Source organism: Sulfitobacter sp. (assembly GCF_036960155.1).
Classification (GTDB): Bacteria; Pseudomonadota; Alphaproteobacteria; order Rhodobacterales; family Rhodobacteraceae; genus Sulfitobacter.
Map to the genome: position 1 here is coordinate 1 of NZ_JBALWB010000018.1, position 57,671 is coordinate 57,671.

At 56.4% G+C, this 57,671-nt stretch carries 34 protein-coding genes (1 of these 34 running past the window's edge); 23 read left to right on the forward strand and 11 right to left on the reverse strand.

What is annotated here, in order from left to right; all coding sequences use genetic code 11:
* The coding region (locus tag V7775_RS22290; protein ID WP_335754141.1) for a calcium-binding protein at nt 1-2,067 on the reverse strand (2,067 nt) is incomplete at its 3' end.
* A gap of 896 nt (nt 2,068-2,963) precedes the next feature.
* Between V7775_RS22290 and V7775_RS22295 the strand changes: the two genes are divergently transcribed.
* Nucleotides 2,964-10,973, forward strand: a complete 8,010-nt coding sequence (locus tag V7775_RS22295) for a S8 family serine peptidase (RefSeq protein ID WP_335754142.1) — start codon at nt 2,964-2,966, stop codon at nt 10,971-10,973.
* 45 nt (nt 10,974-11,018) lie between these two features.
* Here the strand turns inward: V7775_RS22295 and galE are convergent, their stop codons facing one another.
* The gene (gene galE / locus V7775_RS22300; RefSeq protein ID WP_335754143.1) at nt 11,019-12,008 is read right to left on the reverse strand and encodes a UDP-glucose 4-epimerase GalE; all 990 of its coding nucleotides are present in this window, start codon (nt 12,006-12,008) and stop codon (nt 11,019-11,021) included.
* Between the two features lie 156 nt (nt 12,009-12,164).
* Here galE and V7775_RS22305 point away from each other — a divergent pair, with 156 nt between their 5' ends.
* Nucleotides 12,165-13,661 (forward strand): phosphomannomutase/phosphoglucomutase, encoded by a 1,497-nt coding sequence (locus V7775_RS22305; protein ID WP_335754144.1) that lies wholly within the window; start codon nt 12,165-12,167, stop codon nt 13,659-13,661.
* Between the two features lie 12 nt (nt 13,662-13,673).
* A complete protein-coding gene (locus V7775_RS22310) occupies nt 13,674-14,840 on the forward strand; it encodes a nucleotide sugar dehydrogenase (RefSeq protein ID WP_335754145.1) in 1,167 nt (388 codons plus the stop codon).
* A gap of 20 nt (nt 14,841-14,860) precedes the next feature.
* Here V7775_RS22310 and V7775_RS22315 read toward each other — a convergent pair whose 3' ends face one another.
* Nucleotides 14,861-17,851, reverse strand: a complete 2,991-nt coding sequence (locus tag V7775_RS22315; RefSeq protein ID WP_335754146.1) for a calcium-binding protein — start codon at nt 17,849-17,851, stop codon at nt 14,861-14,863.
* A 214-nt stretch (nt 17,852-18,065) separates the two neighbouring features.
* Here V7775_RS22315 and glf point away from each other — a divergent pair, with 214 nt between their 5' ends.
* The gene (gene glf / locus V7775_RS22320; protein WP_335754147.1) at nt 18,066-19,190 is read left to right on the forward strand and encodes a UDP-galactopyranose mutase; all 1,125 of its coding nucleotides are present in this window, start codon (nt 18,066-18,068) and stop codon (nt 19,188-19,190) included.
* 117 nt (nt 19,191-19,307) lie between these two features.
* Complete coding sequence (locus tag V7775_RS22325; protein ID WP_335754148.1) at nt 19,308-20,693, forward strand: DUF2793 domain-containing protein; 1,386 nt, start codon at nt 19,308-19,310, stop codon at nt 20,691-20,693.
* 3 nt (nt 20,694-20,696) lie between these two features.
* On the opposite strand, the gene V7775_RS22330 is transcribed toward V7775_RS22325, so the two are convergent.
* Nucleotides 20,697-22,151, reverse strand: coding sequence for a mannose-1-phosphate guanylyltransferase/mannose-6-phosphate isomerase (locus tag V7775_RS22330; protein WP_335754149.1), 1,455 nt, complete (start codon nt 22,149-22,151; stop codon nt 20,697-20,699).
* 184 nt (nt 22,152-22,335) lie between these two features.
* Here V7775_RS22330 and V7775_RS22335 point away from each other — a divergent pair, with 184 nt between their 5' ends.
* Nucleotides 22,336-25,527, forward strand: coding sequence for a hypothetical protein (locus V7775_RS22335; protein WP_335754150.1), 3,192 nt, complete (start codon nt 22,336-22,338; stop codon nt 25,525-25,527).
* 23 nt (nt 25,528-25,550) lie between these two features.
* On the opposite strand, the gene V7775_RS22340 is transcribed toward V7775_RS22335, so the two are convergent.
* On the reverse strand, nt 25,551-26,585 hold the full coding sequence (locus V7775_RS22340; RefSeq protein WP_335754151.1) for a replication initiator protein A: 1,035 nt from the start codon (nt 26,583-26,585) through the stop codon (nt 25,551-25,553).
* A 475-nt stretch (nt 26,586-27,060) separates the two neighbouring features.
* Between V7775_RS22340 and V7775_RS22345 the strand changes: the two genes are divergently transcribed.
* Together V7775_RS22345 and V7775_RS22350 are read left to right on the forward strand one after the other, a co-directional pair.
* A complete protein-coding gene (locus V7775_RS22345) occupies nt 27,061-28,452 on the forward strand; it encodes an AAA family ATPase (protein WP_335754152.1) in 1,392 nt (463 codons plus the stop codon).
* Nucleotides 28,453-28,537: 85 nt separating this feature from the next.
* Nucleotides 28,538-29,548: a ParB/RepB/Spo0J family partition protein gene (locus V7775_RS22350; protein WP_335754153.1), complete on the forward strand. Its 1,011-nt coding sequence runs from the start codon at nt 28,538-28,540 to the stop codon at nt 29,546-29,548.
* Nucleotides 29,549-29,608: 60 nt separating this feature from the next.
* Here the strand turns inward: V7775_RS22350 and rfbA are convergent, their stop codons facing one another.
* From rfbA to rfbC, 4 genes are read right to left on the reverse strand one after another with little or no spacing between them, the layout of a single operon-like run.
* A complete protein-coding gene (rfbA, locus tag V7775_RS22355) occupies nt 29,609-30,496 on the reverse strand; it encodes a glucose-1-phosphate thymidylyltransferase RfbA (protein ID WP_335754154.1) in 888 nt (295 codons plus the stop codon).
* Nucleotides 30,493-31,335 carry a dTDP-4-dehydrorhamnose reductase gene (gene rfbD, locus V7775_RS22360; RefSeq protein ID WP_335754155.1) on the reverse strand — a complete coding sequence of 281 codons (843 nt, stop codon included), beginning with the start codon at nt 31,333-31,335 and terminating at the stop codon, nt 30,493-30,495. The genes rfbA and rfbD overlap by 4 nt, the downstream gene beginning before the upstream one ends.
* Entirely contained in the window at nt 31,332-32,375 is a 1,044-nt protein-coding gene (gene rfbB, locus V7775_RS22365) for a dTDP-glucose 4,6-dehydratase (protein ID WP_335754156.1), read from the reverse strand. Before rfbB ends, rfbD begins: the two co-directional genes overlap by 4 nt.
* Entirely contained in the window at nt 32,372-32,944 is a 573-nt protein-coding gene (rfbC, locus tag V7775_RS22370; RefSeq protein WP_335754157.1) for a dTDP-4-dehydrorhamnose 3,5-epimerase, read from the reverse strand. Before rfbC ends, rfbB begins: the two co-directional genes overlap by 4 nt.
* Nucleotides 32,945-33,100: 156 nt before the next feature.
* Here rfbC and V7775_RS22375 point away from each other — a divergent pair, with 156 nt between their 5' ends.
* Nucleotides 33,101-34,114, forward strand: coding sequence for a glycosyltransferase (locus V7775_RS22375; protein WP_335754158.1), 1,014 nt, complete (start codon nt 33,101-33,103; stop codon nt 34,112-34,114).
* A gap of 8 nt (nt 34,115-34,122) precedes the next feature.
* Here the strand turns inward: V7775_RS22375 and V7775_RS22380 are convergent, their stop codons facing one another.
* Nucleotides 34,123-34,935, reverse strand: a complete 813-nt coding sequence (locus tag V7775_RS22380) for an ABC transporter permease (protein WP_335754159.1) — start codon at nt 34,933-34,935, stop codon at nt 34,123-34,125.
* Nucleotides 34,936-35,018: 83 nt separating this feature from the next.
* On the opposite strand from V7775_RS22380, the gene V7775_RS22385 reads away from it, so the two are divergent.
* The 4 genes from V7775_RS22385 to V7775_RS22400 all read left to right on the forward strand — a co-directional run bounded on the left by V7775_RS22385 (nt 35,019) and on the right by V7775_RS22400 (nt 39,222).
* Nucleotides 35,019-36,242: a sugar transporter gene (locus tag V7775_RS22385; protein ID WP_335754160.1), complete on the forward strand. Its 1,224-nt coding sequence runs from the start codon at nt 35,019-35,021 to the stop codon at nt 36,240-36,242.
* Nucleotides 36,243-36,254: 12 nt separating this feature from the next.
* Entirely contained in the window at nt 36,255-36,914 is a 660-nt protein-coding gene (locus V7775_RS22390) for an ABC transporter ATP-binding protein (protein ID WP_335754161.1), read from the forward strand.
* Between the two features lie 98 nt (nt 36,915-37,012).
* Entirely contained in the window at nt 37,013-37,732 is a 720-nt protein-coding gene (locus V7775_RS22395; protein WP_335754162.1) for a sulfotransferase, read from the forward strand.
* Entirely contained in the window at nt 37,729-39,222 is a 1,494-nt protein-coding gene (locus V7775_RS22400; protein WP_335754163.1) for a glycosyltransferase, read from the forward strand. The genes V7775_RS22395 and V7775_RS22400 overlap by 4 nt, the downstream gene beginning before the upstream one ends.
* Here V7775_RS22400 and V7775_RS22405 read toward each other — a convergent pair.
* A complete protein-coding gene (locus V7775_RS22405) occupies nt 39,219-45,257 on the reverse strand; it encodes a glycosyltransferase (RefSeq protein WP_335754164.1) in 6,039 nt (2,012 codons plus the stop codon). The genes V7775_RS22400 and V7775_RS22405 overlap by 4 nt on opposite strands.
* A gap of 66 nt (nt 45,258-45,323) precedes the next feature.
* On the opposite strand from V7775_RS22405, the gene V7775_RS22410 reads away from it, so the two are divergent.
* The 10 genes from V7775_RS22410 to V7775_RS22455 all read left to right on the forward strand — a co-directional run.
* A complete protein-coding gene (locus tag V7775_RS22410; RefSeq protein WP_335754165.1) occupies nt 45,324-46,094 on the forward strand; it encodes a hypothetical protein in 771 nt (256 codons plus the stop codon).
* 187 nt (nt 46,095-46,281) lie between these two features.
* Nucleotides 46,282-46,707 (forward strand): sugar 3,4-ketoisomerase, encoded by a 426-nt coding sequence (locus V7775_RS22415; protein WP_335754166.1) that lies wholly within the window; start codon nt 46,282-46,284, stop codon nt 46,705-46,707.
* Nucleotides 46,704-47,813, forward strand: a complete 1,110-nt coding sequence (locus V7775_RS22420) for a DegT/DnrJ/EryC1/StrS family aminotransferase (RefSeq protein ID WP_335754167.1) — start codon at nt 46,704-46,706, stop codon at nt 47,811-47,813. The genes V7775_RS22415 and V7775_RS22420 overlap by 4 nt, the downstream gene beginning before the upstream one ends.
* Before the next feature lie 20 nt (nt 47,814-47,833).
* Entirely contained in the window at nt 47,834-53,584 is a 5,751-nt protein-coding gene (locus tag V7775_RS22425) for a glycosyltransferase 61 family protein (RefSeq protein WP_335754168.1), read from the forward strand.
* Nucleotides 53,585-53,689: 105 nt separating this feature from the next.
* On the forward strand, nt 53,690-54,445 hold the full coding sequence (locus V7775_RS22430; protein ID WP_335754169.1) for a hypothetical protein: 756 nt from the start codon (nt 53,690-53,692) through the stop codon (nt 54,443-54,445).
* 28 nt (nt 54,446-54,473) lie between these two features.
* Nucleotides 54,474-54,719 (forward strand): hypothetical protein, encoded by a 246-nt coding sequence (locus V7775_RS22435; RefSeq protein WP_335754170.1) that lies wholly within the window; start codon nt 54,474-54,476, stop codon nt 54,717-54,719.
* Nucleotides 54,716-55,972, forward strand: a complete 1,257-nt coding sequence (locus V7775_RS22440) for an AMP-binding protein (RefSeq protein ID WP_335754171.1) — start codon at nt 54,716-54,718, stop codon at nt 55,970-55,972. The genes V7775_RS22435 and V7775_RS22440 overlap by 4 nt, the downstream gene beginning before the upstream one ends.
* A 50-nt stretch (nt 55,973-56,022) precedes the next feature.
* The gene (locus V7775_RS22445) at nt 56,023-56,757 is read left to right on the forward strand and encodes an SDR family NAD(P)-dependent oxidoreductase (protein ID WP_335754172.1); all 735 of its coding nucleotides are present in this window, start codon (nt 56,023-56,025) and stop codon (nt 56,755-56,757) included.
* On the forward strand, nt 56,738-57,121 hold the full coding sequence (locus tag V7775_RS22450) for a hypothetical protein (protein WP_335754173.1): 384 nt from the start codon (nt 56,738-56,740) through the stop codon (nt 57,119-57,121). Before V7775_RS22445 ends, V7775_RS22450 begins: the two co-directional genes overlap by 20 nt.
* 17 nt (nt 57,122-57,138) lie before the next feature.
* On the forward strand, nt 57,139-57,671 hold the 5' portion of the coding sequence (locus tag V7775_RS22455; RefSeq protein ID WP_335754174.1) for a Stf0 family sulfotransferase. 232 nt of this gene lie beyond the right edge of the window; 533 of the gene's 765 nt are visible here — the first part of the coding sequence; it begins with the start codon at nt 57,139-57,141; the stop codon falls past the right edge of the window.

Below are 57,671 nucleotides of genomic sequence, written 5' to 3' on the forward strand. Positions count from 1 at the left end.
AAGGCCACCACTGACATCATCTTTGCCAGACCCGCCATTGATGGTGTCGTTGCCGTTACCGCCCTCAATCGTGTCGATGCCAGACCCGCCATTGATGATATCGTTGCCGTTACCGCCATTGAGATTATTTGCGTCAAATGATCCGGTGATTGTGTCATCGCCACCTGATGCAATCAGGTTTTCAAAGTTCACCATGGTTTCGGATGGGAACCCTGCAAATGTAGCGAGGCCTGTGCCAAGGTTATAATTACCTGCCCCTCCATAGTATGAATAATCTGCAGTATCGATGCCATCGCCACCGTCCAGACTATCCGCGCCGCTGCCGCCCGAGATCGTGTCGTTACCGCCGCCCCCGAGTATGGTGTCGGCGCCATTCCCCCCTTCAAAGTCGTCACCACCATTGGCACCGACGATCGAGTCATCGCCGTCACCGCCGTCGATAGTATCACCAACACCCGAAGTTGGCGTTGAATCGTCACCATACAGCGTGTCGTTGCCAGCATCACCATTGATGACCTGGGCGCTGAACCCACCCGAAATCACATCATCGCCGTCACCGCCGTTCAAGGTCGTGTTGAAACCGCCTTCGCCATTAATCGTGTCGTTGCCAACGCCGCCATTGACCGTGCTAAGGCCACCGCCAGCATCAATTGAATCGTTACCAGAACCGCCATTAAGCAAGTTAATGCCCGAGCCGCCATCAATTGAATCATTGCCAGAACCGCCATCAATTGTGTCGTTGCCAGCACCTCCTTCCAATGTGTCGTTGTCACCATTACCAAAGATATTATCCGCTCCCGCACCGCCGATGATCCGGTCTGCTGTACCGGAATCTCCAAAGACGGTGCCGCCTGTGGTTTTTGCCCAGATAATATCACCATCCACAAAGTTTTCTTGTGGGTTGTCATAGGTGATTGTGTTGATACTGCCATCACGGGGGTCCCAGATAGAGCTGAAGACGTTGTCGCCACTTTCCCATGCAAAGATAACACGCCCGTCGCCTGTTACCCCAATATCAGGCGATACGCCCGCTGAGGTATCGACGGTAAAGACAGAGCCATCAGGGGACCCGTCAAAGTTAAACTTCCGCGCCACGATGTTGTTGCCCGCGCTGTCATCATCCCAGACAATAAGGTATTCATTGTTGGGCAAAGCGACGATTGCGGATTCATTGGCATCCACATTGTTGACGGCTACTTTCCCCTGAACGACGCCCAGATTAGAGTTGAACACAGCATGGTTCACATCGCCCGATGAGCCGCCTCCGATATCGTCGGTCCATGTGACCACGATATTGCCACCCGACAGGGTAGCAACCTGCGGATCACTGGGGGAGCCGTTGGTGTCCACTGTTGCCGTGTGCAAAAGTGTGCCGGCAGTGTTGTAAACATCCACCTTAACCGTGCCTTCATCGACATAAGCCGAGATCATTTCACCGTTGGTGTTAATTGCTACATCGTTTTGCGTTTGATCATCGCCGCTGAAAATAAGGGCGTCTTGGGCTGCTTCAAACACTGCGGTGGTGATCGTACCAGTAGAGTTCAGCCGGACAGCCAGTACATCCTCGTCAGCGGGATCAATAATATTACTAGGATTAAACGAGGTAAATGTCACATAGGACGAGTTATCGATGTTGTTCACGGCAATCTGCGGATTGTCGTAATCACCGGAACCCGTTTCCGAGACGATCTCGCGCGAGTTTAGTTGATTACCAGCAGCGTTCTTGCGCTCCCACATAACGGAGGAATCTGACCCGTCATTATCAACATATACCAGCATAAAGCCGCCATCATTTGTTGCGGCTATGTCAAAATCGCTCTCTTCGTCAGCGTTACGAACAGTGTTAATGCGGTAGCTGTCGCGCACCAGATTGCCTGCACCGTCATATATCTTGCCGATGATATCCAAACCCGCCGTCGTCCCAGCGCCGGTGGTGCCACTTTCAGTCCATGCGACCAAAATGTTGCCGTTGCTGAGGCCGATTGTTTGGGCATCACTGACGCCAACTGTGTCTGCTATGCCTGTGTTTACTTGAAATTCACCGAGCCATGTTGCTGGAGTAGCCATAATAATATTCCTTAATAAATGTACTTTTAAGACGTTGATGTCTGTTATCGGCCCCAAAAAGGCCGTGCTGTAAAAATGAATGGTTTGGTATCCAAAGCAGGCAGCTGCTTGCGTGATGGATTACTGTGTCAAAACGTTTGATACAGTCCGCTGTCGTCCCCCCGTAGTGATGCGCCCAGTGTTCATAATTTGATGGGCGTCTGTGTAGGATATGACCCGAGTTGTTTTTTATTTCGGGTAACAAACCAGTCGCAAATCAGCCGGTGCAGACCAGCCTTAGGCGTTGGTTAAGCTTTATTCTCAATAACGGCATCAGACTGGATGCGTTTAATGTCTTTCATGGGATGTCTCCCTTTTAAAATAATGTGCAGCACTTTGGCGCTGTCGTTTAAAAATTGGATCGGTTCAAATGGTCAAAAGTATAAACAGAGGCCCTGTAAAAGTAGGCGTGTATCGTGGCATCAAAACACCTGAAAATTGGTGTTATGCTGGGCACATTGTAGCCATATTTTCAATAAATCAACTCTTTTTTAACCTTATGGTAAGGTTTTCCATACCCTCAAAAAGCCGATGGGTCAGGCATTGATCTGACTGTTATTGCAAGCCGCGCAGCTTTGGTCTGCAGGCCCACTCACCACAAGCCTTTGAAACAGACCCCATTTCAAGTACTTACTTCAAATCTAAAATCCTATGCTAATCAGCAGTTTAATTTACACAAAACGGTTTCTGCAACATCTTTAAGAGCAAGCGAAAAACCGCCTTGACCAACATACTCATGTCTAAGTCTACTGCTACTTAATTTGCTAAATAATTTCGGCGTTTGCTGGCGTGCATTTCGATCATGCAGTCAGCGAAAAATCGCGCAGGACGTCACCTAACTATCGGATACTCAACTTATGCCTACCTACACCCCCACAGACTCCCTCTACACATTCCAATGGCACTACAATTACCTGTCCCTAAGTCTGGGATATGGCACGCTTGGGATCGAAACGATCTGGGATGAGTATAGCGGCGCTGGTGTCCATGTTGGGGTAACAGACAGCTCGGTTGATCGGGAGCATTCTGAGTGGGAAGACAGGTTTGACGCCGATACAAACATCACGATCGAAACCCCTGACGGAGCGATTATTCAGGTCACCAACAACGAGCGCACAGAAAACCACGCAAACTCTGTTGCCGGGATTATTGCCGCTGCTGATAATGGCGAAGGCACGGTGGGGATCGCACATGGTGCCACGCTGTCTTCGGTAGATGTGTTTTTTGACTATGACGGGGATGGCTCCACTGCATTTGCCGATGATGTGGCTGATCGCGATGCACCGCTGATGTCGCAAATCATGCAGGGGTTTGGGCAGTTCGATGTGATCAGTTCCAGCTGGCACACGGATTCCACCTATAACCAGACGCTGGCCAATTCCGCTGAAATTACCGCGCAGCTGGCCGCAATCCAAGATCTGACAACCACAGGGCGTGATGGTCTTGGTACGGTTATGGTGATGGCTGCAGGCAATGGCTATGACGATCTGTATTACAACCACAACGGCACGGCGCAGCGCATTTCCATTCTGCGTGATGAAAATGACGACTATGTCATCGACTACGTCTCGTCAGGGTTCCTGAATGCGGGTGATGATCCTGCCGTCACCCCCCCTAGCGTAGATATCGATGATATTCTGGCCGCCACCACCACCGCCGCAGAGGCCAATGCAGGCACCGATATGCGCACGGCTTCGCGGATGACCGTTGTGGTAGGGGCCTATAGCGAAGAGATTACATTGCTGGACGGCGTTACCACGCTGGAAAGTCAGGTCACACCTTATGTGTCGCGCGGCGCTTCGTTGCTGGTGTCCTCCCTATCGCGGGTAAACCAGCCTCTGGGCCAATTCCTGTCCTCGACGGATGTGTATTTCGACCTTGATGATACCTCCCTGTTTGCGGCGCACATCCGCGACTATGGCACAGGTATTCTGTCCACTGATGTGGTTGGATCGGGTGGTTACGGCTGGGAGGATACTGACGGTAGCCAGAACGATCTGGTCAACGACGGGTATACTGATTACTTCGGCGGCACCTCGGCGGCCACTCCACAGATTTCGGGCATTGTTTCGCTGATGCTGGAAGCCAACGAAATGCTGGGCTGGCGGGATGTGCAAAACGTATTGGCCCATTCCTCGCACCACGTGGGCACTGATATTGGCGGCACTCCGCAGGCCAACTCAACCGAGAAATTCAGCTGGTATACCAATGGGGCCACGGGCTGGAACGGCGGCGGGCTGCACTTCTCCGAAGACTACGGATACGGCGCGGCAGATGTATATGTCGCGGTGCGCATGGCAGAGGTCTGGACCCTGTTCAACGATGCACAGGTCAGTGCCAATGAACAGACCGATACGGTTCTGGACAACAGCAACTCCACCATCGCCGCAGGCACGGTCGCCGCACCGCAGTCTTCCTTCCGCGGAATATCGCTGGCGGGTGTCGACATCGAGCTTGAGTATGTCACCGTCACAATCACACTGCAGCACGCCCACTTCCAAGAGCTTGATATCTATCTGATCTCACCCTCGGGCACGCGGGTTGCATTGCACGACATCTCCTCTTCGAATTTCGCCTATGAGGAAGTGTCTGACATCGGCCTGCAATGGGAGTTTGCGGTCAACGCCCTGCGCGGCGAAGACCCCAATGGCACATGGCTGATCGAAGTCGTCAACAACGGCGTGGATGTAGGCGTTGTTCAGCAGGTCGAGCTGGATGTTTACGGCTCTGAGGCTGATGATGACGAGGTCTATCACTTCACCAACGAAGTGTTTGACACACAATACGCTGACCGCCTGGACCTTGCGATCACGGACAGCACCCTCGGGGATAACGACTGGGTGAATGCAGCGGCGATGACGGGTGATCTGGCACTTGACCTGAATGCAGGTGGATTGTTGCAGCGCACCGTTGGCACGGGTGCGGCACAAACGTTTGGCACCATCGGCACGGGCGATACAAACAGAATAGAAGGCGCGGTTTCGGGCGATGGCAACGACACGCTGACAGGCAACAGTTTGGACAACCAGCTGTTCGGGATGCGCGGCGATGACCAACTGAACGGCGGCACAGGCGATGACACGCTAGAGGGCGGCGCAGGTGCAGACACAATCACAGGCGGCACAGGCGTTGATACCGCGTCTTACACGATGTCGAATGCAGGCGTTGCTGTTAACTTGCGCACGCTTGCAACATCAGGCGGCCATGCCGCGGGCGATGTTTTGTCTGGCATCGAAGGGGTCACGGGATCAGATTTCAACGACACCCTGCTGGGATCGGTGAGCGGCAACCGCATCGAGGGCGGCGCGGGCGATGATCTGATTTATGGCTGGGGTGGTTCAGATACAATTCTGGGCGGCGACGGCAATGACAGCATCGCAATTTACGGCGCAACAAACTCCATTGATGGTGGCGCGGGTGTGGATGCCATTGATATGCGCACCAGCACTTCTGCATCCGCTGCGGACCTGTCTGAGGCCCGCATCCAGAACGTCGAAAAAATCCTCGGCTCGGCCTATGCCGATACGCTAACAGGGGATGATCTGGACAATACCTTGCACGGCGGCGCGGGCGCAGACAGCCTTGTGGGTGGCGCGGGCTTTGATACCGCGTCCTATAAAGACGCAAGCACAGGTGTGACTGCCTCGCTTGCCGCAGCGGGCAGCAATACTGGCGATGCGGCCGGCGACAGCTATGGCTCTATCGAGGCGCTTGAGGGCTCGGAATTGGGCGATATCCTAAGCGGGGATGACAACGGCAACCTGCTGACAGGACTTGCAGGAAACGACAGCATTTCAGGCAATGGTGGCAATGACACCCTATTGGGCGGCGACGGCGCAGATACACTGGCTGGCGGCACCGGCACCAATACGGCCAGCTATACAGGGTCTAATGCAGGCGTATCGGTTGATCTGGACGGCGGCACTGCGACGGGCGGCCATGCACAGGGGGATGTCCTGAGCGGGATAACCAACCTGAGCGGTTCTGAATTTGATGATGCCCTAACAGGCACGGCGGCGGCCAACACCCTGACGGGTGAAGCGGGCGCGGATACGCTTGTCGGCTTGGCAGGTAATGATACGCTGCTGGGCAAAGACGGCGATGACGGGTTATCAGGCGGCGATGACGACGACCTCCTTGACGGCGGTTGGGGCAATGACTCGCTGGTAGGCGGCAGCGGCGACGACGTGCTCAATGGCGATGTGGGCAATGATAAGCTGGCGGGTGGTATCGGCAACGACACTCTGGACGGCGGTGAGGGCGACGATCTGCTCGATGGCTCTGACGGGAACGATGCGCTCCTTGGGGGTGCTGGGGATGACACGTTGCGCAGCAGCGGCACCAACACCACAATTGATGGCGGCGACGGGACGGACGTACTGGACCTATCACATCAGGGGCTTACGGCAGGAACCAATTTTGCGCTGGATGCTTTGCCTGCGAACGTCACAGGCATCGAAGGCCTGATTGGTACGCAATTTGCTGATACCTTGACGGGTGACAGCGATGACAACCTCATTGAGGGTGGTGACGGCAGCGATAGTCTGACGGGCGGCACCGGCAATGACACCCTCTCCTATGATAGCTCCATAGATGCGGTGAATGTCGATCTGTCGACACAGGCGGCTTCAGGCGGCGATGCCGTAGGGGACATAATTGTTGGCTTTGAAAACGTCACAGGTACGGATGGTAATGACACCCTGACCGGTGACAGTGGGGTTAACATTCTACGTGGCGGTGCGGGCAATGACCTGCTGGACGGCGGTTTGGGCCATGACATCCTTTATGGTGGTGCAGGGTTTGATACGGTCACCTATGCAGGTTCGACAGGCGCTATTTTGCTCCAGCTTGGCACATGGCGCGGTGAAAACCTGCCCGGTGTCACGGGCACCACGGCAGAGGGTGATTTCCTTGACGGAATCGAAGGCGTCATCGGGTCGGCCTTTGGCGATGAGATCATCGGCAGTGGTGGCGGTGATTATCTGGATGGCGGCGCGGGCGACGACAAGATCGAAGCTGATGTTTACGGCCGTGCGGGTAACGATACCGTATTGGGCGGCGCAGGGAACGATGACATCCTTGCAGGCGGCGGCGACGACAGTGTCGATGGTGGTGATGACGACGATAAAATCTCGGGCCAGGACGGTAATGACACCTTGTTGGGTGGCAAAGGCAACGATGAAATCAACGGCGAAGTCGGCAATGACCGCCTAGATGGTGGCGAGGGTCAGGACCAATTGATCGGTGCTGAAGGCGATGACACCCTGCGCGGCGATGCGGGTGACGACAGCTTGTTTGGCAGTGAAGGCAATGACAGCCTTGAGGGCGGCGATGGGAACGACATGCTGAACGGTCAGGATGGCGATGACATCGTTGAGGGCGGTGACGGCAATGACAGCGTCAACGGCGAAGCGGGCGCCGACACGATCATGGGCGGATTGGGCCTTGATGATATCATCGGTGGGGATGGCGATGACCAATTAAGCGGTGGTGGCGATGCAGACAGCCTTTATGGCAATGACGGCAACGACACGCTGCACGGCGATGACGGTGATGATCTGCTGCGCGGCCAGTTGGGCGACGATTCAATTCTGGGCGGTGCAGGCAACGACGACATCAACGGTGAAGAAGGCGCTGATAGCATTGATGGAGGCACGGGGGACGACTCTGTTGTGGGCGGCGACGGGGTTGATACCCTGCGCGGCGATGCAGGCAGCGATACCCTGTCAGGGGGCATCGGCAACGATTTGATCTCTGGCGGCGATGATGCAGACACGCTCTTTGGTCAGGAAGGCAATGACACCCTGCACGGCGATGCGGGCGCGGACGTGATCTCGGGCGAGGACGGAAGCGATAGTATCCAAGGTGGTGACGGCAATGACAGCCTGAATGGCGGCGCTGACAATGACCGTCTGGAGGGTGGTATTGGCGATGATACCCTCACCTCTGGCAGCGGCAATGATGTGGCCTTCGGCGATGACGGGGCTGATTTGATTTACGGGCTGGAAGGCGCCGATAGCCTGTTTGGCGGCGGCGGTGCGGACCGTCTGGAGGGCGGCGACGAGGATGATCTGCTCAGCGGCAATGACGGTGCTGATGTTTTGTTCGGTGAATCCGGTGCAGATAGCCTCTATGGTTCAGCTGGCAATGACACGTTGAATGGCGGGGCGGATGACGATCTGCTCAGCGCGGGCGCAGATGATGACTTCCTGTTTGGCGATGTCGGCGATGACACGCTTTATGGTTCAACAGGTAGCGACACGCTGAACGGCTCGGATGGCAATGACGTGCTGGATGCGGGTGACGACAATGACGTCATCGTTGGCGGTACGGGCAATGATACGGCTTACGGTGCAGAGGGTAACGATGCTGTCTACGGTCAGGGTGGCAACGACAAGCTGATCGGGAACGGCGGCGCCGATACGCTGGATGGCGGGAACGGCAATGACATCCTCAGCTCAAATGACGGCGACGATCAGCTGTTTGGTCAAGCGGGCGACGACAGCCTGTACGGTCAGGCGGGTGCGGATGCTCTGAACGGCGGCGCAGGCAATGATCTGCTGAGTGCGGGCAGCGGCAATGACACCCTTTATGGCGATGTCGGCGACGACACGCTTTATGGCTCTAGCGGCAATGACGAGATGAACGGCGCGGATGACAACGACAGCCTGTATGGTGGCGATGGCAATGACACCATGGTCGGCGGCAATGGCGATGATCGCGTGTATGGCCAGAACGACAGTGACCGGCTGTTTGGCGATGCGGGCAGCGACAGCCTGTACGGCCAAGCGGGCAGCGATTTTGCACGCGGCGGCACTGGCAATGACTTGCTCAGCGGCAATGGTGGCAATGACACCCTTTATGGTGAGGATGACGACGACCAACTCTATGGCGCCTCTGGTGAAGATGCGCTGTATGGCGGCGCGGGCAATGATCTGCTGGCAGGGGGCTCCGAAAACGATACGCTCTCGGGCGAAGATGGCAACGACGAAATCTACGGCTCAAACGGTGATGATCTGATCAATGGCGGCGCTGGCAATGACACCATGAATGGTGGCAATGGCAACGACACCCTCACCGGAGGGACTGGCAATGATACAGCCCTCGGGCGCGCAGGGAATGATGCCATTTATGGTCAGGATGGCGATGATGCGCTGTACGGCGAAGACGGGAACGACACCGTTAACGGCGACGCGGGCGCGGATACGATCATTGGTGGTAATGGCGAGGATCTGCTCAGCGGCGGCGCTGACAACGATCTAATAGGCGGCGGCAACGGGAATGACACCCTTGCTGGTGGCACCGAAAACGACTCGATCTATGGCAATGCAGGGAATGATGTCCTGTTTGGCGAGGACGGCAATGACAGCCTACTGGGCGGTGACGGCGATGACAGCTTGGTTGGCGGCGAAGGCGATGATACCGTCCTTGGCGATCTGGGAGCTGATACCATCAACGGCCAGAACGGCGTGGACCGGGTAGATTATACAGGGTCCACTGCTGCGGTGAACGCATCATTGGCAGGTGTCATGGGCACAGGCGGCAATGCGCAGGGCGATCTAATCTATAACGTTGAACAATTGGGCGGCAGTGCGCTGGCCGATACTCTGACGGGCAACGCACTGGAAAACACCATCGTGGGCGGCAGTGGCGCCGACTTGATCGACGGTGGCTTTGCCGGAGACAGCCTTGATGGGGGTGCGGGTGTAGACACCGTCACCTATGTAAACTCGAACGCCAACGTCACAATCAGTCTGGATGGCAGCATCACAGCGGCAGGCGGCTATGCTGCTGGCGACGTGCTCAGCAATGTGGAAAACCTAATCGGGTCGATCTTCGGAGACGACCTTTATGGGGATGCGCAGGACAACATTCTGGTTGGCGGCACAGGGTTTGACGAGCTGTTTGGCGGCGCAGGCGATGACACGCTGAACGGCGGGAGCGATGACGACGTATTGGATGGGGGTGCGGGTGCTGACGCGATGAACGGCGATGTCGGAACAGACACCGCCAACTATGCAGCATCAACCCTTGGGGTCACGGTCAACATGACCAGCAACGTCAATACAGGTGGCGATGCCGCAGGAGACACGTTGTTCAACATCGAAAACCTGACCGGATCGGATCACAATGATGATCTGACAGGAGACGCAGCGGCCAACAGCCTGTCCGGTGGATCAGGCAATGACACACTGTCTGGTATGGACGGCGTCGACTACCTGCTGGGTGGCACAGGCGATGATGTAATCCTCGGCGGTTTGGGCGCGGATTCACTACTCGGCGAAGACGGCAATGACAGCATGGACGGCGGTGACGGTGCGGATGTGCTGAACGGCGGGATCGGCAATGACACCATGCTTGGGGGTGCGGGTCAGGACACGCTGACAGCTGGTGACGGCGATGACAGCCTTGATGGCGGTGATGACGCTGATACGCTCTTTGCTCAAAACGGTGCAGATACCGTGCGCGGTGGGGCTGGCAATGACACCATCAACAGCGGCGATGGGGATGACTTTATCATCGGCGGTTTGGGCGCGGACGAATTGTTTGGCGGCACTGGTGCGGACCACTTTGTCTTTGAGGATGTGAACGACTCCGGCATTATCACAGCGGAACAGGATGCCATCATCGGCTTTGCCCGTGGCACCGATATTGTGGACCTGTCAGACATTACAACCACCTCAGGTGCGGCACTGACGTTTAACAGTAACAGCACCTTTATTGGGAATTCAGACAGCGTGATTTTCCAAGTGGTCAGCGGCCACGGCAATCTCATGGTTGATGTCGACGGCGACGGCGCACAAGACATGACCATTGTGCTGGAATTTGTCCAAGGCTTTGACCAGACAAACCTGCTGCTGATTTAATCAGTTTCAGGCAGGGCGCGCAGTGCTGCGCCCTGCCTAAGATATCTAGCGGGCTGACTGCTCTGCAAAGGCCCATGCATCGCGCACAATTGTATTCAGATCACTGTGCGCCGCGCGCCAGCCCAATACCGCATGAGCGCGGGCCACATCAGCCACTAATATGGCCGGATCACCTGCACGGCGCACATCCTCAACCACAGTGAAATCACACCCCGAAATCTGTTTGACGGCCTCTACCACCTGCCGCACGCTTTGCCCTGCGCCAGTACCCAGATTGATGGCCTGAACACCTGGAGTATCTTGCCCCAACAGATGCCCCACAGCCGCCACATGGCCAGAGGCCAGATCACTCACGTGGATATAGTCGCGCACACATGTGCCATCGGGGGTCTCGTAATCAGTACCGTTGATTTTGATCTGTGGCCGCGTGCCTTGGGCCGCTTGGATCACCAGCGGGATCAGGTGGGTTTCGGGGTCGTGACGCTCGCCTGTGCGGCCCTGTGCATCAGCACCGCAGGCGTTGAAATACCGCAGCGCGATGGCCTGCAAACCGTGGGCGCTCACACAAGATTCCAGAATGGTTTCAACCATTGCCTTGCTGTCGCCGTAGGGGTTGATGGGCGCGCGCGCCAGATCTTCGTCCAGCAGGGTCACATCCGTCCGGTTGCCGTAAACTGCCGCAGTTGAGGAAAACACCAACCGCGAAACCCCCGCCGCGTTCATCGCATCCAGCAGCGCCAATGTGCCCGCTACGTTGTTATGGAAAAACGGCAGCGGCGTGATCACCGACTGGCCCGCCTCGATCAGGGCGGCAAAATGGATCACACTGCCAATATCATGCTCTTGCATGGTTTGGGTCAGCTTGGCGGTATCGGCCAGATCACCCTCCACCAAAGCACTGCCAAAACAGGCGTCGCGGTGACCAGAAGAGAAATTATCATAGACCACTGCGCGGTATCCCGCCTCTTGCAACGCAAGCGTAGTGTGTGATCCGATATAGCCAGCACCGCCGACAACAAGCACGTTCTTGTTCATAAAACCAATTTTCCCGCAAATATAGTGTGGTGCCTTGATGACACTTCAACACAATGCCGACAAGGCAGCCCCCCCCTACATCGCGATTGAAATTGAAGCCGCCCAGCATTGCGACTATGACGGAAGGTAAGCAATCAAACGGAAAAATCAGCGCCCATGACCCGATCAAGCCCCAAACCACTGCCAACTGTCACACCCAATACATGGGAGTTTTTGCGCGATGCGATGATCGCCCCCACCGGATTTCGGGAGTATGATGCACGCTGGCAATATCCAGAGGCGATCAACCTACCCGGCATTACGGCGTTGGGCATGGGGCTAGGCACGCAAATGCATGCGCGTGGGATTGAACCTGTGATCGCTGTTGGCAATGATTATCGCGACTATTCGCTATCCATCAAAAACGCGCTGATGTTGGGACTGATGCAGGCGGGCATCCACGTCAAAGACATCGGACCTGCCCTGTCGCCAATGGCCTATTTTGCGCAGTTCCATTTGGACGCCCCTGCGGTGGCCATGGTCACGGCCAGCCACAATCCAAACGGGTGGACCGGTGTGAAGATGGGGTTTGAACGTCCCCTCACCCACGGCCCTGACGAGATGAACGAATTGCGCGACATCGTGCTAGAAGGACGCGGCGTTGCGCGGCCCGGCGGCAAATACGAATTCGTTGAAGGTGTACGCGAAGCTTATCTTGATGACCTTGTTGGTGACTTCAAAATGACGCGCAAGCTCAAGGTGGTATGTGCCACGGGCAACGGTACGGCGGCGGCATTTGCGCCCGAGCTGTTCAAACGTCTGGGTGTCGAAGTCGTCGAGAGCCATAACGAGCTGGATTACACTTTCCCGCACTACAACCCGAACCCTGAAGCCATGGAAATGTTGCACGACATGTCCAATAGCGTCAAAGCATCGGGCGCCGATTTTGCGCTTGGGTTTGATGGGGATGGTGATCGCTGCGGTGTGGTTGATGACGAGGGCGAAGAGATTTTCGCCGATAAGGTTGGTGTCATCATGGCGCGTGATCTGTCCAAGATTTATCCCAACTCCACCTTTGTGGCTGATGTAAAATCAACGGGTCTCTATGCCTCCGATCCTGTGCTCAAGGCAAATGGCGTGACGGCGGATTACTGGAAGACAGGCCACAGTCACATGAAACGCCGCGTGAAGGAAATTGGCGCTCTGGCGGGTTTTGAAAAATCCGGCCACTACTTCTTGGCCGAACCTATTGGGCGCGGATATGACTGCGGCATGCGTGTCGCTGTAGAGATTTGTAAGCTGATGGATCGCAACCCCGACATGTCCATGAGCGACCTGCGCCGTGCCCTGCCCATGACCTATGCGATGCCCACCATGTCCCCCTATGCGGCGGACGAAGAAAAATACGATATCCTTGAGCGCATCGTCTCTAAACTGAAGAATGTGACCGAATTTGCAGGCCGCAAGGTTGCACAAGTTGTGACCGTGAACGGCGCGCGTGTGATTTTGGACAACGGCAGCTGGGGTCTGGTACGGGCCTCCTCTAACACCCCCAATCTGGTGGTTGTCTGCGAAAGCAGCGAGAGCGAAGCCGAGTTGCGGGCGATCTTCAAGGCCGTTGATGATGTGATCCGCACCGAACCTGGTGTTGGTGATTACGACCAAACGTTCTAAGCGGTGGCTGGTATGAAAATAGCAGTAGCGGGTCTTGGCTATGTCGGTATGTCCAATGCGGTATTGCTGGCACAGCATAACACCGTGGTGGCCGTCGACATTGACCAAGCCCGAGTGGATTTGGTCAATGCAGGCAAAAGCCCCATTGCAGACCCTGATATTACTGATTTTCTAGCCACCCGCGACTTGAACCTCACGGCCACAACCGATGATGTGGCGGCTTTTGCAGATGCCGATTATATCATCGTAGCAACGCCTACAAATTACGACCCAAAGACCAACTACTTTGACACCTCCAGCGTCGAGGCCGTTCTTGCCCGCGCGCTTGATATAAACGAAAATGCGCAGATCGTGATCAAATCTACTATCCCTGTTGGTTTCACCGAAGGGATCCGGTTTGATTTGGACAGCGATCACATCATGTTCAGCCCCGAGTTCCTGCGCGAAGGCCGCGCGCTTTATGATAACCTGCACCCAAGCCGTATCATTGTCGGTGCCACCACAGAGGCGGCACATACCTTTGCTGATCTGCTTGTGCAGGGGGCCGTTGCCACAGATATTCCAGTGAAATTCACCGATGCCTCTGAGGCTGAAGCGATCAAACTGTTTGCAAATACCTATCTTGCCATGCGGGTGGCCTTTTTTAACGAACTCGACAGCTATGCCATGGCGCGCGGTGTGGATAGCCGCCAGATCATTGAAGGGATCAGCCTAGATCCGCGCATTGGCGATCACTATAACAACCCCTCCTTTGGTTATGGCGGCTATTGCTTGCCCAAGGACACCAAACAGCTGCTCGCCAACTATTCCGAAGTGCCGCAAAACCTGATCCGCGCAATTGTGGATGCCAATCACACGCGCAAGGATTTTCTGGCCGAACAGATCATCGCGCGCGTGCCCCGTATTGTAGGCGTGCACCGCTTGGTGATGAAGGCTGGATCAGACAACTTCCGCCAGTCCTCAATTCAGGGGATCATGAAGCGGATCAAAGCCAAAGGCATTGAAGTGATCGTCTTTGAACCTGCCCTGACAGAGGATGAGTTCTTCAACTCTCGCGTGGTACGTGATCTGGATGTGTTCAAAGCGCAATGCGATATTATCATGGCAAACCGCATGACCGATGAGCTGGCAGATGTTGCAGACAAGGTATTCACCCGCGATCTGTTTGGCGGCGATTAAGCGGCCTGCCGGCTAAAGGTTCAGCCGAACAAAATATCTCCACTGTCCAGATCGTTCAGATTAATATCTTCTATCCTGATCTCGATGTCGGGCAGCGTGATGACCACATCATTGCCCTTCTGGCGCATGTCTAAATCTCGGTACTTGCGCGGCAGCACGTCGATCATAATCACATCAATGCCAATCTGGAAATCCTTGATCCGGTCCGAACCAGGCTGGTCAAAGCGGAAATAAAATTGATCCGCACCCGAACCGCCATACAGCGTGTCGTTGCCTGAATCCCCGCGCAAGTCATCATCGCCATTCCCTCCATACAGCACATCATTGCCGTCACCCCCGCCCAACAGGTCATTACCATTATCCCCATAAAGAGTGTCACGACCCGTGTTACCCCAGACAAAGTCATCTCCGTCGTTACCCTTCATGATGTCATCACCAAAGAACCCGCCAACGGTATCACTGCCGTCGCCCCCGCTGAGCGTGTCCTCATCCGACCCACCCCACACCAGATCATTGCCGTCATCGCCATACAGAAGGTCATAGCCGTCACCCCCGCCTAACGAGTCGTTGCCCTTCCCACCCCAACCACGGTCATCGCCCAAGTTACCCCAGACAACATCATTGCCGTCACCGCCAAAAAACAGATCATCCCCGAAAAAACCGCCAAGCGTATCATTGCCGTCATCACCATACAGCGTGTCATTGCCCTGATCGCCCCAGACACCATCAGCCGCATCGCCGCCCCGCATCAGATCATCGCCAAAGCCACCATTGAGCGTATCCGCACCTTCGTCGCCTTCAATGAGGTCGTTATCTGCTCCGCCCCACGCAAGATCGTTTCCCTCGCCGCCGCGCAAGGTGTCCGTGCCTGCATCGCCGTACAGCGTATCATTCCCCGTCCCACCTGCGATCAGGTCGACACCATCGCCGCCCTGTACAAAATCCGCGTCACTGCCACCATCCAACAGGTCATTGCCCGCCCCGCTATAGAGCGTATCGCTCCCGGCATCGCCATACAGCGTGTCATGGTTTTCACCGCCCCAGAGTAAGTCGTTCCCGTCGCCGCCGCGGAGCGTATCGCGCCCATCCTCCCCATAAAGCGTATCATTTCCCGCCCCCCCGACAACCAGATCCCACCCGTCGCCGCCGCGCACAATGTCCGAGCCCGCAGCCCCATCAAGCACATCATCGCCCGTTTCACCCGCGATCCAGTCGTCGCCAACATCTCCGTAAACCAAGTCGTTTCCGCTGCCGCCAAGCAGCACATCATCTCCGGCACCCCCATACAAACTGTCCGCCCCGGTGCCCCCGCTTAACCTGTCATTTAGGATGTCTCCGGTGATGCGGTCAGCACCTGCGCCCCCTGAAATGACCAATGGGGTGACAGGCGTTGGTTCTGGATCAGGTGTCGGCGTTGGCACCGGTGTGGGATCTGGCTCTGGATCAGGCGTCGTATCTGGCCCTGGTGTAGGCTCTGGTTCGGGCTCTGGTGTCGGCGTTGGTGTGGGGACAGGTGTCGTATCAATGGTCCGCTCAAGAATGGGGATACGATCGGCCCAGTCAAAAACATCACCAAACAAATCATCGCGGTTCAGCGACAATCCGTTCGAAGAGCGCACTTCGATTACCGTGTCACGCAAAGACACCCGCGCCCCAGAAGAACTGCTGCTGACAGTCACCTGCTCAACCGAACGCAGCATGAAATAGGACGACAGATCTAGGATGTCCTCACCAGAGGTAAAATCAAGAATGTAGCTTGTGCCACCTGTCTCGGACATTACGAAACGGTCGACACCTGCCCCCCCGCTGAGCCGCGCATTTTGCGCCCCTAGGATGATGTCATCCCCCGCACCACCTGAAACTGTATCGCTTTGGCCTGCCACCAACAGATCATCACCTGCTGTGCCTTGTTGGTTGCTTGCCCCGTTTGTATCGCCACGCTGGACCACTCCGAGGTCGGCCAGATCAACCCAAAACCGTGTAATCCCTGAATCCGTTCCACTGCTCACAAATATCTGAAGCCCCGATCCAATAACGGAGGTCTCAATCTCTCCCACATTCATCAGGCCTGCGCCTGTGGTGTGGGGAATTGTTTCAAGATGAATTAGCCGCCCGTCGGGCATCAAAGTAAACAAGCTCAGCCCATCATCTGAGCCGCCGGCCACCACAAAAACGCGGTCACCGACTTGGGCCACGGACACTGATTGCACCCCGCCAAACCGTGTCTCAAGGGTATCCATAATCTGGTCGGCAACCGTAAATTGCCCACTCGCTGACATCTCCAGCACACTCAGCGTGGAGGTGCCTGCACTGCCCATAATGACCCATGTTTTATCAAAGGCTGTGACGGTTTCAAAACTGGTGGGGGCATTGATGCCCAGCCCTTGTTCTGCCCCCATATCAGCCACATGGGTCAACGCACCAGTTGTCGCGTTCATCCTGTAGCTACTGATGCCTTGGGTGCCGTATTGCGTGGTCAACATGAACTGCGCATTCCCGACTTGGACGCTATCAAACGCCGTGACACCATCCAAGGTCGTTTGCTCCCATTCGGCAGATACGCCCACAATATTGCGCAAGACGCGCCCCGTTCCCTCAAAGGCCACGTAATAGACTATGTTTCCCCCAAGGCGCGTAACACTGACGGCCTGTGCGCTTTGACCGGATGCAGTGGTCGCGCCCCCCAATAGGTCGCCGTTTGAGGTCAGCCCGTATTGCGCCGTCGCTGTTTCGATCCCGCCGGCCAGGACAACCAGCGCGCTGGAGCCTTCGACAAGAGTATCAAATGTCCCGCGGATTTGTGATCCGGACTCTTGCGAGAAATAGACAGTATCCCCCACTTCGGTGACCTGGCCATTTCCCCCCAGATGATAAGAGACAAGCCCCCCGTTAAGCCCGGTTGAGGACACCAGGAAACTGCCTGAGGTCAGATGGATTACCTCCAGATCGCGAATATCGCCATCCAGATCAATATCGCCTGCACCTACCCGTTGTTTATATTCAAAATACATATCATCCGCCCCACATCGCGCATGTGACTAGGTTTGGGTGGGCAAGGCGGGAAACTGAGGCCTTAAAAAAGGCTAAACAGTGCCGTTTACCTTTGATTTTTGAGGTTTTTGCATCAAGATTTAGGTGTATTTTTCGCAGGTTTTACAGGTATTTCGCTGGACCCGTTTTAATGCTATGCGCAGGCATCATGCGTGCAATTTGAAGGACCCTAATATGAATTTTCTGATTGTAGGCGCAGGATTGAGCGGCGCCGTATTGGGGCGTGAGCTGGCACAGGCAGGTCATAAAATTACTGTGATCGACAGCCGCTCGCACGTGGCGGGCAATTGCCATACCGAGCGCTGCCCCGAAACGGGCGTATTGGTGCATGTCTACGGGCCCCATATTTTTCACACCGATGATGTGCAGGTCTGGGATTACGTGAACGCATTTGCGCAGTTCCTGCCCTACCGCAACCGCGTCAAAAGCACGGTCGGCAGTGCGGTTTATTCGCTCCCCGTGAACCTGCATACGATCAATCAGTTTTTTGGCAAAACCATGCGCCCTGACGCTGCACGCGCCTTTATCGAGGAAACGCAGGCAGATACCTCTATCACTGACCCCCAAAGCTTTGAGGAACAGGCGCTGCGGTTTGTAGGACGTGACCTTTATGATGCGTTTTTCCGCGGCTATACGGAAAAACAATGGGGATGTTCACCCACGCAACTGCCGGCATCGATCCTCAAGCGTCTGCCGCTGCGGTTTAACTATGATGATAATTACTTCAATCACCAGTTTCAGGGCATGCCCGAGCAGGGCTATACCGCCATGGTTGAGGCGATGCTGGATCACCCAAACATCGATGTGCATCTGGACACGGCATTCACCCCCGAGATGGAAGCCCGCGCAGATCATATGATCTGGTCCGGTCCGCTAGACAGCTATTTCAATTACCGTCTAGGACGGCTGGGCTACCGTACGTTGGATTTTGAACGGTTCACTGCAGAGGGCGATTATCAGGGCTGTGCGGTGATGAACTATGGCGCACGTGATGTGCCCTACACCCGCATCACCGAGCACAAGCATTTTGCCCCTTGGGAAACCCATGCAGGCACCGTGTGTTACCGCGAATTTGCGCGGGCATGCGGCCCTGATGACATTCCCTATTACCCGATCCGTTTGGTTGAAGAAAAGGCCCTGCTGGGCGAATACGAAGCACTGGCACAGGCGAACGACGGCGTCAGCTTTGTCGGGCGTCTGGGGACCTATCGTTATCTGGATATGGATGTCACCATCCGCGAAGCGCTGGATATGGTGCCCCAGTTTCTAGAGCGCTTTGGCGATCAAACTACAGTCTAACAAGGCCAAAACCTTGCACACACACGGCATGCAACAGGCAACGCACAGTCTGGTCCGGCGGCATTAAGCAATTTTCCACAAGGTTGCCACCATGCATTTGCCTGGAGAATTGCCCTCATGTCTGACACATCCCCCCGTCTGTCTTTGCCATATATCGCGCCTGCACAGGCGCAAAAACACGTCACGCACAACGAGGCGTTGTTGCGCCTTGATGTGTTGGCACAGTTGACGCTGGAGGGAGTAGATCAGAATACACCCCCAGCAACCCCGCAAGAAGGACAGGTTTGGGCACTAGGCGCCAGCCCTACGGGCGACTGGACAGACCAACCAGATACATTAGCCGCCTTTGTGAATGGTGCATGGCTGTTCATTGCGCCCGCCACAGGCTGGCAGGCCGTTGATATCAGCGATAATGCCACACTGATCTGGACAGGCACCGCGTGGGAGGCTCCTGCGATTGGCGCACTGACAGGCATCGATGGGGTCGGTATCAACGCGTCTTATGATGCCTTCAACCGGCTGGTTGTCGCCTCAGAAGCAAGCCTGTTCAATAATGACGGGGCAGGCCACCAGATCAAAGTGAACAAGGCTGCGGCCACAGACACTGCAAGCCTGCTGTTCCAGACTGGTTTTTCAGGTCGTGCCGAGATGGGCACCGCGGGCGGCGATGCCTTTGAAATCAAGCTTAGCGCAGATGGGTTCACATGGAACACCGGCTTGCTGTTTGATCCGGCCAGTGGTCAGGCCCAAGCGCCCGCAGGCCTAGATGTGACAGGCGCAATCACAGGGACGGCCGTCACACAAAGCACGGCGGACGCAACGCCGGGCCGGCTCATGAAGGTTGGTGATTTTGGTCTAGGCGCGACAATCGCTCCTGTGATCACTGACATCGACGCAATTGACATCCCCTTTGGGCAGTATCGCACAACGGCCCCTCTGACGGTTGGCACTTTCCCGACCACTCTGGCATGGGGTCATGTGATCATTTTCGGCTCTAACTTTGGTGATTTTGTACAATTGTTCACCAATGTGTTGGACGACAAGCTGTTCATGCGCCGCTACCGGACCAGTGCGGGCGGCTGGCAGCCATGGCGCACGTTCTGGAACACGGCCAATACAACCGTAGACGCCAACGGCTTTTTGCGCGCCGCCAGCCCGATTGTGCAACTGTTTGACACCCGCCACGCAGAACCGGTGGAACCTGTTGGCGCATCGTTTGAAAAGCATGGCACAGGTCATTACAGCCTGAGCGGTGTCGCGCCTTTGGCACAAGAAGGCTGGTCGGTTGAAATCCCGCGTGACATCAACGGCAACCGTCAAATTTTTGTCGATCTTGAATATGATGCTGACGCCGCAGTTCTGACCCTGCACACCAGCACCCCCGTCTGGGATGGTGGTTGGACAGCAGGCGAGGCCTGCGACATTCCCGCTGAGCGCTGGATCGATCTGCGGTTTGTTCCCCCCGCCCCAGAAGAACTGGAGCAGGCAGAACAGTTAGTTTAACCGCTAGCCTTTGGCGCCTTGACCGCGGGCATAGACATCTTCGTAGCGGATGATGTCATCCTCGCCCAGATAGCTGCCTGTTTGTACCTCAATGAGAACCATCGGCACTTTGCCGGGGTTCTCCATCCGGTGGACCGCGCCCAAGGGCACATAGATCGACTGGTTTTCAGACACTAACTTAACGGTATCATCAACCGTAACCTGCGCGGTGCCCTCGACCACAATCCAGTGTTCCGCGCGGTGATGATGGCTTTGCAGTGACAATGCTGCGCCGGGGTGCACCACGATGCGTTTCACCTGAAAACGATCGCCAACAACAAGGCTCTCAAACCAGCCCCATGGGCGATAGTCGCGCGGCAGTGTCTCGGCCTGCGATGCCCCTTTGGCTTTGAGTATCGCCACCGCCTGTTTGACCTGTTGAGTCTGGTCACGGTGCGCCACCAAAACAGCATCAGGCATGGCGATGGCCACAATGTCTTCCAATCCGATGCCCACCAGTTCTTGATTGGGATCCTCAGAGCGCAACAGCGTATTGCGGCAGTTGATCGCGGTTGCGCCATCGGTGGTCACAACACCGTCGGCGTCCTGCGTTCCATCCCGCCAGACGGCCTCCCAACTGCCCAGATCGGACCACGCACCACCGTAGGGCACCACACTTAGGTTGTTGGCCTTTTCCATAATCGCATAATCAATTGAATCGTCTTCCAGCGTCAGCCACGGGGTGGGCGCAAGACGGGTGAAATGCAAATCCTGTTCCGCCTCAGCCAGCGCTTGGCGTGTGATCTCCAACATCTGGGGAGCATACGCCTCAAACGCTGCAATCAAAGTGCGGGTGGTGAACAGGAAAATGCCTGCGTTCCACAGATGTTTGCCGCCCTCCACCAGCGCCTGCGCCGTGGCCGCATCGGGTTTTTCGACAAATCCTTTGAGCGGCTGAGCCACAGGGGCCAGACCTGGTTCTAAATCCTTGGACAATGCCAGCCAGCCATACCCCGTTTCAGGGCGGGTGGGGAAAATACCAAAAGTAACAAGTTGCCCGCTGCGTGCAGTGGGGATTGCCGCTTTTACTGCGGCGCGAAACAGGGATGCGTCTTCGATCACATGATCCGAAGGGGCAACCAGCATTAACGTATCCGCCCCGCCCTGCTGTGCCTCCAGCGCCAATGCGCCCGCTAACACGGCCGGTGCTGTGTTGCGCGCGGCAGGTTCAATCAATGTGGCCAACGCACCTGTCTCAATCGCGGCCAGCTGTTCTGTCACCACAAAACGGTAATCAGACCCCGTGATAATAATCGGCGCACCAAACCCCGGGCCCGACACTCTTTGTGCCGAGCTTTGGAATAAACTGGTCTCGCCCGTGAACTTGGCGAACTGTTTGGGGTAGCTTTTGCGCGACAAAGGCCAAAGCCGAGTGCCAGATCCCCCGCATAAAAGCAGCGGATATACCGTATCAGTCATAAAATCTCCCTTAACCTGCTGTTAAGTCTGTTCATCACCCAACCATACCACAGCATGATCTTGGGTAAACTGCCGACTGCTCCCCTTCAAGCAGGGAGTTCCCGCCCCTTGCCCGTGTCCACAGAATTGCGTGCATTGGCAGGGTAGGATAGACCACACAAAGCCACCCCGTCAGGATATTCCAATGCCACTGCGCCTCCATGTCGTTATCATCAGCTGGGAAGGGTATCGCGACAAGGCACATGCCATCGCAACTGCACTGAACGGGTCCGTGGGCAAGGTCAGCGTGATCTATTCAAACCCAGAGAACACCCCCGAGACCGGACCAGGAACATGGGTGTCTGTACCGCAAAGCTGGTATTTCGGGCGCAAGTTTCGCGCCTCGCTGGATTTGGTGGGACCCGATGAGGTGATGCTGCAAATTCAGGCTGACACCCACAGCGATGACTGGCCCGCGCTGGCCGCAGGCTGCGTTGCCTGTTTTGAACAACACCCTGACGTTGGCCTGTGGATTCCTGATATCAACTGGACCCCATGGCCTGCGCATATCGTGGGACAGGGAATGGTGGCACACACCAATCTGATGAAAGTAGCCCAGACAGACGGTATTGTTTGGGCTCTGCATCCCGATCTGTACCCTGCCCTGCGCGCCCTAGATTATACGGGCAATAATCTAGGGTGGGGCATTGATTGGGTTGCCCTGCATGAGATCACCAAACATCACAAAATAGCGGTGCGCGATATGTCGTACCCTGTGCATCACCCGCAGGGCCGTGGCTATGATAATGCCGAAGCCGCCCAGAACATGAAGACTTTCATCACCCAAATGCCCCTGCCCGCGCAGCGACAGATCATAGCCTCCTATCACGCGCTGGCCAGCCACAGGCGCGCGGCCCTCGGGCTGGAAAACACCGCCCCTTCGGCCCTTCCCCCTTCTACGGAGACATCCCTTATGCCGTTGCCCTTTTTGCGCAGCCCAAAAATAGCGCAGGCGTTTGTCATTGCCGGGCATGTCTATCTCAAGGCCGCAGGTAAAAACATCACTGCCAATGCTGCCATTCAAAGCGATGGTGCGCAGGTGCCCCTAACCTTGATGGCCGGCACTCCCCCACGTGATCACGTCACACAGGCCTTTCCCCTACATGCCGTAGATACAAAAACTGCCTATCAACAAGTGAACGGGTTGGAGGATTGGCAGGTTGATGGCTGGCCCACCCTGCGCGTGATCCCTGATTTTGCAGCACGGACACAGTCTATCTTTCTCAGCGGGCGCATGCATCTCGCCCCTGATGACGGGCCGCAGGTGTTTAGTGCCAATTTGGCTGTGCACCGCGGCAAGGGTGACCTTGTGATTGTCCTGTCAGACATGTTTGGCCATGTTGTGCAGGAACTACGCTGTGGGTTTGAGACTGCCTGCTTTGGCGGAAACCAATCTGACGCCTATCAACCCATCACCATCGAAATCCCGCCAAGCACGCACCCTCTGCATCTGGAGCTGCGCGTTGATTGCGAGGAAACATTTGAAACCAGCCAAGAACAACCTGCTGTGTTTTTCATCGCACGTCCGCGTTTGCGCGCCGTGAACGCGCCCACAATGCTTACCCCTGCTGTGACCTCATCCCAAAAACCGCGTGCAGATGCGCTTTGGTATCACGCCCAGCTTCCTACTACCTTTGGCACGCAAGCCCGCGATGTGACTTTGGTACAGGGCAGCGCGCATACGGTTTTATTGTCGGTGCCTGCGTGCTCAATTACACTGCTTGAGGATCATGGTCACATGCTGGACCTCCATGCAGACAGCGCGCTGACCACCAGTGTCTGGCTTAACGGCGTGCCCGGGTTTGCCCTCACACTGGAACAGGGCAAGACCCGCCTGCGCATCCCCACGGCCTATCTGGCTGGCGAGTCTTTGTTCATCGAACTGCGCGATGCCTCGGGCACGTTTGCCCTGTGGCGGCATTGGTGTGCACCCACTGCGCAACTGCCCCGCACAGCGCCCCCCGCAACCGGTCATATGGGCCACGATCTGCCTGCCCGCTTTGACGCCTTGCGCAAACATCTTGCCGCTCCGGCTGATGTGACCCTCCTGCCCCAGCTGCACATCGCACTTGAGGCACTGGAAGCCGAGGCCAGCCTACGCGTCCTGAAACCGCTGCACTTTGCCCCCGTTGCCGCCCCTGATGTGTCCATCGTGATCACCGCCCACCCCGACGTGCAGGTGACCTATGCCTGCCTTGCCGCTGTCTTGCTGGCGTGGAACGCGGCCAGCGCCGAAATCATTGTGATCGGAGACGCACCAGAACGGATTGTGGTCGGAGACGCGCCAGAACTGAGCGACCTGATCAGCGGCATTAACGTCCTGCCCGATATGGCGCAGGTTGTGGCGCGCGGCACCCATATTGCCCTGCTCGACAGCGCAACAGAAGTCACATCAGGCTGGCTTGATGCGCTGATGGACGCCTTCGGGCGCTTTGATAATGTCGGGATGACGGGGGCAAAACTGCTGGGATATGACGGCAGCCTGCACAGCGCTGGTGGCCTTGTCACACCGGATGGTACGGCGCTGGCTTACGGTCAGGGTTACCCCCCCCGCGACCCACGCGTTTCTTATGCCCGTCAGGTTGAATACCTGCCGCGCACAGCTGTGATGATGCCCAAAACCTTGTGGGAGGCGCAGCCGGACCTGCACGAAATGGCAGCGGCGGACATGGAAGCCGCAGACATGGCAGCACACCTGCGCGCTGCGGGGTACGGCGCATGGTATGTGCCCGCATCGGTGGTCTATTGCTCCAACAACGCACCTGCGCACAGCGCCCCAAAAACACCCGAAACCGTGGATCTGGACAAAGACTATAACATTGCTGGCCGCGTCCTGTTCATAGCCGCCACCGCGCCGGATGTTCAGCAGATCACACAGGTCCAATCGCTGGGGTATAAAGTGACCGTCATCCCGCAGGGTCCCCCCTTGCGCGATGCCCAAGTCACAGCGCTGGAAGCCTCAGGTGTCGAAGTGATCACCCCTGCGTTTCACACTGGCTTCCAGACCTTTATTGAGGGCCACGCACGTACGTTTGACGCCTTTCATCTCTCAGGGTGTCCTTTGGTACATGAAGTGGCCGCAGTCATTCGCGCGGCCCATCCGCTGGCACAGCTGATCCTGACCCCCAAAGGTTTGGAAATCCCACAAGGCACGCCGCCCAAAATGTCAGAGTATGATCTGGCCGCATTGCGCAGTGTCGATGTGGTTCTGTCCCACAACGGCGACACACATGCGCTGATCGCGGCTCAGGCATCTGATGCGATTACACTGATGCGCGGGGATACTCCGACACAGCAAATCATGCGCGATGTTTTTGACACTTTGGGCCTGCCCTAATCCCCCACGCAGGAGAGCAGAGATCACTCTGTCTGGCTTGCCCGTTTGCGCACCCAACCCAAAAAGGCCTGATCCGCATTGCGCAGTACTTCTTGTCCGTTGCGGTCCCAATAGCTGCGCCAATCGGCTTCCAGCGCATACACATCTGTTCCCGGGATCAGCGCACGCGCTTCCTCTAGGGCTTTAGCGCTCAGAAGCGGGGCCAGCCCCGGTTCCAACACCACAGCGCGGCGTGAGAAAACCATCAAATCACCTGATGCTTCTACCATCTCGTAATCGGGTAAATGGGCGGCAATGATCATCTTGCGCAGGGCCGCACGAAACACCCGCACAGGCGCGCTTGATCCAGATTTCTTGTGCAGGGTGGTGACGCTCACCCGCCATTCACGCTGCCGGCCACAATGCTTGCGCACCAATTCATAGATCCGCCGCTCCAGCGGTTTGCGCAGACGAAAATAATCCCGGTTCAGCGTCAGAACCGATTTTGTCTGCACCGCGCGGAACAACCATTCACTTAACGTCACACTCACCGAGATCATGCGCCCGCCTCTTGTGTGGCGTTTGATCTCCCATGAATCGATCAGGCCAAAACCCTGCGTTGTCTCGATGCCGCCCGTCGCCATGTTGGTGGTGATGCGTGTGCCTGCCAGCCGTTCGAATGCATCCTTGAGGCGCGTATAGGCATCCCCCGATGTGTCGCGGTTTGTGGCCACCAGCAGGTCATGCGCCTTAAGCGTTAGCTTGCGCGAAATCGCCCGCCCCGCATTCACCGCCGCCATCAACTGGCTGATGCAGAAAATCAGAATATCCTTGTCATGGATTGTGGCGCGGCCTTTGACAGAGGGCACCACTTCGATGGTTGTGCCGTTATGGGCATACGACAAAATACGCCGGTCCGGACGGGTCGAGAGCGAAAAGATAGGATGCTCCATCGAGCCCAGATCATCCTTGGGCGCGGCATCAAATACATCGCACACAAAGAAATCGGCCGTCGGATGACGGTCGGGCAACAAGCCACTAGAAGACGCAGGGATTGCGCCCGTGTATATGTCTGTCATGGCTTACGCCTCGCCTGTGTAATGCCGCCTACGGCATCGGTATTTTTGCTCGCCAGCGCGCTACAGGTCATATGCTGCCCGTATGTCACACTGCATAATGCCCCCGATTCTTTTCGGGGTTTCAGTAACACCTAGCCTAGAGTTATCCACAGGCTGCGTCCAGAACGATGAGCGGGGGATCAGAGTCACCTGAACGTGGGATTGGAGTCGCCTTTTCGGGGTTTCAGAGTCACCACTGTTTGAAAAAAGCCAAAATCAGCTATAATATCAAAGAGCTTAGCCAAAGCCCTCAAAGCCCGTAACGTATAAATAACCAATTAATAACTAGAAAAATTTCGGATTGGCTTAAACACACCCCATATTTCCTGTTTGAAAACCCTGATTTGCTTAGAAAAAGGTATGGATGTAATCTCTTTTCTTCCATGTGTGCGCTTTTCGGGTATATTGCAGATAAACAAGAACATCAGGAAACTTCATGCCCTCAGATACCACGGGTCATCTCCCCCCCTATTTCAATATTGATCCTGATCAGGCTTGCGCCTCTCTTGGGGACCCTACCACAACGGCCCAGTTCCAAGCCATTGCACAGGCCTGCGATACAGGGCGCCAGGATTTGCAAAGCCGTGGACTACAGGATGGTCATGGCCGCATACTGCGGCGTTTTTCCACTTGGGAGATTACCCGTTATTTGATCCCCGTTGCGACCGGTCACTTCCGCCGTGTCCTGAAGCAAAACCCCGACCTACCCCAAGGCACCAGTGAAACTGCCGGCGGGGCCAAGTGGTTTACACTGGATGAGGTCCAGCGCCTGCGTGCACATTTCGGGCATGAAGGATCAAAGGCAAAAGAATACCTGCCCTACCGCCCCAAAGGCCTGCCTGCCAAACTGGTCGCTGTTGCGAACTTCAAAGGCGGCGTTGGCAAGACCTCCACTGCGGCGCACCTCGCCATGTCTGCCGCGCTGGATGGATACAAAGTGCTGGTTGTTGATCTGGACAGTCAGGGGTCTATGACCTCGATCTTTGGCGGCAAGGTCAACGATGAATGGCAAACCGTCTTTCCGCTAATGGCGCGCCACTATGCAGGGCAATTGCGGCAGGAAAACCAGCGCCGCATGGACCGCGGTGAAACGCCCATTCCGCTGGATGACACGCTGACAGATGCGCTGGAGATTAAAACCGACAGCCTGATTCAAAGCACCCATTGGCCCAACATCGATCTGATCGGCGCCCAGCTTAATCTGTATTGGGCAGAATTTCAGGTGCCTGTTTGGCGCATGCAAGCCCGCGGTTGGAAACTGTGGGACGCACTTACCGATATGTTCGAGGCCGATGGCATTTTGGATAAATACGATGTGATTTTCCTCGATACCCCCCCTGCCCTTGGCTATCTCACCATCAACGGATTGGCGGCGGCAGATATCCTGCTGGTGCCCCTTGGCGCGTCCTTCCTTGAGTTCGACAGCACCGGCCGTTTCTTTGACATGCTGCACGCCACCTTTGGTTCCATTGAGGAAGCCGAGAACATGGCCGCGCGGGCCTTGGGGCGCGAAGGGCTGAACTTTGAATGGGACGCGGTGCGTGCGGTGGTCACCCGCTATGACGGCGCGCAGCAGGCTGAACTGGCAGCACTGATGCAAAGCTATCTGGGCACCACCCTGTCACCGCACCGGCAGGATTTTACCGCGTTGATCGGACAGGCGGGGGAACAGGTCCAAGGCATCTACGAGGCCGACTACCGCGACTTTAACCGCGAAACCTATGTGCGGGGGCGCGAAACATTTGACGCAACCTATGCGGCATTCAAACAATTGCTCATTGGGGCATGGCGGCGCGATGAGTTGGCCGCGCAGGCCGCCGCCCCATGACCGTGCGCACCGTTTATGAAATGGTGATGCCGTGCCCCGAGGTTCAGGGCACTGATTGCTGCCTGCCCGAAACAGGAGATACCCCATGGCCAAACGCCGTCGCCTAACCCCTGCCAACCCCGATTTTCTGGGGGCCGCCCCTGAGACCAAATCAATGGCCCCTCTGGGAGGCATGCGTGCGCCCATTGCCGATGTCGCCTCTGAAGCGTCTGCAACCGCCGCGCTGGAAGAATTAAGCCGCGAGATGCAGGACGCCCAAGCCGCAGGTCGGATGATTGTCCCCCTGCCCTTGGCGCAGATCAGATTGGATCATCTGGTCCGTGATCGCATCGCGCAACAAGACGAAGACATGGAAGCCCTGCTCACGTCACTGCGGGGGCGCGGTCAGCAAACCCCCATCGAAGTTGTGGCATTGGCTGATGGCGGCTATGGCCTGATCTCGGGTTGGCGGCGCTGCACGGCGCTGGCGCAATTGCATGCCGAAGGTGTGGGTGATGGCACGGTACTGGCCATCAAACGCCGCCCCGATGACGCTTCGGATGCGTATCTTGCCATGGTCGAGGAAAACGAAATCCGCGTCGGGCTAAGCTATTTTGAGCGCGCACGCATCGCGGCCAAGGCGGTAGATCAAGGTGTTTATGACACCCCTAAACAGGCTCTATTAAGTCTCTTTGGAAGTGCGTCACGGGCCAAACGCTCCAAGATACGTTCGTTTTTGGCACTGGTGAGCGCGCTGGATGGCGCCTTGCTGTTCCCGCAATCCATCGGAGAACGTCTGGGTCTACAGGTTTCGGCGGGTCTGGAAAAGGATGCAGGACTGGCCGCACGGTTGCGCAGTGCGCTAGAGACAGGCAAGCCCGCAACAGCCGAGGCAGAGCTGAAAATCCTATCTGAGACACTTGTTCAAAAGCACCCCTCTGATGCAGGGGAACAGGCGGAAGAAACCCCATCCAAGCCAGGCTATGCAGCCCGTGATCTGCGGCCGGGTCTAAGCGTTCGGGTGCATAAATCTGATGGCCGGATTGAGCTGAGCGGCCCTGCCTTAACCCCTGATCTGCGCGCACGTTTGCTGCAATGGTTGGAACGTTCAGAATAAAAAAAGGCCCTAACAGTTAAGTTAGAGCCTTTTTTAGATGTTTCGCGCGCGAAACGTTTCTTATTTCAACAAGCCTGCCAAATACGCACCATAGGTGTTCTTTGAATATTTCTTGGCTTGGGCGGCCAGTTCTTCACGGCTGATCCAACTTTTGGAAAACGCGATCTCTTCGGGGCACCCGACCTGTAGACCCTGACGGCTTGAGAGGGTGCGTACAAAGTTACCAGCATCCAACAAGCTGCCATGTGTGCCAGTGTCCAGCCATGCATAGCCGCGGCCCATCTGTTGTACGGTCAGGCTGCCGTCATGCAGGTAGCTTTCCAGCAGTGTAGTGATTTCCAGCTCGCCGCGCTCGGAGGGCTCAACTTTGCGGGCGCGGGCAGGTGCCGTGCCATCAAGGAAGTAGAGGCCGGTGACCGCATAGTTGGAAGGCGGTACTGCGGGTTTCTCGATGATCGCACGCACAGTGCCATCATCGGCAAAGTCTACCACGCCGTAACGTTCGGGATCATTCACGCGGTAGCCAAACACGGTGCCGCCGCTGTCTTTTGCATCTGCCTCGGCCAGCTGCTCGGGCAATCCATGACCAAAGAAGATGTTGTCGCCCAGAACCATCGCGCTTGGCGCGCCGTCCAGAAAGTCTTCGGCCAGAATATAGGCCTGTGCCAACCCGTCAGGTGAGGGCTGCGGAATATAAGTGAGCTTGAGACCCCATTGGCTGCCATCGCCCAAGGTGCGTTCAAACTGTTCTTGGTCTTGTGGTGTGGTGATCACGGCAATCTCGCGGATGCCTGCAAACATCAGAACCGACAGAGGGTAATAGACCATCGGTTTGTCATAGATTGGCAGCAACTGTTTTGAGACGCCAATGGTGATGGGGTAAAGCCGCGTACCGGAACCGCCGGCTAGAATAATACCTTTGCGTGCCTTCTGGGGAGTATCTGTCATGCTAATATCTCACTTGTAATCTTGGCCAGATCGCTTTTCCAATCTGGCGGGGTAATGCCGAATTCAGTCTCTAATAATGAACAATCGAGGCGGGAATTAAGAGGGCGGGTTGCTGGTGTGGGGTATTCGGATGTGGGAATACCTGTCACGGTTACCGTTCTTCCAGCCGCTGAAAATGTTTCGCGCGCGAAACATGCCCAGCTGACAGTAGGGGCGCCAGCATAGTGATAGGTGCCGCCCGATTGGCCTGCAACCATGGCCTGCGCCATGATCATCAGCGTATCTGCAATGCCACTGGCGGGGGTTGGTCCGCCGATCTGATCATCCACCACATTCAGCGCATCGCGGGTTTCAGACAGGCGCAGCATCGTTTTAACAAAGTTAGCACCATGCGCCGAGAACACCCAAGAGGTGCGTATGATTGCATGGGCACCCCCTGCCGCGCGCACAGCGTCTTCGCCTGCGGCTTTGGTTCGCCCATAAACACCCAAGGGCGCGATGGGATCATTTACAGACCACGGGGCGGTGCCACTGCCATCAAAGACGTAATCAGTAGAGAGGTGCAGGAACGGGATATCCAGATCGGCGCAGGCCTGCGCCATGGCACCGGGGGCATCTGCGTTGATGATCTGGGCCAGTTCTGGTTCGTCTTCGGCACGATCAACAGCCGTATAAGCGGCGGCGTTGATCACAACATCAGGTTCATGTGCCTTGATCGCGGCAGCGCAGGCTGCAGGATCACATAGATCTGCGGCTGCACGGTCCAGCGCAGTCACATCTACGTGGTGCTGTAATTCGGTCGCGACCTGACCTGTGTTGCCGAAGACGAGGGTTTTCACGCGGTTTTGCCCAAACGATCGCCAACACCATCACGCTGTTGTAGCGCACGCCACCAATCTTCATTGTCCAGATACCACTGCACGGTCCGTTCCAGACCTTCCTCAACGGTGACGGAAGGTTTCCAACCCAGTTCTTTGATGATGCGGCCGGCGTCGATGGCATACCGCGCATCATGGCCAGGGCGATCAGTGACAAAGGTAATCAGATCAGCGTAGGCGCCTGCATCGCGAGGGCGCTTTTGATCCAGAATGCCGCAGATCGTTTTGACCAGTTCCAGATTGGTGCGCTCGTTTTCGCCGCCAATGTTGTAGGAGCGGTTCAACTCACCCTTTTCCAGAACGCACAGCAGCGCGTCGGCGTGATCCTCAACATAAAGCCAGTCGCGGATGTTGGACCCATCGCCGTAGATTGGCAGGTCTTTGCCCGCCAACGCGTTCAGGATGACCACAGGGATCAGCTTTTCAGGGAAGTGATAGGGGCCGTAGTTGTTGGAGCAGTTCGTCAGCACCACAGGCAAGCCGTAGGTTTCGGCCCATGCGCGCACCAGATGGTCGCTGGCCGCTTTGGAGGCGGAGTAGGGGCTGCGCGGATCATAGGATGTCTCTTCGGTGAACATGCCCGTGGCACCAAGGGAGCCAAAGACCTCATCCGTAGAGATGTGGTGAAAGCGGAACGTGTCAGGTTTGCCCTGTGCCATCCAATAGGCGCGCGCGGCTTCCAGCATGTGGTAGGTGCCAGTGATGTTTGTCTCGATGAAATCACCGGGCCCGTCGATGGAACGGTCAACGTGGCTTTCGGCGGCGAGGTGCATGACGGCATCGGGTTTGTGCGTGTCCAACACGCGGTCCAGCGCGGCGCGGTCACGGATGTCGGCCTTTTCAAACGCGTAAAGCGGGCTGTCGGATACGGTGGCGACGTTCTCAAGGCAGGCCGCATAAGTCAGCGAGTCAAGATTGACGATCTCGTGGCCGCGCGCGACTGCAAGGCGAACCACGGCCGAGCCGATGAATCCTGCACCGCCAGTAACTAGAATTTTCATAATGTGGGTCCTTCAAAAGTAAACGGTGTATCAATTTGTGAAAGTGTGGGCGCGGTGCGGTCTTTGTCTGACAGCAAAGGCATGTCTGTGTCCAACGCCCAGTCGATGCCGATGTCAGGATCGTTGTACCGCACGGCAGCATCACATTCCGGCGCATAGTAGTCGGTGCATTTATATATGATTTCGGTATTGGGCAGGGTGGTTGCGAAGCCGTGCAAGAAACCTGCTGGAACAAGCAACTGTTTGCCGTTCTGCGCGCTTAACTCGACGCTAACCCACTGACCAAACGTGGGGCTGCCGCGGCGGATATCCACAGCAACATCCAACAACGCACCTTGGCCACAGCGAATCAACTTTGACTGGGCGTGGGGGGGCGTTTGAAAATGCAGGCCACGCACGGTGCCGGCTGCTTGAGATAACGAGTGATTGTCTTGCACAAAATCATAGTTCAGACCTGCTTCTTCCATCCGCGCTTTGTTCCAGCTTTCGGAGAAAAAGCCGCGTTCATCGCCGTGGCGCGCAGGAGTGAGAATGACAACGCCTTGCAAGGCTGTCTTTTCGATATGCATTGCCGGATAATCCTATGAAAACGCAATTGCCCCTTCTTGCCATATGAGCACAGAAATACAACCCGCACACAGGCCCTGCAGCACTGATATGTTTGACTTGTGGCGTAATTTATGGCCACAGCACGGGGCGTTTGATCTGCAAGAAAAGGATAGCCTGTGCCACATGATGCTTCTTCCGTAGTACCCCGCCTTGTGGCTGTGGTTGTGACGTATAACCGGTTGGCGCAATTGCAGGTCACGGTGGGGCGTCTTTTGGAGGCACGCTCTGAGGGGGTGGAGAAGGTTATTGTGATCGACAATGCCTCAACGGATGAGACGGCAGACTGGCTGGCGCAGCAGATGGAAACGCCTCAGGCCCAAGGCACACTGGTGGTGCACCGCTGCGCCGTTAACGCAGGTGGGGCAGGTGGGTTTGAGACGGGAATGCGGCTGGCCGTTGAAGAATTTGATCCCGACTGGATTATGGTGATGGATGATGATGCGCGCCCCGACCCCGGCGCGGTTGCAGCCTTTCACAGTGTAGACCGCAGCGAAGCCATGGCATGGGCTGCGGCGGTTTATTATCCTGCGGGGGGCATTTGTGACATGAACCGCCCCACGTTGAACCCGTTCTGGCACAAAGGCATGGTGCAGCGCACGCTGACAGGCATGTTGCGCGGCAAAGGGCGCGACGGGTTTCACCTGAATGAAGTTGATTACCGCAGTTCGGCCTACCGTGCTGTGGATAGCGGTTCGTTTGTGGGGCTGTTTGTTTCGCGTGCGGCCATCCAAACGGTGGGATATCCTGACGGATCGCTGTTTATCTACGGGGATGACGTGCTGTATTCGCTTGGAATGCGGCAGGCGGGAGGGCAGATCTTGTTTGATCCAGCCATCCGGTTTGAGCATGATTTCACCACGATGACAGACGCCGATCAGCGGTTTAAACCGCTGTGGAAAACCTACTACCATTACCGCAATCTCTTGCTGGTTTATCGTTTGGCATCAGGCCCTTGGTTTGCATTGGTTTTGCCGTTGATGGTGGCAAAGTGGACGCTCAAGGTGCGGTTTCATTCGGGCGAGCGGGGGCGTTATCTGGCGTTGCTGGCGCGCGCGATCAAGGATGGGTTGATGCGGCGTACAAATGTAGCCCACACCCGCGTGCTGGAATGGGCCAAGCCGCGCGATTAAAGCGGGATTTATCGGTTGAGGATCGTGCGGTGAAAGCGCGACAACAGAACAACGCCGAAAAACAGACATAATGTAGCGACCAGACAGACATAGGGGATGCTGACATAAGACGCTTCATATGTGCTGTAAAACCCGCGCCGCATCAGGCCGGTGATGTGCAATAACGGGTTCCACCATAACATGTCCTGTAGGGATGTCGGCATGTCCTCATAGAGGAAAAACGTCCCCGAGATGAAAAACAGAGGGCGGTTGATGATGCTCCAGACCTGCATCCACGCATCAAACAAGCCAAACAGCACACAGTTGAGCACACCAATCCCGAGGCCCAAAAATGCGGTGAGCATGACAGCCCCGATAATGGCGCTGATATCAAGCTGGGCACGGGTATCGGTGGTGATCATCAGGCCTGTAAACAAAAGGGTCATAACCACGATATGGGTCAACACCGCCAGCGTCAGGCGCGCAAGCACCGCATCCACCCAAGTGACAGCGGGATAAAACAACAAAGCCCGTGAAAAATTGATGCAGCGACCAATTTCACCCGCCAGTTGTTGATACATCGCAAAGAGCAAAAACGCGGTGGCAAAGAATAACAAAAAGCTGTTTCCGATCGGTGGTGTTCGAATCAGCAGAGACATGCCGAAGCCCAGCACCAAAATACCACCCAACGGTTCAAGCACGGCCCATGCATATCCCCCCGGTGATCGGCCATACCGGGTGGCCATTTCGCGCAAGATCAACGCAAAGACCGACCGCCCTGTTGCAAAGCTGCGTTCTGACCCATGGGCAATCTTGGTCGCTTGTGCGCGGGGGATGGACATTGCGGGGTGTTCCAATGCTGGCAATTCCAAGAGCAGTATGTAAAAGCTTGGACTGAAGTTCAAATCATCTTTTTGGAAAAAGAATGAATGTGATACCCCCTAAAGACAGCGCAACACCAGAGCAAGTAGCGACAGCAAGCCCGTCCGTAGAGCCCATGAAACGGCCTGAGCGTCCGCCTGCGCGCGCAGCAAAGCTGCGTCGTCGCCATTATGGCCTGATGATTTCCTTTTTGTTGATTGTAGTTATTCCCTTATCGGTGGTCGTTTTTTACCTGCTGGCAGTGGCTAAGGATCAATACGGCTCGTTTACCGGATTCACGGTGCGCCAAGAAGAAGGCGGCAGCGCGTCCTCATTGTTGGGCGGATTGGCCAGCCTGACGGGGGCTACTGGGTCCTCGGACGGGGACATTTTGTACAAATTTATTCTTAGTCAGGCTCTAATACAGGAAGTCGATGATAACATCGGCCTGCGTGAGCACTATGGGGCGTTTTGGCAAGAAGATCCGATTTTTGCTCTTAAGCCGGGTGCAAGCATCGAGGATATGGAACAATATTGGAGCCGGGTTGTGCGGGTGGCTTACGACCAAAGCTCTGGTTTGACTGAAATGCGGGTACAGGCGTTCACGCCTGAAAAAGCCCGTGAGGTGGCGACAGAAATCTTGCGGTTAAGCCAGGACATGATCAACGCGCTTAATGAACAGGCGCGCGAGGATGCCATGCGTTATGCCCGTAGTGATCTGGAGGAAGCGGTTGCGCGGCTGAAGGCTTCACGTGAAGGGCTCACTAAATTCCGTTCAAGCAACCAGATCGTAGACCCGGAATCAGATATTCAGGGGCGCATGGGTGTGATGAACAACCTGCAACAACAGCTTGCACAGGCGCTGATCGATCTGGATTTGCTGGCTGGAACATCTAGCGAAAGCGATCCACGGACACGTCAGGCCGAGCGTTTGATCGAGGTGATCCGCGCAAGGATCACAAGTGAGCGCGAACAGCTGTCCAGTACGGGCACCCAAGACGGCGGCACAGGCGATGACTATCCACGTTTGATTGCAGAATACGAAGGTTTGGTTGTGGACCGCGAATTTGCCGAGGAAAACTATCGCGCCGCATTGGCCGCGCTGGATTTGGCGCGCGCCAATGCCCAACGTCAAAGCCGCTATCTGGCGACTTATATTGCGCCCACACAGGCCCAAACCAGTGAATATCCCCGTCACGGGGTGATTATAGGGATGACGACCCTGTTCTTGTTGCTGGGCTGGTCGATTATGGCGCTGGTTTATTACTCTGTTCGTGATCGTAGCTAGGGCGGGCATGGGATGATCCGATTTGAAAACCTGACCAAAAGCTATCAGGTGCGCGGAACGAAAAAAATTGTGATCAACAACCTCAATACCGAATTGCCAACAGGTAAGTCGTTGGCATTGTTGGGGCTGAACGGGGCGGGTAAATCGACCCTGATGCAATTGATTGCAGGCACGTTGCGTGCGGATTCTGGGCGTGTGGTGTCGGATGGGTCTATCTCGTGGCCTGTGGGGTTTGGCGGATCGTTCCACCCAGAGCTGACGGGCGCGCAAAACGTGCGGTTTATTGCACGTATCTACGGCGTGGATACGGATGAGTTGATCGCCTTTGTCGAAGATTTTGCCGAGCTGGGAAAACACTTTAATATGCCTGTGCGCAGCTATTCGGCAGGCATGCGGTCGCGCCTGACCTTTGGCGCTTCTTTTGGCATCCAGTTTGACACGTATCTGGTGGATGAGGTCACGGCGGTGGGGGATGCTGCATTCCGGCGCAAGAGCCACGCGTTGTTCAAGGACCGGATGAAAACCTCGAGTGCGATTTTGGTAACCCACGAGATGGGGCAGGTGCGCAGCTTTTGCGATTCAGGTATTTTGCTGCACGCGGGTGACCTGACGTATTTTGAAGATATAGACGAGGCCATTCAGGCGCATCTGGACGTTGTCAACGACAGGTAGGCTTGTGCGGCTGGGTGCTTGAAGTCGGGCCGCGTTTCTTTGATAAGGCGTAAGATTGTTAAACAGATGTGCAAATGTATGCGCAGGATGCGGGATTGATGAAACGCTTTGTAGTTTTAGGACTGCCACGTAGTGGCTCCACATATCTAATGAGTTTGCTGGATGCGCATCGGGACGTGAGTTGCGCAGGGGAGCAGTACAACCCCTTTGCGGTGATTGGTCATGGTCCCGGCGATGACACCCACGATGCGATTTTGGGCCGTGATAAAGATCCGGTGGCCCATATGGAGGCTTTCTTTGCACAAGGAGAAGCCCAAGGGTTGGCTTGTTGTGGGTACAAGTACATGATTGGCCACAACATCAAGATCCTGCACGAGCTGGCCGCAAACCCTGACGTGACGATTATTTATATCTGGCGTGAGAATAAGCTGGCGCAAATTTCGTCTCTGATTAAGGCGTTCCAGAGCAAGAAATGGGCCCAGTCACGGGTTAATTCACATGTCTCGAGCAAAATTGTCGCCACGCCGCGCCAGATCAGCCACCGCTGGCATGAATACGCAACATTTGACCATCTGATTTCGCTTTGGTTGGCTAACTTGCCGAATCCCAAAGTTACCTATGAATACCGTGAGATGTTCCAATCCGGTTTTGAGGAAGGTCTATGTGAATTTCTGGATGTGCCCTTCCAGCCGCGTATGAAAAGCAGGCTGGTCAAGCAAAGCAGTAATTCCATACTGGACCGTTTTGAAGATCCCAAACCGATTAGGTACTATTTTAATCAGATCGGATTAGGGCGTTGGCTGGAAGACGAGCTGTGAGCAGCCCGCTAAGGGTTTTATACTACAATTGGGTCGACTATCTGGATGCCGAAGGGCGTGGCGGTGGTGTTACGCTTTATCAGCGCAATGTGATGACGGGCCTCAAGGGGCGCGCTGATGTTGATGCGGTGTTTTTATCCTCTGGCCTGTCTTATGATCTGCCCGCGCGCGCGCCGCGTTGGGAACCCGTACGCCATGGCACGCAGACCGACCGTGACTGCCGGTACGAGCTGATCAATTCGGGTGTGCTGGCCCATGCCCATCACAGTTTTGGCGACCCTGCGCAGGTATCACATGATGCCACGCGCGATGTGTTTTTCGACTTTGTCGCACGCACGGGCCCCTATGATGTGATCCATTTCAACAACCTTGAGGGGCTGCCTGCAGACGCGTTGGCGATCAAGGAACGTTATCCCGAGATGAAGGTGGTTGTGGCTCTGCACAACTATTATCCGATCTGCCCACAGGTGAACTTGTGGTTCGGAGAGCGTGAGACCTGCGAAGATTTTGAAGATGGCGCGCGCTGTTCGGGATGTTTGACCCACCAACATGATGCACGGCTGCTTCGCGTGGCAAATGGCGTTTCCTACCGGTTGCGCTGTGCGGGGCTAGAGCCCGGGACACGCACCTATGACATCGCGTTCCGCGCGATATTATGGACAGGTGGGCGCAGCTTGCGCGCCATACGCTGGTTGCGTGGTCAGCGCAAAGATGTAGCAAAAGCACGTGTATTAGACCCTGATACAGCGCGTGCCAGTGCTGCCGCCTTTGCTGCGCGGCGCACTGCGATGACAAGCTTGATCAACACCCACTGTGATCATGTGCTTTGTGTTTCGGATGCGGTGCGGGTGTTGGCCGAACGCTATGGCATCGACGCAGACCTGACCGCGACCAGCTATATCGGGACGCAAGCCGCAGAGATGTTCACGCAGACGCAGCCCGTTGAGGATGCATTGAAAAAACAGACCCTAACACTGGGGTATCTGGGCTATATGCGCCGTGACAAAGGGTTTTACTTCCTGCTGGACGCGCTAGAGGCGTTGCCGCCCGAAATGGCCGCGCGCATCCGCATTGTGATTGCTGCGCGCGCGGTGGACCGTGCCACGCAGGCGCGGGTGATGCGGCTGGGTGATCATCTGGCCGAGGTGATCTATCACGATGGCTATACCCACGATGATCTGGAAGCAGTGCTTGCGTCTGTTGATGTGGGGGTGGTGCCCGTGTTGTGGCATGACAACCTGCCTCAGGTGGCGATCGAAATGCACGCCCGTCACATCCCGCTGCTGACATCGGATATGGGTGGCGCGCCCGAATTGGGTGCCAGCGCCGATATGGTGTTTGCCGCAGGGGACGCAGCTGATTTTGTCGCACGTGTTGCGGGCCTGCTGGAAGGGCGCGTGGATATGGCCGCCTATTGGCGCGGTGCCATGGCACCTGTCACTATGCCCAGCCACGTGGACCAGTTGCTAGAGATCTACCGCGCGGCCTAAGGGGTTAACCTGCGTTTGACAAAGGGCACCTGCGCCCATGGCACTGACAGGTCGGGGTCGTAAATTACGCTGCGCCCTTCAGCAGCCATTGCAAGGTATTTGCGGTATTCTTCGGCGTCGTTGAAGTGTTGTCCGCGCAGAACTTCGGCCTGTGCTTTTCGGTAGAAATCAGCGTTGTATTTAAAATGCGCCAGCAGCAATTCACGCGGCGCAATCTGCACATCCCCCACAAAATGCAAACCTGCTGACAGGCGCATGGCAGGATGATAACGCAGCAAGGCCAGTTTTTGCGCGACAAACAGATTGGGGCGGGAGCCGGGGATCAGACGGTGACGCAGGGCCGAGGTCCAGCAACTTTGGCTGGAGTTGGGCCCGCGCGTCATTGTGCTGGTCACAAAGGGGATGCGGTCGGCAAAACCTGCCTGATCAAAGGGCGTGCCATGGGTGAAATCGGCCTCTTCCAGCGACCCTTTTGGGTACATGTCGAGCATAAACAGGCGCACGGCATCGGCGTCTTTGAAATCGTCGTCTTGCAGCAGATCGGGCAATGTTTGGGTCTGGTTTTCTTGCCAGACCAGCAATTCATCCGCATCCGCCACCAATGACCATTTGCCCACACGAAACGCGGCCATCATGGCCTGCTGCCACGCCACACCGTAATGGGAGGAGCTATAATCGGTATCTACTGAAAACAGGGCCACATCGGGTTGCTGGACCAGATATTCCAGTGTGCCATCGTCCGAGCAATTGTCAGCGATCAGAAACGCGCGCACACCCAGTTTGCGGTAATGGGCCAGAAACTGCGGCAGCATGAACATCTCGTTGCGCATGCAGGCGACAACAGCCACATCCGCATCACAGGCCGCCTGAACCGAGGCTTGCGTGCTGATCAGCTCTAATGCGTTGCTGTCATAACCCAGTTTCACATCCTGATAGCTGGGCCAGATTTTTTGCGGTGATAGCGTGGGTGTATTCAGGCGCTTCACTGCTGCGGCCTGATCAAGGTGCGTATCCAGATGTACCAGTTGCAAAGGGGCGGTGGCGCTGGCGTGAAAGCTATTGAGCCATGAGGCCACGGGAAGCGCATCGCGCCATGTGCGGCGGCGAATGGACACGCGGTAGTCTTCTTGGGCTACATAGATGCCGCGCATGGCCAGCAGATCGCCCAGCATTTTATCTTCCATAAAGGACACATCAATCAGCTGCTGGCCCTCTGGGCTACGGGCGGCATCCAATGCGGCGGCCATGGCTGTGCGGCTGAGGGTATAGGCCGATCCACCATCGGCGTATTCCGAAGGTTCGGGCGATTTATCAAGGTCCATCTGGCCGCGCGGTGTGCTGGATTTGGTTTGGTGCCATATGCGGTCGGTCTGGCCGGGGACGCGGTGCAGGCGGCGACCGTAATAGTCGAACTTGGCGTAACTTAGGGATTTGAAGAACAGCTCGGCGTTGAGGAAACAGTCATCGTCGATCTTGAGCATGTGACCGAAGCGGGTGTTGTCATGCACCCATGCGATTGTGGCGAGGGTTTTCTGGGGCAGACCTTCGTAATCGTCAGGGGCGTCTAAATGTACGATATCGCCGCGGCGCGTGCCATCACCATTCCCGATCACAACCACATAGGGCACACCCAGATTTTCGAGCAGGCCCAGCCAACCTGCGCGCAGGGCGGGGATGCGGGTATCAAGGTACTGCGCGCAGGAGAAAACGGTCACGATTGTGTCAAACAGCGGCGCGCCTTCAGGCTGGTCTGTTGCGCCCGCAGGAGGGATGGGCAGATCGGGGAGCGCTAGCGCGTCCAGCAGGGTTTGCACGCAGGGCAGCTGTGGTGAATTACTGTGCAGGCGGTGCGCCGGGGTCACCACGGCAGGGGCCGCGCGCCAAGACGCGGGATCGTGCTGTTCAGACTGGAGGTGCAACCAGGTGCACAGCTCTTGCGCGTGGGCGGTTTCTTGTACCGTGTCGATCAGGGCCAGTGCCATGCCCATCCCCAGATGATGCGCGTCTGGACCAGCGAGCAGTGCCAGCGCGTCGGTCAGCGTTGTGATGTCAGCGTTAGGGTCGCGGAGCCATGCGATGGCGCGGGTGGTGGTGGCCTGCTGATGCCCGAGGTCGGGCGCGCGCGGTGTTTCAGGATACAGCGCGGGCAGCGCATCTGTGGCGCGGACGGCCACTGCAGGGGTGACGTCGCTGCTGTTTGGGCTGGCCATGTGGCGCAGGATGTCTTGGGATTGTTGTGCCTGACCTTGCGCAGGATTTGCGGGCAGGTCGGCGGTATCAAGGGAGGCATGGCTAGGCATGGGAAACCCTGCAGGGCCGAATATCTCGCGCCGCACGCGGGGGGCATCTACGGCCTGTGCGGCCTCAAACAGGTGCAGGGCATCCTCGCGCTCTTGCGGGGGTGTCTGTGGAGTGATGAGCTGGTGATAGGCGGCCTGTGCCTGTTGCATTTGGGCAGGCAGGTCCGGGGCGGTTTCCAGATCATTCCAGAACATACGTGACAGGCCGTACACCTCAAGACACAGGGCCATGACCTCTGCTTGTAAAGGGGCCGGCATGTGGGAGGAATGGCGGATGAGCGCGGCCGCGGTACGTGTCAGCTCGCGGCACTGGGCACGGTCCCAATAATCGGGCGCGCGGTTGCGCAGGAACGCGGCAAAGCTGTGGAAAATCTGCGCGTAGGTATCGGAGGGGATGTGCGCGCTGGTTAAGGCATGGCGCACAGCCCAACCAATTGCAGGGGTGACCAGCCAGTCCTCGCGGACCTCTACAAGCTGATCCAACATTTGCGCCATTTGCGCGTCTTCTCCGGCTGCGGCCAGATAGGGCAAAGCGGCAGAAAGGCTCCAGCGGTCAGGGGGGATATCCAGCGGCAGGATGCCTTGGTGACATGCCAGATCATAGAGACCTGCAAAGTCGCGCTCTTGGGCGCAGAAATATTCGCTGAGCGCAAGGAAGAGGGGCTGCTGCGCGGTTGCGGATACTTGCATTGCTGCAACCACTGACAGGGCATCAGGGCAGTTTGCGGCGGATTGGCTTTGGGTCAGGCGTGCCACGGCAATGTCGACCTGCGTGCGCACGGGATCATCGCTCAGAGGGGGCGGAGGGGTGTTCAGGTGCTGCGTATCAGTCTCTATAAAGGGCGTTGCGCCATAGAACTTGGCGATCTTGGCCAATTGGATTTGCGCAGGGATGGACAGTAGGTTCAGCAGATTGCCGTGACGGATATGTTCAAGCACGGCGAGGCACAGGGTGTTGTCGGTGCAGGCAAGCGGGGCACACAACAAGGTTTCAAGGCGCGCAGCCATCTGCACACGGGTCAGGGTTAACGTGCTGTGCGTTTGGGTGAGCGTTAAGGCACCTCCGTCGGGGACATCGTGCCACAACCGCGCGGGCAGCAAGGCGGCGGCGGTGCCTTGGGGGGCTGGGATCAGTGGCAGGGGAGTGCGGGCCGGTTGTATCTCTATGCTGGTGTGCGCATCTGCTGTTGTGCGCAGCATCAGGCGACTGTCGAGAACCAGCGCACCTTGGGGGATGTCAGGGATGATATGCTGGGGGGTGACATGCCCTTCACAGGTAAACCCTGCGATGGTGTCCAACCCCGCAAAGCCTTCGCGATTGCGCAGCCCGCGTGCGCCAAAGCGAAACACTTCGCGGCCGTTGATCTGCACACAGACATGGGGAGGCGTGAATGTCAGGGTGACGGTTGTGGGATCGGCGTGCAAATCGACCGCGCAGCTGCGTTGCGCGCGCCATCGGCCATCGGCGTGCTGGTCGTTGCACACGGCTAGGTTTTCAGGGCCACGCAGGGACAGGTGGAACACAACCTGATTGCTGTCTGTCGCGTAGAAATAGATGTTAGCGTAGGGGCGGGTGTGTAGCACGGCCTGAAATTGCACCATGCCGTTGGTCCCCAGAGTAAAGGGGTGCAGATCAGGGGGCGGCACAGCGATGGTTTTGCCTGTTTTGGGGTGTGTTGTTGTGTTGGCCTCGGGCGGCGGCGGGCGGCGGGTTATCACCGCAAGCGGGTCCATCATGCGGGACAGGCGCGGCCCGACGGATGGATCAAGACCAGCAGTGGCGGGGGCGCCGTACCCAAGGCGCGCAGAGAGCGCTGCGGCCCCTGACACCATTGCAAGGCGATGCCAACGGCTGGGGTATTTGCCAAAATAAACTTGTTCACGCAGGGCGCGGGCAAACAAGCGCCGCTGCCACCCTTTGGGCAGAGTGACCTGTGGGAATTGTGCGCAAACAGTCTCTAACAAGGCCATGTGTGCGCGCCGCATGGCCTTGAGGCCGTAGGGCGCGCCCCACCGTGCAAAACCCTGATTGTGCATCGGCACGGTAACGAGGGCATGGGCGATATATGTGATGCGGCGCGCACGCAGGGCGGCGATCAGGCACAGGCCCCAATCGGGGCGTGCGCCGTTGGTAAACCCCGCTCCGGTGTCTGTCAGAAACGCACGCCGGAACACCTTGGCCGAGCAATGCGCCTCAAGCCCCAAGACCTGAAGCGGGGTCATTTCCAGCGGCCCTGCGGGTAGCGTATCAAGCGGCCAGAGCGTCATGTCATGCATGCCGTTGTGATAGCTGAGCACATCTGTTTCAGGGTCATGCAAGCGCATCTGCGCCACGCCAAAATCAGCATCCGCACGCAGCATCGCCTCAACGCTGTGCTGCAGGCTCCACGGGGTGGGGATATCACCTGTGGCCAGACAGATCACATAGGCCCCGCGTGCATGGGCAATGCCGTGGTTAAACCCCGCACCTGTTCCGCGCGCTGCTGCGGTGAGGATGTGCCAATGGGCGGCCATGGGGATGTTTGCACCCTGTGCTGCGCGCGCGGCGGTAGCGTCATGGCAGACGATCAGCACTTCGTGCCCCGGTGTGCTTTGCTGGCGCAGCCCCTCAAGGGTGTGGCCCAAGGCCTCGATGTCGGTGCCATCCCAGCTTAGGATCACGCTTAGCGGTAAGAGGCCTTCCATCTCCATCTGCCAGCTGAGGCCTATGTCTGTATCCCAGTCGCTGAGATACGCGAGGGAGTGGGTGTGCATAAACTCCTGCGCGGCACTGGCAAATCGGGCGCGGCGGTCGGGATCGCCAATGATGGTGCTGCGTTCAAACACCAGACGGGTGGTGATGCGTGCCAATGCCAGATCGCCCCCCGGCCGCGGGCTGTGCGCGAACATCTGTTGCATCTGTTTGAGCACATCAAACTGCTCGAACACGCGGTCGCTGTCTTCGCCTGTGATTTGGCCCGCGCGCCCGCGCGTCTGGATATAAAGCGCCTCTGGCAGGTGTATGATGTGATCGGTGCGTGCCGCGGCACGGTGGAAAAATCCGTGATCCTCAAACCATGTGCCCTCGTCAAATCGCAACCCCTCGATGAGGGTGCGGCGGTAGAGCTTGTTCCACGCTGAGGGGAAGTGGCAGATCACATCCGACCATGTATCTAGTGCATAGCGGCGCGGGGCCACGTGGCGGGACAGGTCGGCGGCACCGTGGATGGCGGAATGCGCGCTGCCGCTGCCATCGATGTCATTGGATTGAATTGCGCAGGCGACCCAGTCACCGCCGGTTTCTTCAAGGGTTTGCCACAGGCGCATCAGATAATCGGGCATCACACGGTCGTCGCTGTCGACAAAGGCGATGTAGCCCCCCGTTGCCTGCGCCAGACCTGTATTGCGCGCCCCGCTGAGGCCGGCGTTTTCCTGCCGGATCAGGCTAAACCGTGGATCGCCCTGCGCGGCGGCAAGCGCGATGTCGCCGCTGCCGTCTGTGGCACCATCATCAATCATGAGGGCTTCGAAATTGGTGAAGGTCTGGCTGCGCAGGCTATGGATGCACGCCGCCACATGCTCTGCGACATTATAGATCGGGATGATCACTGAAATGCGGCCCTTTTGCGTGGTTTGCACGAGAGGGTCAGCGGCGTTGTTGGTCATAGGGTCACCAAGGTGGGGGGAGTGATCATACGGGTGTTGTTTCGCAACTTGCCCAGTAGGTAAAGAGCGCATGGCGTTTGTATACATCATCTTGCCCCTTGTGTGGGGGGGTGTTACTTTGGGGGCATCTATTTTCACGTGTAAAAGGTAGCTGTAGTGAGCGATCCATATGTTATCTGGACCATGCGCCGTACGGGGGGTACGACGCTTGCCACGTTGCTGAATATCCTGTCAGAGCACCCTAGTATCCAGCACGAACCGTTCAATGTTGAACGTAAGCTGCGCCACATTCCAAAGATGCTGGCCGAAGGGGGTGACGTAAAGCAGGTGCGGGCCGAACTGGAAGACTGTCTGGCGCACCGTCCGGTTATCAAACACTGTTACGAGTTGATGAACCCTGCCTTTAATAAGGTCCTGATGAAGGTCACAACAAAATTGGGATACCGGCACATTGTGCTGGACCGGCGCAGCGAAGCCGCGCGGGTTATATCACTGGAACTGGCTCAGTTGTCGGGCGCGTGGGGCGCGGGCTCAACTGAGAAAATATACCCCGAGATTGAAGCTGGCGAGCGGGCATTGGAACCGATCAACATTGAGCGGGCCCTGTCCGAGATGCGTCAGAGCCATCTTCGCCGTCAGGAACTGGTGGCGATGACGAAGTGGTCCAAACCTGCGCCGTTTATGATGTACTTCGAAGATGTCTATACGGATCATGTGGCGGGGCGCGCCCTGATTGGGCGGTTGCTGGCCTATCTGGGCATCCGACCCGAAGATCATCTGGACTATGACACGCTGCTAGAGGATGCGTTGGTGCAACGGGGGCAGAATTCGGTGCGGATTGTACAGGCTGTCCCAGATTTTGATGCGGCAAAAGCCCAGCTGAGCGCGCTGGAGGCTGCTCAGAAAAAGATTTTTGTTGCATCCTGAGCTTGGAGTGCAGATGGCGGCGGACGGTTTATGGTATAAAAGGCGCTGGCAAGTATGGATAAACGCCATTGACATCTTGCGCGAAGTCAGGGGATTACAGGTGAAATTAACTTTAGTACTCACTGGTTTTAAAACGTTACACTCTTTTTTCGTGTTACCAATTAATTTTCAGACATAGGTATAAATCATGTCTCATCACATCGAACCCGAATTGATAGAAATAGCGTGTTTTTCAGATGCACGTGGCCAGCTTGGCGTTGTTGAGGCTGCGGGCCTGCCTTTTGATATTAAACGGGTTTATTACTTGTTTGATATTCCGATGGGTGCTGTGCGCGGTGAACACGGGCACAAAAAACTTCAGCAGTTTATGCTGTGTATGAACGGGTCATGTGAAATCACGTTCAACGATGGCACGCGGCAGTTCAAGTTTCTGCTCGATAGCCCCTCGGTAGGTGTTTTGGTGCCGCCGGGCCTGTGGCGCAGCATCCGCTTTATCAAGCCGGACTCGGTTTTGTGTGTTTTCGCGTCACACCCCTATGAGCAAGAAGACTATCTCTACTCCTACGAAGAGTTTCTGGAGTGGACTATTCAAAATAAGGAAGCCGAGCAATGAAGTACCCGTTTTTGGATGTAGGATTTACATACCGGACGCTGAAGGATGATCTAGATGCGGCCTATCACGGTGTGATGGACAGCAGCATGTACATCGGCGGGGATGCTGTTGCGAATTTCGAGCAGGAATTTGCGACGTATTGTAGGGCAAAACATTGCGTTGGCGTTGGCAACGGTCTGGACGCCTTGGTATTGACGCTGCGCGCGTATGGCATTGGCGAGGGTGACGAAGTGATCGTGCCTGCCAATACTTTTATCGCCACATGGCTGGGCGTGGCACAAACGGGCGCCACTCCGGTACCAGTGGATGCCGATCCTTTCACGATGAACATTGATCTGGCGCTGGTGGCTGATGCGATTACACCGCGCACCCGAGCGATCATGCCCGTGCATTTGTATGGTCAGCCGACCGCCTCTGACGGGCTGCGCGCGCTTGCCAAAAAACACGATCTGAAGATCATCGAAGATGCAGCACAGGCCCATGGCGGGCGTGATGGCAACCGCCGTGTTGGCCAGTTAGGCGATGTGGCAGGCTTCAGCTTTTACCCAGGGAAGAACCTTGGGGCATTTGGTGATGGCGGGGCGATTGTGACGGATGACGGCGATCTGGCCCAATCCATCCGCATGTTGGGTAACTACGGTGCCCAAGTGAAATATCAACACGACGAGGTGGGTTATAACTCACGTCTTGATCCGCTTCAGGCGGCGATGCTGTCGGTCAAGCTGCGCAAGCTGGACGAGTGGAGCGCGCGCCGCAGCGAGATTGCAGATATCTACCTGAGTGCATTGAACGGGGCCCCCGGCCTGACCTTGCCCGGTGTTGGTGAGGGGCTGCAATCGGCGTGGCACTTGTTTGTGGTGCGTGCGCCGGACCGCGAAGCCTTGCAGGCGGCCTTGGCCGAGCGTGGCGTGGCCACGGCGATGCATTATCCCATCGCCAACCACAAAAGCGGTGCCTTTGTCGAAGACTTTGGCGACATGTCGTTTCCTGTGACAGAAGAAATCTGCCGCACCTGCCTAAGCCTTCCGATTGGTCCGCATTTGAGCGTCGAGCAGGCCCATGAAATCGCCCAGCATGTCAACGATGCCGTGCGCAGCATTGCCTAGATGGCGGTTGTAGTAAAACAATGAATTCCATATCGGATACACCCCGCCCCGACACATCACAAACACAGTGCATCGAGACTGCCCTTGCTGCGGGCGACTGGCCCCATGCATTGGAACGTCTGGGGGCACTTGCCAAATCGCAGGTAAAATTACGGGCGAATAAGGCGGGCTTTTTTCTAGATGAAATTGACCCGTTATGCACACGTATGGCGCATGAGATTGCGGGTGATTTTCCGGTTTCTTCCAATCCTGTCGGATTTGACCGTCCTGCCAATATCTATCTGGTCACGGAAATCTACCACTCAGGGGGGCACCGCAAACTGATCGAGCAGATCATCGCGGCCCGCCCTGACGAACGTCACATCGTGTTGTTCACGGGCGCCATGGAAGACAGCCGCAGCTTTGGGATGAAGGCCATTGTTGAGGCGGGCGGTTTCCCGATCTATCCCGATCCTGCGCTGGATCACTTTGACCGTCTGCTGTGGTTGCGTGAAAAGCTGGCAAGCTTTGCCGCGCAACGATTGTTTGTGTTCCACCATCCTGAGGATGTGCTGGCGGCGATCGCGCTTACGGAATTCAGCGGCGATTATGGCCCGCGTGCCTATGTCGTGCACCATGCGGATACCGTGGCGAGTGTGGGTGTTGATCTGCCACTGGCGACCCATCTGGCCATCCGCACCGAGCAGCAACAACAAATCAAGGCCCTGCGGCCGCAGTACCGCGTGCATCTTTTGCCGCTGGTGTATGCACCCGAGAACCTCAAGCCAAGTATCAAACCAGAGATCAAGCGCATCATCGCATCGGGCACGCGTACATTCATGGGAACCGGATCGCTGAACACGGCGACCTGCGGGGGGATGCATAAATTCCACGGTGAAGATACGCTGAGCCTGCCCAATGTGTTGGCCAGCATTTTGATGACAACCCGTGGTCAGCATTATCATATCGGTGCGGTCAGCGCTGGTATGCAGGGCAAGATCGAAGATGCGCTGTCTCAGGCGGGACAATCGCTGGATCGGTTGACCCTGATTGGCGAAGTGCACTCGGTTGCTGAAACGCTGGTGGCAAACGATGTTGACTTGTTTGTGACCTCCTTCCCCTCAGGCGGTGGATTGACGGTGGTTGAGGCGGCTTATGCAGGTCTGCCCATTGCGGTTTACGGCGGTGCCGGAGATGAAGTGGGGCGTTATATCGCGGGCCTAACCCATGCACCTGATGAAGTGCTGGTGTGGGAAACGGTTGAGGGTCTGGAAGACGCTTTGCGCGGGTTCTGGAAAAAGGGCGGCGTTGCGCGGCTGGAGGAAATGTCTGCCGCGTCCCAAAAGTGGTTTGAGCAGGGGCACTCATGGGCAAGGTTCCACAGACGCCTTCATGCGCTGATTAAAGTTTCAGAAACGCAGCGGTCTAGATCGCTGGATCTGGATCGCCGTCGCGTGGCCCAAGCGCTGTTGGATATTGAATATTACGAAACTAAAAATCCCGATGTTGTGGAAGCGGGGCTGAACCCGCTCGATCATTTCGTTTCTCATGGCGAGGGTAAATCGCGCCCTTGCAATGTGTTGTTTGATTCTAGTTTCTATCTCTCTCAGTTGAATGACACCGAACTTAAAATCGCTCAGAAAAAGCCGCTGACGCATTATGTGATGCGCGGCGAAGCTTGTGGATATAAACCGCATCCTTTGTTTGATCCTGTTTATTGTCGCGCCGCGCTTAAGGCTGCAAACCTGTGGGCGGCGCCAACGGGTGATCCGCTGACTGATTGCGTATTACTGCAATATCTAAAGGCCCCCGGCAGAGTCGCGACACATACCTTCTTTGACCCAATTCATTACGCACGTCAGGCGGGGCTGATCCCCGAAGATGAGACGGTGCTGGGACATTTCATCACAACAGGTGCGGATGACATGCTAAGCCCGCATCCGCTGGTTGATCCCGCATTGCTGGCAACCTCGGTCAAGGGCTTTGCCAAGACTTTTGTGACCTACCTGACCAAAGGGTCTCCGTCTTTCAACGAGCCAAACGGCGCGGCCCTGTTCGAGCCTAAAACACTAGCAACCAAAAAAATGGATCATTACGCAAAAGCGGCACCAAACGTGCTGTGGGCGCATTTGATTGAGGGGAACCTGCGGGGCCGTGACCCTCATACGTTGGTGTCTGTTGCTCACATTGAAAAGACTCGCCCAGGCACGTTGGTGTCCTCCAGGGTGGCATTGCAGGACCTGACGATAAACCGTCTGGGTGTGGACACACACCCGTTGGTGTCGGGGAACCACATTCTCAAACAAGCGCCCTATGCCGAGACGTTAAAGATCAGTTTGACGCAATATTTTATCGAAAACAGCATGGCGCATAACATCGATCCGCACCCGCTGTTTTCGACACAGTTCTATCTCTATAATAACCCCGATCTGAGCAATCTGAGCATCAGCCCGCTGCAGCATTTTCTGCAACATGGGCAGGTTGAGGGCCGTCTGCCGCATCCTAGTTTTGACGGCAATGCCTACTACCGCCGCTTCCTTAAACCGGAGGGGGGCGGGTCTCCGATCCTTGATTATGTGGCGCGCGGGATGCGGTTGTTTTTGCCAGCGCTGGCACTGGATGACGCCCAAGGACATATGTCAGGCAAAATGGCGCAAGGCCTGTTTGAGGTGGGCAGCGATGTTGCCGCAGCAGATATGCTGATTGGGGCCATTCACCCTGACGTGGGGGCCAAACACCCGACCCTCACCGCACAAACCCGACAGCTGTGCATTGACGATAGCGAAGCCGAGCAGGTCACGGAAATACATGCCACCGAACGGGTGCTGGTGAACCGCCCCTCTGTTGTTGCTCAGACCCATATCGCCCCACCGATTGGCGATTATATGGCCCCCGCCGCGACTGCCGCGCTGTACCGCGAGGCGACACTGATGCCGGGCAATGACGGGTTCATTGCGCAAAGTGGTGTATGGGTAGATCACGGGCTGGACGGGTTTGATTCTGACATCATGCAGGTCAAGGGTCACGGCGCGGTTGTGGCTGTGACAAAAGACAAAGTCCTGCTGCGCAGCTATGCTTCGGATGCGGGGCTGCCTACCGGCATTCTGGCCTCTGGAACTTATAGCAACAACTATTTCCACTTCCTGTTGGAAGTGCTGCCGCGCATTCTGTTGGCAGTCGATATTGCCCCTGAATGCACGCCCATTCTGGCTGATGATGGTATGCCCGAGCAGCATTACCAGGCGTTGCGTCTATATTTGCCCAAACATCCGATTGTGCGCCTTGCACGGCACACATCGGTTAAAGTGGGCAGGTTGTACGTGGGCAGCATGCCTAACGTCATTCAAGATGCTTTCGGCAGTGATATGCCTCCGGTGAATGCGGCCCGTTTCCACCCTGCGATCATTGCGCGTCTTGCCCGTTTGGGCGGCGACGGCACACAGACCACCCCGGGGGGGCGTTTGCTGTTGGAGCGCAATGGTCTCATGCGCAATATGCTGAACGCCACGGAACTGACTGCGGCGTTGAAAGAGCGCGATTTTGATGTTGCGCGCTGTGAGGAACTGACCTTCTCCGAACAGGTTGGACTGTTTTCAACATCTGGCGGCGGCATTGTTGCCCAAAGCGGTGCGCATCTGGCCAACATCTTGTTTGCGCCCAAAGGCACCCGTGTGTTTGCGTTGTTCTCCAACGCGCCGGGTACGAATTTCTATCTTTGGAGCGCGCTTGGTGCGCTGCTGGGTCATGACATCATCAATGTTGCGGGCTGGCGGATCATCGGGACGGCACCGGGGCGCGCGCCAGAGGCGCATGAAGCCTTCACCGTGCCAGTTTCTTTGGTAACACCTTTCTTCCCGCCACAGGCATCGGATGTCATTGCGGACAGCCCGCTGGACGAGGCCCGCGCGCATCTGGATGCGCTGTATGGGGCCTGCACCGAAGCAGACACGTTGACCAGCGCATGGAGCTTGCATTCAAGCCCGACACCAAAAGGGTTTGACGCGGCAATGACCGTGGCCCGCAGAAAGCTGCACGGCCTGTTGGAGACGCTACCGCAGGCAGATATTTCCAAGCTGTTGAAGCATGCGTTCTTTCAGGACTTCTCACGCAATACCCGCTCGGGGTTTGTCACGTTGCGCAACTATAACGCTGAGGAACTGGCGACGATTGCGCAGATCAATGCCCGCTTTGAGGCGCTGTCTGTTGTGGGTGAGGGTGCGGTAGGTGATCGCAAGATCGAGCAAGCCCTTGCATTGGCAATCCTGTATATTCCTGCATGGAAATTGCCGCTGGTTGGTCATCTGGACCTGTTTGAAACCGATGTGCAGCAGCTATATCTGAAATGGCTCGCCACGCCGCCCTATCTATACGCAGCAGGCGATGACGTTGGTTATGTTGCCTATACCGAACGGTTGCTGAGCTGGCTGTCACGCCATCTGGCACCAGAGGTAGAGGAAGACATCCGCAGCCGGGTTATGGAAGCCGCGGAACAGATCGATATGGGGCAGTTGTTGCTGGTGGATGCGCCGCTGCGCCCGACACTGGAAGCACGTAATACCCTGCTGGAGCATGTTGCACAGCGCAATGGACCTACGCCGCGCGCAAAGCCGCGTGCACAAGACCTGTCACAAGGGCGTATCCGCATCGGCCTGCTGTGCCGGACCTTTGCCAAAGGCCCCGACAGCGAGGCGGTGGTTGCATTCTTCCGCGCCTTTGATCCTGCCCGGTTTGAGATCTTCACCTACTCGATGGCCTTTAGAGACCGCGTAGTGAGTGATGATGCAGAATTTGACAAAATCTTTGACGAAGTGATCGAACACCGCCGTACGATCACGGGCGGACCACATGACATCCGCGAGACGATACTGGCGGATGATCTGGATGTATTCTTGTATGCCAACGCCACGACGTTTGGTGTGCGCGATCTGGAACGTGCTCTGTATCACCGTGTGGCTCCGATCCAGATGTCACTGAATTCGCATTTGCCAATCTCTCCGGGTTTCCCGTCGTTTGATTATTTTGTCACGGGACGCAGTGATGATCCGACAGCCGAAGTGCAGGATGTGCATCACCCAGAAACAGTGTTGAAGGTCGAGGGGCCTGTCATCAACTTCCTCAATTCGCTCAAGCCCAAAAAGCTGCCCGGTTTCAACCGTGCAACTCTGGGATTGTCCGAGGATGACGTTGTGATGATGAATGGTGGCTCGTCGCAAAAACTGCGCAGCGAAGGTCTGCGTACGATTCTGCGCGCCTTGCATGCTGTGCCCAACGGCAAGCTGCTGTTGGCGCCGTATAACCCGGGCTGGGCGGCCCGCAGTCAGGCGTTTGCGTTTAACCGCCAACTGGCTGACGCGGCTGAGGCTGTGGGCGTGTCGATGGACCGTATTATTGTGTTGGGCGAATTGAGCGTGCCCGAAGCGGAAGCTGCGATTGCGCTGTCGGATATCTATTTGTCCTCTTTCCCGCATGGGGGGGCCACGATGACGCATCTGGCGCTGATCTATGGCACGCCGCCTGTGGTGCTGCGCCGTGAGTTTACCCGCTCGATTGACCAATTTTTGGTGAGCACACTTGGATTTAATCAGATGCTGGCCAATACGCCGGATGATTACGTGGCGCTGGTGGCTGATCTGGCGCGTGACACTGCGCGCCGCAAGCAGCTGTCTGAAGAGATCAAAGAGGCCGCGAAAAACCCGCCCTTTGTTGCCAGTATGGCGTTTTCAGAAAGCATGCAGGCTGTTGTGAACGAGGCCTTGCAGAAACAATACGCCAACAACGACGGTGACGATTAATTTTAGCCCCTCATGGGTGGCACATGGGGCAGGATCGCTCGGCTTTGACGATCTTGTGATGTGCCTGTAGAGAGGGAAACGAAGAATTCGGTAGGAAGGTAACGTATGGACAATTTGATTGACCCTTCGGCAAAGATTGGCAGCAATGTCACGATCGGCCATGGCACACGTGTCTATGGCAACGTCGAGATCGGGGACAATTGCTCCATTGGTGATTTCTGTGTGATCGGCCATCCTGGTCCGGGCGAAAACGGCCCGCTTGTTCTGGGGGCGGATGCAACTGTGCGCTCGCATGCTGTGTTGTATGAGGGATCCACGATCGGTCCCAAGCTAGAGACAGGCCACCACGTTGTGATTCGTGAAGGATCGATGATTGGGGAAAACCTGCGGGTTGGTAATTTCTCGGACATTGAGGGCAGTGGGCGGATTGGTGATTTCGTGCGCATGCACGCCTATGCCCATGTCGGCAAAGGATCTGACATTGGTGATTTTGTCTGGCTGTTCTCACTGACCACGTTGATGAATGATCCGCTGCCGCCGTCGCATCTGGCAGACCCTGTCACCATTGGCGATATGGTCACCATCTGCGTGAACGCCCAGTTGATGCCGGGTGTCCGGATTGGCCGCGGGGCATTTATTGCCGCAGGCGCAGTGGCCAGCGGTGAAATTCCCACAGGCGCGCTGATCACAGGCCCCGACGGCGAAGTCGCGGGCCCTGTGCGATTGCTGATGCATATGGAAACCCGCACCCGCCATCCGTGGCACAAACATTTTGCGGATGCTTATCCTGAGCATGCCCGCGAACGCATTGCACAACTTGGCGCCGAGATCGACGCCGAGGCCGCAGAGCTAGACCTATAATTCCAAACCATTTGATTGAAAGAGACACATGGAACGCACAGAAATTCTGAACATCATGAACATGATCATGACTAAAAAAGGCCGTGCCGAGATCACGGACGAAAGCCAAGCCACACGCGATGTTAACTTTCGCAGCCTTGATTTCTCCGAAGCGGCATTGCGCATCGAATTCAAAATCGGGGGCGAGCTGACGTTTGATGCGGCCTCCATGCGCAAGATTGAAACTGTCAAAGACGTGTTGGACTTCTTTGAGGAAGCAACCAAAGCGGCATGACCGATCTGTGTGATCTAAACCGTGTGCATTTTGGCGACACCAGCGTAGATATTGCTGGGTTGCGTGATGAAGCGGCCGCAGCGTTGGGGGCTCAAGATCTGAGCAACCAGCGCTGTGTGTTTGTCGTGGACAGCATGCGCGAAGCGTTGGGATGTGTGGCTTATGGCATGTCTCATGATCTGGATTTTGGGGTGATTGAGCGCGCGCGCCTGTCTCCCGAAGTCGAGGGGCGCTTTGCCGAAAATGCGGTGCAACTGCGCAATGCCCATGATGGCAGTGCTGTGGGCGGTGCCGTTGCTGCGGGTGAGATCCAACAGGGCCGTGTCACGGTGCTTACGTCTGGCACCACGGGTTTGCTCAAGCTTATTCCGCATACGGCTGCCACACTTAATACCTTTGACCGTGTGCAATCACTGCCCGAAAACACATGGTTCATGCCGTATCAGATCGGCTCTTATGCGTGGTACCAGATGGTGGCGCTGGGGCTGTTCAAAGACGGCCAAGGCCTGATCCCCGGTGATTTCAGCGACCTTGCTGCCAGCTTTGAGAATGCGGTGACACGCGGTGTGGTCACGGCGATTTCCTCGACGCCGACGTTCTGGCGTCATGCGCTGATGTCGATCGACGAAGACACGCTGATGCGGGCGCAGTTGCGCAGCATTTCCATGGGCGGTGAGATTGTAGATCAGGCCATTCTGGACCGGCTTGCAGTTTTGTATCCGCAGGCCCGCATCCGCCATATCTATGCCTCTTCCGAGGCAGGCGCGGCGATTGTGGTCAGTGATGGGAAGGCAGGCTTTAAGGCCGACCTGCTGGAGCGCACGGACGGTGCAATCAGTGTGAAGGTTGAAGAAGGGCGTTTGTATATCCGCTCTCCTTATGCGAACCGCACGGATGGCAGTGGCTGGGTGGACACGCAGGATCTGGTGGAACAACGCGGTGACCGCGTTTATTTCCTAGGCCGTGCCGGCAATACGATGATCAATGTTGGCGGGCAAAAGGCATTTCCCCAAGACATCGAAGCGCATCTGATGGCGCATGAAGATGTGATCTGGGCACGGGTTGTGGCGCGCAAAGCCCCGTTGATGGGCGCGCTGCCTGTCGCGAGTGTTGTGTTGCGCAAACCAATGGACGAGATGGCAGCCGAGCTGATGCTGACGGCCCATTGCGAGGTGGGTTTGGCTGAATTTGCCATACCGCGCATGTGGGACTTCCTGAGCGATATCCCGATGAAAGCCAGTTTGAAAAGTTGACCCTGCCGCACAGATTTGGCGGGACTGAAATTGAATAAGGAATAAGCAAAATGCATACGACCGGACAATCGATCATCGTCAGTGGCGGCTCCCGCGGACTTGGCTTGCACATGGTTACACAGCTTTTGGAAGCGGGTAACAAAGTAGCGACATTCGCACGCTCGCACACCGAGGCCATGGACGATCTGAGCACCAAATACGGTGACAGCTTTTACTTTGCGCCACTTGATGCGGTCGATGTGAACGGCGTTACGGCGTTTGTGAACACAGTGTGCGACAAGTTTGGCGGCCAGCTGGACAGTGTTGTGAACAACGCAGCCATCGGTCAGGACCAGTTGCTGATGCACACTGATCCCGAAACGATCCAGCAAATCGTCAACATCAACATCGTTGGCCCTACATTGCTGACCCGTGTTGCGATCAAACGTATGCTGCTGCAGGGCAGCGGCAACATCTGCAACATCTCCTCGATCTGCGGTTCACGCGGTTATGCGGGCCTGTCAGTTTATGCGGGTTCCAAAGGGTATCTGGATGCGATGATGCGGGCCTTGGCACGTGAAGTTGGCGAAGCGGGTATCTTTGTGAACTGTGTTGCACCCGGTTTCTTCGAGAGCGAAATGTCGTCTGTGCTGCGCCCCGAGCAGTTGAACGCGATCAAGCGCCGGACCCCCACAGGTTCGTTGTCCAATGACGAGAACATCTTCAAAGTGGTGGATCTGGTCATTTCAGGCACAACAAACATGCAAGGCCAGGTGGTATTTGTTGATGGTGGCATCACCTGCTGATCAGGTTGTTGCACGGGTTTTTGGGGGCATTGTTATCACCGATAGCAATGCCTCTGGCCCGGCCAGCTATGATGTTCACGGCCTACGCTTTGTTTTTGTGCCTGCGGCCCAAGACAGCGCGACCTACGCCGTGGATGTAGAAAGCCGCAATACAGAGGTCCCGCCTTTTCTAGCGCAGCACTTTGCACCGAGCGACACACCGTTCTTTGAGCATTGGACAAGGTTAGAGGTGGTTGCTAAACTATCGGGACGTCCTGTGTTGGAACTAGTAAAAGAAAGTACATGTCTAAACTTGCCTGATAAAAATATTTCAATTCAACGTGTTGATACGTCGACGCATTGGATCGCTGTGGGCAGGAAATGACATTTTTGGAAAATGATATGACAGAAGCACCCCACAAAGAAATCTTGCTGTGTAGCACGCCACGAAGCGGATCAACCCTGCTGGCAGAGGCCATGCTCAACAGTGAATGTCTGGGGTGCCCTGATGAGTTTTTCAACAACAATCAGGAAAACAAAGGCGACCGCCCACATACGATTTTTGAAGAAAACTACAACAACCTCGGCGCGACCTCTTATGCTGATTATCTCGGAAAACTAGCCGCGCATTATAAGTCCGACAATAATGTGCACGCGGTCAAAATGCACTTTCAACACTTCAATCAGGCGTTGCGCACTGGTTATTTTCAGCACCCGGCCGAACGGTTCTATGTCTTTATCCACCGCGAAGATACGGTGGCACAGGCTGTATCGCTGGCGATTGCGGTTAAGACCCAGAAATGGAACAGCCGCATGAAGACCTCTCAGATGGGGGACGTAGATGTGCCTGACGAATTGCTTGCCCGTGCTTACCGCGAACTGGTTTTTGATAATCTGCGCTGGAAAGCCTTTTTCGAGATGTTCAACGTGCCGTA

Bases quoted from the DNA above. Each gene is read 5' to 3' on its own strand.
- V7775_RS22385 (WP_335754160.1), top strand. From the start codon at position 35,019: ATGAATGTGATACCCCCTAAAGACAGCGCAACACCAGAGCAAGTAGCG.
- V7775_RS22310 (WP_335754145.1), top strand. From the start codon at position 13,674: ATGAAAATAGCAGTAGCGGGTCTTGGCTATGTCGGTATGTCCAATGCG.
- V7775_RS22450 (WP_335754173.1), top strand. From the start codon at position 56,738: ATGGTGGCATCACCTGCTGATCAGGTTGTTGCACGGGTTTTTGGGGGC.
- V7775_RS22440 (WP_335754171.1), top strand. From the start codon at position 54,716: ATGACCGATCTGTGTGATCTAAACCGTGTGCATTTTGGCGACACCAGC.
- V7775_RS22405 (WP_335754164.1), bottom strand. From the start codon at position 45,257: ATGATGTATACAAACGCCATGCGCTCTTTACCTACTGGGCAAGTTGCG.
- V7775_RS22395 (WP_335754162.1), top strand. From the start codon at position 37,013: ATGAAACGCTTTGTAGTTTTAGGACTGCCACGTAGTGGCTCCACATAT.
- V7775_RS22325 (WP_335754148.1), top strand. From the start codon at position 19,308: ATGTCTGACACATCCCCCCGTCTGTCTTTGCCATATATCGCGCCTGCA.
- V7775_RS22330 (WP_335754149.1), bottom strand. From the start codon at position 22,151: ATGACTGATACGGTATATCCGCTGCTTTTATGCGGGGGATCTGGCACT.
- rfbA (WP_335754154.1), bottom strand. From the start codon at position 30,496: ATGACAGATACTCCCCAGAAGGCACGCAAAGGTATTATTCTAGCCGGC.
- V7775_RS22445 (WP_335754172.1), top strand. From the start codon at position 56,023: ATGCATACGACCGGACAATCGATCATCGTCAGTGGCGGCTCCCGCGGA.
- V7775_RS22435 (WP_335754170.1), top strand. From the start codon at position 54,474: ATGGAACGCACAGAAATTCTGAACATCATGAACATGATCATGACTAAA.
- rfbB (WP_335754156.1), bottom strand. From the start codon at position 32,375: ATGAAAATTCTAGTTACTGGCGGTGCAGGATTCATCGGCTCGGCCGTG.
- V7775_RS22420 (WP_335754167.1), top strand. From the start codon at position 46,704: ATGAAGTACCCGTTTTTGGATGTAGGATTTACATACCGGACGCTGAAG.
- galE (WP_335754143.1), bottom strand. From the start codon at position 12,008: ATGAACAAGAACGTGCTTGTTGTCGGCGGTGCTGGCTATATCGGATCA.
- glf (WP_335754147.1), top strand. From the start codon at position 18,066: ATGAATTTTCTGATTGTAGGCGCAGGATTGAGCGGCGCCGTATTGGGG.
- rfbC (WP_335754157.1), bottom strand. From the start codon at position 32,944: ATGCATATCGAAAAGACAGCCTTGCAAGGCGTTGTCATTCTCACTCCT.
- V7775_RS22335 (WP_335754150.1), top strand. From the start codon at position 22,336: ATGCCACTGCGCCTCCATGTCGTTATCATCAGCTGGGAAGGGTATCGC.
- V7775_RS22350 (WP_335754153.1), top strand. From the start codon at position 28,538: ATGGCCAAACGCCGTCGCCTAACCCCTGCCAACCCCGATTTTCTGGGG.
- V7775_RS22305 (WP_335754144.1), top strand. From the start codon at position 12,165: ATGACCCGATCAAGCCCCAAACCACTGCCAACTGTCACACCCAATACA.
- V7775_RS22345 (WP_335754152.1), top strand. From the start codon at position 27,061: ATGCCCTCAGATACCACGGGTCATCTCCCCCCCTATTTCAATATTGAT.
- V7775_RS22380 (WP_335754159.1), bottom strand. From the start codon at position 34,935: ATGTCCATCCCCCGCGCACAAGCGACCAAGATTGCCCATGGGTCAGAA.
- V7775_RS22315 (WP_335754146.1), bottom strand. From the start codon at position 17,851: ATGTATTTTGAATATAAACAACGGGTAGGTGCAGGCGATATTGATCTG.
- V7775_RS22415 (WP_335754166.1), top strand. From the start codon at position 46,282: ATGTCTCATCACATCGAACCCGAATTGATAGAAATAGCGTGTTTTTCA.
- V7775_RS22295 (WP_335754142.1), top strand. From the start codon at position 2,964: ATGCCTACCTACACCCCCACAGACTCCCTCTACACATTCCAATGGCAC.
- V7775_RS22390 (WP_335754161.1), top strand. From the start codon at position 36,255: ATGATCCGATTTGAAAACCTGACCAAAAGCTATCAGGTGCGCGGAACG.
- V7775_RS22340 (WP_335754151.1), bottom strand. From the start codon at position 26,585: ATGACAGACATATACACGGGCGCAATCCCTGCGTCTTCTAGTGGCTTG.
- V7775_RS22425 (WP_335754168.1), top strand. From the start codon at position 47,834: ATGAATTCCATATCGGATACACCCCGCCCCGACACATCACAAACACAG.
- V7775_RS22430 (WP_335754169.1), top strand. From the start codon at position 53,690: ATGGACAATTTGATTGACCCTTCGGCAAAGATTGGCAGCAATGTCACG.